Here is a 45,287-nt window from a genome sequence, read left to right as displayed (position 1 = left end):
GCGCGGGTGAGCCTGCTGCGCGCCCTGCTGGCGCGCCCCGAGGCATTGCTGCTTGATGAGCCCTTCAGCCGCCTGGATGCCAGCCTGCGCGCCGGGTTCCGCCGCTGGGTCTTTGAAGAACTGGCCCGCCAGGCCATTCCGGCGATCCTGGTGACCCACGATCGCGAGGACTGCCCGCCGACGGGGCGCTGCCTGGCGATGGAGCGCTGGCAATGAAGGACAATAGCGTGCAAACCTGCGTTACCGCAAAGAAATCGGCGCCTGGCGAGTGGAGAATACGCCCTCCACTTTTTACCGTCGGGCATTTCGATGAAACGTGTTTCTCAATTGACCGCACTCGCCCTGCTCATGGGGCTTGCTGCTTCCACTACCTGCGCCGCTGAAACCATGCCAGCGCTCACTCTCTCCCACCTGCAACAGCAGCACGGCGTGGCCATCGACACCCGGCTGAGCGCTTATTACAACGGCTGGCCGCAGCGCGCCAACGGCCCGGAAGGCCATGAGCCGCAGGCCCTCAATCTTTCCGCCCGCTGGCTCGGCGCCATGAGCGACGATCAGCTGCGCGCCTGGGCTAAGCAGCACCAGCTCCAGTCCGATACCCCCATCGCGCTGTACGGCAGCCCGGAGGATAACGTCAGCGTCGCGGCGCGGCTGAAACAAACGGGTTTCACCCGGCTCAGCACCCTGAGCGATGCGCTGAGCCAGACCGACCGTCTGCAAAAGCTGCCGCACTTTGAACAGCTGGTCTACCCCCAGTGGCTGCACGACCTACAGCAAGGGAAAGCGGTCGCCGCCGCCCCGGCAGGCGACTGGAAAGTGTTTGAAGCCGCCTGGGGAGCGCCGAAGCTCAATCTGCTGAGCCATATCCCTGGCGCGGGCTATATCGATACCAATGAGGTGGAGAGCGAACCGCTGTGGAATAAAGTGTCCGACGCGCAGCTGAAGGCGATGCTGGCGAAGCACGGCATCCGGCATGACACCACGGTGATCCTCTATGGTCGCGACGTCTACGCCGCAGCGCGGGTGGCGCAGATCATGCTGTACGCCGGGGTCAAAGACGTGCGCCTGCTTGACGGCGGCTGGCAGACCTGGTCCGACGCCGGGCTGCCGGTAGAGCGCGGTATGCCGCCGGCGCAGCAGCCGGCGCCTGATTTCGGCGCCCCGATCCCCGGCCAGCCGCAGCTGATGCTGGATACCGAACAAGCCCGCGGGCTGCTGCATCGTCAGGACGCCTCGCTGGTCAGCGTCCGCTCATGGCCGGAGTTTATCGGCACCACCAGCGGCTACAGCTATATCAAGCCGAAGGGCGACATCGCTGGCGCCCGCTGGGGCCACGCCGGGAGCGACTCCACGCACATGGAGGATTTCCATAACCCGGACGGCACCATGCGCAGCGCTGACGATATCGCTACCCTGTGGCGCCAGTGGAACATTCTGCCAAGCCAGCAAGTGGCGTTCTATTGCGGGACCGGCTGGCGGGCCTCGGAAACCTTTATGTATGCCCGCGCCATGGGCTGGCCGCACGTCGCGGTGTACGACGGCGGCTGGTACGAATGGAGCAGCAACCCGCACAATCCGGTGGCCCGCGGAGAGCGCGGCCCGGAAAGCAGTCAGTAACTCGCCCCGCCTCAGCGCGTCGCCCTTTGTCGGCGACGCGCGATACCCCGTTTACGCTGTGGTCGTTACCCGCTTTAAGGTCTGGTAGCCACTGCAGATGCGCGTCGCCGTCGTCAGCCAGCACAGCGCGCCAAACAGCCACGCCAGCCAGGCGAAATGCGCCGGAAACAGGCAGCCAAGGACAAACAACAGGATGGTCTCCGTCCCCTCCGTCAGTCCCCCGAGATAGTACAGCGATTTATGGGCGTAGCCGGGATTGGCGATCTGGTGCCTGGCCGCCAGGGCGGCAAAAGCGAGAAAGCTGCTGCCGGTGCCGATAAAGGCAAACAGCAGCCAGCCGCCCGCCAGGGCATTGTTCAGCGGATCCGCCAGAATAAAGCCGAACGGCACCAGGGCGTAAAAGAGAAAATCCAGCGCAATATCGAGAAAGCCGCCCGCGTCCGTTAGCCCGCGCCGCCGCGCCAGAGCGCCGTCCAGGCCATCCAGCAGGCGGTTAAGGAGAATGGCCGCCAGCGCCGCGCCATACCACCCCAGCGCCAGAAAGGGCAGAGCCAGCACGCCGATGGCAAAACCGACCAGCGTCAGCCCGTCCGGTGAGATGCCGGGGCGGTCAAGGGCGCCGGCGACAGCGTTTAGCAGGGGTTTAAGGCGCGGATGCAGGTGGCTATCAAGCACGAAGGTCTCCAGCAGGGTTGGCGGTTGTCAGTTACGGTCTATGGCGGTGATAATAGGCCATATTCGTCTTATTAACCTTGATGCTTATGCTAAAAATGATTGATGTTGTCGCCGCCATTATTGAACAGGATGGCCAGATTCTGCTGGCGCAGCGTCCGCCCCACGCCGACCAGCCGGGGATGTGGGAGTTCGCCGGCGGCAAAGTGGAGCCGGGTGAAAACCAGCCGCAGGCGCTGGCCCGCGAACTGCAGGAGGAGATGGGCATCATCGCCCGCCCAGCTTGCTATATCGCTAGCCATCAGCGGGAGGTCTCCGGCCGCCGGATCCATCTGCACGCCTGGTGGGTGCCGCACTTTCAGGGCACGCCGCTGGCCCACTATCACACTCAGCTGCGCTGGTGCCTTCCCACAGAAGCGCTGGCCCTCGATCTCGCCCCGGCCGATATTCCTCTGCTGCACGCCTTTATCGCCCAGCGCCCCACCCTTTCCGTCCGCTGATCCGCCCGCCGCCTCGTCATCGCTTTTAGTTATGACGAGCGGGCAATTATAAATTTTGTTGTCGGCTCAATTTTTCCTTGCTTGCCTAAGGATTAGCGGTGTTATAGTCGGAAAATCGGTTTTTTCAAGGACCGAATCATAATAAATACATGCAACCACAACCATAAGGGGAACTGATATCTATGGATCAGACGTGCACTCTGGAAGGCTTTCTCACCCGCGTTCAACAGCGCGATCCTCATCAAACCGAATTTGCTCAAGCCGTCCGGGAGGTGATGACCACCCTGTGGCCTTTCCTTGAGGAAAATCCGCGCTATCGTCAGCTTGCTTTGCTGGAACGTCTGGTGGAACCGGAGCGCGTGATCCAGTTCCGCGTGGTGTGGGTGGACGACCGCAATCAGGTCCAGGTCAACCGCGCGTGGCGTGTGCAGTTCAACTCGGCCATCGGCCCGTATAAAGGCGGGATGCGTTTTCACCCGTCGGTTAACCTGTCGATTCTCAAATTCCTTGGCTTCGAGCAGACCTTCAAAAACGCCCTGACCACTCTGCCGATGGGCGGCGGGAAAGGCGGCAGCGATTTCGATCCTAAAGGCAAGAGCGATGGCGAAGTGATGCGTTTCTGCCAGGCGCTGATGACCGAACTCTATCGCCACCTTGGCCCGGATACCGACGTACCGGCGGGCGATATCGGCGTCGGCGGTCGCGAAGTCGGCTTTATGGCCGGAATGATGCGCAAGCTCTCCAACAACAGCGCCTGCGTCTTCACCGGTAAAGGACTCTCCTTTGGCGGCAGCTTGATCCGTCCGGAAGCCACTGGTTACGGCCTGATCTACTTCACCGAAGCGATGCTCAAACGTCACGGCCTCGGCTTCGAAGGCGCTCGCGTGGCGGTCTCCGGCTCCGGCAACGTCGCGCAATACGCCATTGAGAAAGCGATGGAGCTTGGCGCGCGGGTGGTGACGGCCTCCGACTCCAACGGCACCGTCGTTGACGAAGCGGGCTTCACCAAAGAAAAACTGGCCCGCCTGATCGACATTAAAGAGCGTGCCCACGGCCGCGTGGCCGATTACGCCCGCGAATTTGGCCTCACCTATCTTGAAGGCCAGCAGCCGTGGTCAGTGCCGGTGGATATTGCCCTGCCTTGCGCGACCCAGAACGAACTGGACGTCGATGCCGCCCGCCAGCTGATTGCCAATGGCGTCAAGGCCGTGGCGGAAGGCGCCAACATGCCGACCACCATCGCCGCAACCGACCTGTTCCTGGAAGCTGGCGTGCTGTTTGCCCCGGGCAAAGCGGCCAACGCCGGCGGCGTGGCGACTTCCGGTCTGGAGATGGCGCAGAACGCCGCGCGCATGGGCTGGAAAGCGGAAAAAGTGGATGCCCGCCTGCATCACATCATGCTGGATATCCACCACGCTTGCGTGCAGTACGGCGGCGAAGCGAAGCAGACCAACTACGTGCGCGGCGCGAATATCGCCGGTTTCGTGAAGGTTGCGGATGCTATGCTGGCCCAGGGCGTGATTTAACCTCCCCTAACTCCATCCCGGCGGCAGCCCGCCGGGATGCGTCTCACGACGTCATCGTGATCACAACTTTCCCCAGATGCTGACCACTGTCCAGACAGGCATGGGCCTCGGCAATCTCCGCCATCGGGTAGCTGGCGTAGATCAGCGGCTTGCATTTCCCTGCCTCTAGCAGCGGCCAGACGTGGCGGCGCAGCGCCTCGGCAATCTGTTGTTTCTCCGCCGCCGTCCGGCCGCGCATGGTCGAGCCGGTGACGGTGGCTCGCTTGAGCATCAGAGTCTGAATATCAACCTCATGAGCGATTCGCCCGCCCATAAAGCCGATGATGACCAGTCGTCCATCCTTTTTCAGTAGCCCAAGGTTGCGGTTAAAGTAAGGGCCGCCAACAATATCCAGAATGACGTCCACCCCTTCATCGTTGGTCAGCTGGCCGATTTTCTCGGCAAAATCATCGGTTTTGTAGTTAATCGCCGTAGCATAGGGACGTAGCGCAGCAATTTTTTCGTCCTGGCCGACGGTGGCATAGACGGTCATCCCCAGCGCGTGGCACAGCAGGACCGCGGTGGTGCCAATCCCGCTGGCGCCGCCGTGGACCAGAATGCTTTCGCCAGGCTGCAGCTTACCCAGCTGGAAGACGTTCGCCCAGACGGTGAAGAAGGTTTCCGGAATGGCGGCCGCTTCGCTAAAGCTGAGGCCCGCCGGGATCGGCAACGTCTGGCCTGCCGGCACGGCGCAGTATTCGGCATAGCCGCCGCCGTTGGTCAGCGCGCAAACGCGATCGCCGGGCGTAAACGCTGTGACCTGCGCGCCGACCTTAACAACCACGCCCGCCACCTCGAGGCCGGGCACGGGGGTGACGCCCTCAGGCATCGGATACAGACCCTGGCGCTGCAGAATATCCGGCCGGTTGACGCCCGCCGCCTTCACCTCAATGAGCACCTCATGCTCCCCGATGGTGGGGATCTCCCCTTCGCGGATCTGCAATACCTCCGGGCCGCCCGGTTGGCTGATAGCAATATATTTCACGGGTCCTCCTTATCGCCTGTGAGAGAAATGGGGCATCGGCATCAGGAAAAGCGCAGCGGGCATCCCCTGCTCAGGGGCCCCGCGTCCAGGCTCTTCCCGGCTGTTTAGTGTAGACCATTGGCCTGACTGGCGGAGAAGCGGTGGCCGTGGGGTAACGCATCCTCGCGACCACCGGCGGGTTACTGCGGCGGCGGCGCGGTATCGTCTGCCGCTTTTTTGCCTTTCGGCTTCCCTTTACCTTTGCTGAACGACTTCTTCGCCCCGCCCGGCGCCACCAGGCCGCGGAACTGACGCACCGGCGTGCTGCGCGCCTGATCGATCAGTTGATACAGCGTCCCCACCAGCGGCTGCATAAAGTCCTGATAGCGGCACTGTTTCTCGCTGATCTGCGTCAACACCGACTCCCAGTGGGCGGTCATGTCCGGTCGCCCGGCCATCTCCGGCAGGGAATGAATGAGCGCCCTGCCGGCCTCCGAAGAGTGGATATAGCGCCCCTTTTTGCTCAGGAAACCACGCTTGAACAGCAGCTCGATAATCCCTGCGCGGGTAGCTTCCGTGCCGAGGCCGTCGGTGGCGCGGAGGATCTTCTTCAGATCTTTATCCTGCACGAAGCGGGCAATCCCGGTCATCGCCGACAGCAGCGTGGCGTCGGTAAAGTGGCGCGGCGGCTGGGTCTGACGCTCCACCACCTCGCCCCTCTCGCACAGCAGTTCATCGCCTTTGGCCACCACCGGCAGCGGCGTGCCGTCGTTCTCTTCATCGCGCTCTTTGCTGCCAAGCAGCGTCCGCCAGCCCGCCTCGGCCAGAAAACGCGCCTTGGCGACAAACTTGCCGTTGGCGATCTCAAGATCAATCTGGCATTTGCGGAACACTGCGTCAGGGCAGAACTGCATCAGATACTGGCGGGCGATCAGGGTGTACACCTTCGCTTCGTTATCGGTGAGCTTCACCTGGCTGCTGCGGGCGGTTGGGATAATCGCATGGTGCGCGTCGACCTTTTTATCATCCCAGCAGCGGTTGCGGATCTCCGGATCCACTACCGGCTGCGGCAGCAGGTCCGCCGCATGGACGGCAATCGCATTCAACACCGCATGGCGGCCAGCGAAGTGCTCTTCCGGCAGATAGCGGCTGTCCGAACGCGGATAGGTGATGAGTTTGTGGGTTTCGTACAGCTTCTGGCAGATATCCAGCACGTTCTGCGCGCTGAAGCCGAAACGTTTGGCCGCCTCAATCTGCAGCGCCGACAGCGAGAACGGCAGCGGCGCGGGTTCGGAATCGCGCTTATCGTTATAGCCGGTGACGCTTGCCGGCTGGCCTTCGATGCGCTTAACCACATGCTCGGCCAGCGGACGATGCAGCAGGCGCCCTTCTTCATCCTGGTAAGGTTCGCAGGCTTCGCTCGGCACCCAGGTGGCGACAAAACGCTCCTCCTGCGGCGTGACGATATGCGCCTTCACGTCGAAGAAATCTTTGGCGACGAAATTTTCAATCTCTTCATCGCGACGGACCACCAGGCCAAGTACCGGGGTCTGCACCCGCCCCACCGAGAGCACCCCCTGATAGCCGGCGTTGCGCCCCAGCAGGGTGTAGGCGCGGGTCATATTGATGCCGTACAGCCAGTCGGCGCGGGCCCGCGCCAGCGCCGACACGCAGAGCGGCACGAACTCGCTGTTGGCGCGCAGACGGTTGATCGCCCGCTCCACCGCCTGCGGGTTGAGATCGTTAATCAGACAGCGCTGCACCTGCTGACGCTTCTCCGGCGCCAGCTGCAGGTAGTCGAGTACTTCGTCCACCAGCAGCTGCCCTTCTCTGTCCGGGTCGCCGGCGTGGATAACCTCCTCGGCGTCGCCGAGCAGGCGCTTGATGACATTCAGCTGTTTGGTGACCGAGGGCTTTGGCTGCAGCTGCCATTTCTCCGGCACAATCGGCAGATCGTTGAGATTCCACCGGGCATAGCGGCTGTCGTAGATGTCCGGCTGCGCCTGCTCCAGCAGGTGGCCGATACACCAGGTGACCACCTGCCCGTTGCCGCACTCAATATAGCCATCGCCTTTGCGGTGCGGTTTAGGCAACACATCGGCGATAGCCCGACCGAGACTCGGTTTTTCTGCAATAAACAACCGCATCGAATCAACGGATCTCGATCATGGGTCGCCCGCCGCGGGCGGTCACCAGCTCGCCGATGGCGGCCAGCTTAATGCCGAACTCCGCCGCGGCGGCCTGAACTTCCGCCTCCGCCTCCGGGGTCACCGCCAGCAGCAGACCGCCGGAGGTCTGCGGATCGCACAGCAGATCCCGCCACTCCGTCGGCATCTCGCCCATGAGATGGCCGTAGCTGGCAAAGTTGCGCCCGGTGCCGCCCGGCACCGCGCCGGCGGCGATATAGTCCTCCACCCCCGGCAGTTTTGGGATATCGGCATAGCGCAGCTGCGCCTGCACGCCGGCCCCGCGGCACACCTCGCTGAGGTGGCCGAGCAGGCCAAAGCCGGTGACGTCGGTCATCGCCTTCACCCCGTCGATGGCGGCAAACGCGGCGCCGGCGAGGTTCATCTGGCACATGGTCTCCGTCGCTAACCCTTGATGCTCTGGCTTGAGCAGCGATTTTTTCTCTGCAGTGGTCAGTACGCCGATCCCCAGCGGTTTAGTAAGATACAGTTTGCAACCCGCCTGGGCGGTGCTGTTTTTCTTGATGCGCTCGGTGGGCACCACGCCGGTGACCGCCAGACCGAAGATCGGCTCCGGGGCGTCAATGGAGTGGCCGCCCGCCAGCGCGATCCCCGCCTGCTGGCAGGCAAAGCGCCCGCCCTCCACCACTTCGCGGGCGATTTCCGGCGCCAGGGTGTTGATCGGCCAGCCGAGGATGGCAATCGCCATAATCGGTTTCCCGCCCATAGCGAAAATATCGCTGATGGCGTTGGTGGCGGCGATGCGGCCAAAGTCGAACGGGTTATCGACAATCGGCATAAAGAAATCGGTGGTGCTGACGATCGAGGTGCCATTACCGAGATCGTAAACGGCGGCATCATCGCTGGTTTCGTTGCCGACAAGCAGGTTTGGGTCGACAAACTTCGCCTGCTCGCTATGCAGGATAGTTTCCAGCACTTTCGGGGAAATTTTACAACCACAACCGGCTCCGTGGCTGTATTGCGTTAAACGAATGGCTTGCTCGCTCATGGACATCTCCTGTCATTGCAATCCCGCTATGTTAGCGCCCAAACGCCAGGGTGGTAAGTACGACAGTCTGAAATCGCGTATGGTTGCTCATTAAGCAGACAAAAAGCCGTTTTTGCGAGACGCGACAATTTTTTCCCGACCATTTTCACTTTTACTTAAAGATGACAGAAATGTGACAGCACAGGACTGTCTTCTCTGGAATGATTATGACGTAAGGAAATTCTAATGAAAAAGCGTGTTCTTGCCCTTTGCCTGGCCAGTTTCTTCTCCGTTAACGCCTTTGCTCTGGTTCCCCCCGGGAACGATGTCACCACCAAGCCCGATCTCTACTATCTGACCAATGCCCAGGCCATCGACAGCCTGGCGCTGTTGCCACCACCGCCGGCGGTGGGCAGTATCGCATTTTTAAACGATCAGGCGATGTATGAGCAAGGACGTCTGCTGCGCAATACCGAGCGCGGGAAGCTGGCGGCAGAGGATGCCAACCTCAGCGCGGGCGGCGTGGCCAACGCCTTCTCCAGCGCCTTTGGTTCGCCGATCACCGAGAAAGACGCGCCGCAGCTTCACAAACTGCTGACCAATATGATTGAAGACGCCGGCGACCTGGCGACCCGCAGCGCGAAAGAGAAATACATGCGCATTCGCCCGTTTGCGTTCTATGGCGTCTCCACCTGCAACACCACCGAACAGGACAAGCTGGCGAAAAACGGCTCTTACCCGTCCGGGCATACCTCTATCGGCTGGGCCACCGCCCTGGTGCTGGCGGAGATCAACCCGCAGCGGCAAAACGAGATTTTGAAGCGCGGCTATGAGCTCGGCGAGAGCCGGGTGATCTGCGGCTATCACTGGCAGAGCGATGTCGATGCGGCGCGCATCGTCGGCTCCGCGGTGGTCGCTACGCTGCACACCAACCCGGCCTTCCAGCAGCAGTTGCAGAAAGCCAAAGACGAATTCGCGAAAAGGCAGAAGTAACGTCATCGCCGTTGCATTCCCGGATGCGGCGCCTGGCGCGCCTTGTCCGGGCTACAAAAACCGCGATTGATTCGAATGGTAGGGGTTGTAGGCCGAGTCAGGCGCGAGCCGCCACCCGGCATAGATGCGGCTCCGAGCCTGCTGCCATCGCCCGGCGGCGCTGCGCTTGCGCGGCCAGCCGGACGGTTCCCTCTCCCTCCGGGAGAGGGCCAGGGTGAGGGGAAGCACTGCAGTGTGGTTGTTTATGTTATCTGTGGCTTCAGCGTAGTTTGCACTCCCGGTTAATCGTCTGCGTTATGTCACTCATGGCGCCGGGAGCGCACAGGGGGCGGCCAGTCGCCGCCGCCCCCTGTACCCCCGGGCTCCGGCCAGCAAAATCGCCGCTGCGCGGTCCCTTCGACTTATCCCTGCAGGCTTCGGGTCGGGCCGAGGCAGCATCTCTGCAAAACACGGCCCTCAGCCCGCATCCATGCGGGCTGCCCCGGCCTGCCGGGAACGTCTCAGCGATTTTGAGGCCGTCAGCACCGGCAGTTTCAGCAAGAAAAGTGAATAAATTAACGACAGGTCGTACGAACGTAGGCCGGGTAAGGCGCAGCCGCCACCCGGCACAAAATCAGCTCTGTGCCCGCTGTCCTTGCCCGGCGGCGCTGCGCTTGCGCGGGCCTACAGACAATCAGAGCCGGATGCGTTGGCCGGGTAAGGCATAAGCCGCCACCCGGCATAATACACGCGGACTCAGAATCGCGTCACAAACGGCGCGGTATCCGGCAGGGCAATGGTGGTTGAGGCTTTTAGCTGCGGCGTCCCCAGATAGAGGAAGCCGACAATTTTATCCTGTTCGCGGCACTCGAAGCCGGCCCGCACCACCGGACTCTCGGTCAATGCTCCGCTGCGCCAGATACCGTTGAATCCCTGAGCCAGGGCCGCCATCTGCATCGCCATCACCGCGCAGCCAGCGGACATTTCCTGCTCCCAGCGCGGCACCTTAGGGTGGTCTTCACAGCGCGCGACCACGGTAATAATCAGCGGCGCGCGGAACGGCGCATTGCGGGCTTTCTCAATTCCCTTCTCATCCTGGCCGGCCTCTCTGGCCCCTTTTTCCAGCAACTGGCTGAAGCGCTCGCGGCCGTCATCGGCGATAATAAAGAAGCGCCACGGCTGCAGGGTGCCATGATCCGGGGCGCGCAGCCCGGCGCGCAGAATGTTTTCCAGCTGTTCGCCCGCCGGGGCAGGTTCCGCCAGGCGGGAAGCGCTCCGGCGATTAAGCAGTAGATCGAGAGCATCCATCTGTATAACTCCTGTGATGTCATTTTTCATAAAATTAACATGCACAAGGATTTTGTTACAGCGCGGTCGGTGATTCCTGCTGACAACCGACGGCTCACTCTTTAGGATAGCCAGACGCGGCGGCCCCTGCGGCCTGCCCTTTTTAGATAACGTTAGGGAGAAGACATGCGAACCCTTTGGCGACTGATTGCCAGCTTTTTTAAATGGACGTGGCGGATACTCAACTTTATTCGCAAACTGGCCCTCAATGCGATCTTCCTGGTGCTGGTGCTGGTGTGTATCGGCATCTGGAGCCAGTTCAGCAGCACCACCAGCGAACATGCCGCGCGCGGCGCGCTGTTGCTGGATATTACCGGCGTGGTGGTGGATAAACCATCCGCCAGCAGCAAGCTCGGCGTGATTGGCCGCCAGCTGTTTGGCGCCAGCTCGGACCGTCTGCAGGAGAACTCCCTGTTCGATATCGTGCAGACCATTCGCCAGGCGAAGGATGACCGCAATATCACCGGTATTGTGCTGGATCTGAAAAACTTCGTCGGCGGCGACCAGCCATCCATGCAGTACATCGGCAAAGCGCTGCGCGAATTCCGCGATAGCGGCAAACCGGTGTATGCCGTCGGCAGCAGCTACAGCCAGGGCCAGTACTACCTGGCGAGCTTCGCCAACAAAATCTGGCTCTCGCCGCAGGGCGAGGTAGACCTGCACGGCTTCGCTACCAACGGGCTATATTACAAATCGCTGCTGGATAAGCTGAAGGTCTCCACCCATGTCTTCCGCGTCGGCACCTATAAATCCGCCGTCGAGCCATTCATCCGCGATGATATGTCCCCTGCCGCCCGCGAAGCGGATAGCCGCTGGATTGGCGAACTGTGGCAGAACTACCTCAACACCATTGCCGCCAACCGCCAGATCACCGCCCAGCAGCTCTTCCCGGGCGCCCAGGGCATTATCGATGGTCTGCGTAAGGTGGGCGGCGATACGGCGAAATATGCGCTGGACAATAAGCTGGTGGATGAGCTGGCGACCTCCACGGAAGTGGAAAAGGCGCTGACCAAACAGTTTGGCTGGAGCAAAGCGGATAACAATTACCGGGCGATCAGCTATTACGACTACAACGTGAAGACGCCGTCTGACCAGGGTTCCGCCATCGCGGTAATCTTCGCCAACGGCGCCATCATGGACGGTGAAGAGACCCCGGGCAACGTCGGCGGCGATACCACCGCAGCGCAAATTCGCGATGCGCGCCTCGATCCGAAAATTAAGGCCATCGTTCTGCGCGTAAACAGCCCGGGCGGCAGCGTAACCGCATCGGAAATCATTCGTGAAGAGCTGGCGGCAGCCAAAGCCGCCGGTAAACCGGTAGTGGTCTCGATGGGCGGCATGGCGGCGTCCGGCGGCTACTGGATCTCCACCCCAGCGGATTACATCGTGGCGAACCCAAGCACCCTCACCGGCTCCATTGGCATCTTTGGGGTGATCAACACCGTGGAAAATACCCTCGGGTCGATTGGCGTCCACACCGACGGCGTCGCCACGTCGCCGCTGGCGGATGTCTCCAGCACCAAAGCGCTACCGCCGGAAGTGCAGCAGCTGATGCAGTTGAGCATTGAGAATGGCTATCAGCGCTTTATCACCCTGGTGGCTAACGCCCGTAAGAGCACGCCGGAGAAAATCGACCAGATCGCCCAGGGCCACGTCTGGACCGGGGAAGATGCTAAAGCCAACGGCCTGGTCGACAGCCTCGGCGACTTCGACGACGCGGTGGCCAAAGCCGCCGAGCTGGCGAAGCTGAAAACCTGGCACCTCAACTACTACCAGGAAGAGCCGACCTTCTTCTCGATGGTGCTCGATAGCCTGACCGGCTCGGTACGCGCCTCGCTGCCGGCGGCCATTCAGGCCTGGCTGCCTGCGCCGGTCGCCGCGGCGGCCGAGACGGTGAAAGCGGAGAGCGACAAGCTGGCGGCGTTTAACGACCCGCAGAATCGCTATGCCTACTGCCTGACCTGCGCTAACATCCGTTAATACGCAGCGGCTGCCCCGTCTCCCGGGGCAGCCTTTTTCCCTCTCCTGCCAACACTGCCACAAAGCCCGCGACCGACGCTGTATTTTTTCCTGCGTCTCTTTATACTGCGCCTGTCTACGACCAACCTAAGCGATGCTATGCAAAAAAAATCGATTTACGTTGCCTACACCGGTGGGACCATCGGTATGCAGCGCTCTGAACACGGCTATGTACCCGTTTCCGGCCATCTGCAGCGTCAGCTGGCGCTGATGCCGGAGTTCCATCGTCCGGAGATGCCGGACTTCACGATCCATGAATACCATCCGCTGATGGATTCATCCGATATGACCCCCGAGGACTGGCAGCACATCGCCGACGATATCCGCAGCCATTATGAGGAGTATGATGGCTTTGTGATCCTCCACGGAACTGACACCATGGCGTTTACCGCCTCGGCGCTGTCGTTCATGCTGGAAAACCTTGGCAAGCCGGTCATTGTGACAGGGTCACAAATCCCGCTGGCCGAGCTGCGTTCCGATGGTCAGATTAACCTGCTCAACGCCCTGTACGTCGCCGCCAACTATCCGATTAACGAAGTGGCGCTGTTCTTCAACAATCGACTGTTCCGCGGCAACCGCACCACCAAAGCCCATGCCGACGGCTTCGACGCTTTCGCCTCGCCAAACCTTGCCCCGCTGCTGGAGGCCGGGATCCATATTCGCCGTCTCGGTACTCCGCCGGCGCCGCAGGGCAGCGGAGATCTTATCGTGCACCCCATCACTCCGCAGCCGATTGGCGTGGTGACGATTTACCCCGGCATCTCCGCCGACGTGGTGCGCAATTTTCTGCGCCAACCGGTGAAAGCGCTGATCCTCCGCTCCTATGGCGTCGGCAATGCCCCACAGAATGGCGAGTTTATTCAGGTGCTGGCGGAAGCCAGCCAGCGCGGTATTGTGGTGGTCAATCTGACGCAGTGCATGTCCGGAAAGGTGAACATGGGCGGCTATGCCACCGGCAACGCCCTCGCCCAGGCGGGGGTCATCAGTGGTTTCGATATGACAGTGGAAGCGACGCTGACCAAGCTACACTATCTGCTTAGCCAGCAGCTGGACGTTGACGCCATTCGCGCGGCGATGCAGCAAAATCTGCGTGGCGAACTCACCCCCGACGAGGCTTAAGGAGGACGTATGGCACATCGAGCGCTGTTACTGGTTGATTTGCAGAACGACTTTTGCGCCGGCGGCGCGCTGGCGGTTCCTGAAGGCGACAGTACCGTCGACGTAGCCAATGCGCTTATCGACTGGAGCCTGGCGCGCGGCGAGCCCATCGTCGCCAGCCAGGACTGGCATCCGGCGGATCACGGCAGTTTCGCCAGCCAGCACCAGGTGGAACCCTACACCGAGGGCGAGCTGGACGGCCTGGCGCAAACTTTCTGGCCGGATCACTGCGTGCAGCACAGCGAAGGCGCGGCGCTGCATCCGCTGCTCAAGCAGCAGGCGATCGCCGCTGTGTTCCACAAAGGGCAAAACCGGATCATCGACAGCTATAGCGCTTTCTTTGACAACGGTCACCGGCAGAAAACCGAACTGGACGGCTGGCTGCGTGGTCAGGGGATCGTGGAGCTGACCGTTCTCGGCCTCGCCACCGATTACTGCGTTAAGTTCACCGTGCTGGATGCCCTGGCGCTGGGCTACGCGGTCAACGTCATCACCGACGGCTGTCGCGGCGTAAATCTGCAGCCACAGGACAGCAGCCAGGCGTTTATGGAGATGGCCGCCGCGGGCGCCACGCTCTATACCCTCGACGACTGGCGGGAAACTCAGGCCTGATCCCTCCCCCCCGGCGCCCTCGCGCCGGGTCTTCTTCTGCCGCCTCGCTATTGTCCATAAATTGAACTCTCTCGCAGTTTCAACAGGTTATTGCTGCTAGTCTGGCAAGGCTGTTTTTTCGCCACGCCATTTCCGTGGCGTGGTTATTTTTATGTCAAAGAGGAACCACTATGAAACGTTTGCCCTTGCTGGCAGCTTTGCCCTTGCTTTGCGCTTCCGCGCTCTCTGCCCAACCGCTGATGTCCGTCGGCTATTTTAACGGCGGCGGCGACGTCACCGCCGGGCCGGGCGGTGATATCGATAAGCTGGACGTCCGGCAGATCACCCATCTCAACTACTCGTTTGGCCTTATCTATAACGATGAAAAAGACGAGACCAATGCGGCCCTGAAGGATCCTGCTCATCTGCACGAGATCTGGCTGTCGCCGAAGGTGCAGGCGGATCTGCAAAAGCTCCGCGCCCTGCGTAAACAGAATCCGGACCTCAAAGTCCTGCTGTCGGTCGGCGGCTGGGGCGCGCGTGGTTTCTCCGGCGCGGCGGCGACCGCAGAAAGTCGCGCCGTCTTTATTCGTTCCGCGCAGAAAATCATCCAGCAATATGGTCTGGACGGCATTGACCTCGACTGGGAGTTTCCGGTCAACGGCGCCTGGGGACTGGTGGCCAGCCAGCCGGCTGACCGCGACAACTTCACTGCCCTGCTGAAATCGCTGCGTGAGGCAGTCGGTGAGCAAAAGCTGGTGACTATCGCCGTGGGCGCCAATGCCGAGAGCCCGAAAAGCTGGGTGGACGTCAAAGCGGTGGCCCCGGTGCTGAACTACATCAACCTGATGACCTACGACATGGCCTACGGCACGCAGTACTTCAACTCGAATCTGTATGACTCCAGCCACTGGCCGACGGTCGCCGCAGCGGATAAATACAGCGCCGATTTTGTGGTCAACAATTACCTGGCCGCCGGGCTTAAACCCAGCCAGATGAACCTCGGGATTGGTTTTTATGGCCGGGTACCGAAACGGGCGGTCGAGCCGGGGATTGACTGGACGAAAGCGGATGCGCAAAACAATCCGGTCACCCAGCCCTATTTTGGGCCACAACAGATCGCGCTGTTTGCCTCGCTGGGCTATGACCTGAGCAAAGACACCTATGTGAAATACAATGATATCGTGGGCAAACTGCTCAACGATCCGCAAAAGCGTTTTACCGAGCACTGGGACGATGAGGCGAAGGTTCCGTGGCTGTCGGTGCAGTCCGCAGAGGGCAAGCCGCTGTTCGCCCTCTCCTATGAGAACCCGCGCTCGGTAGCCATTAAGGCGGACTATATCAAGGCGAAGGGCCTCGCCGGGGCCATGTTCTGGGAATATGGCGCCGATGACCAGAATCAGCTGGCCCGTCAGCTGGCGGAATCGCTGGGGATCAAACACTAATCATGGCTGTTCCGCCGCATCGTCGGCACCGAGAGGCGTGACGCAGGCAGCATCGCCTGCAATGCAGGTATATCGCGCCGCCCGGGATAGGTTATGATGCCTGTTATCCGCTGCGCCAGGGGTTGGCGCAGCTTAACCGTTTGACAGGAGGCAGGGGGCCATGGCCTATATCCCCAAAAATTACGCACGTCTGGAAGTGGGTTACCGCGAAAAGGCGCTCAAGCTTTTTCCCTGGGTGTGCGGACGCTGCTCACGGGAGTTTGTCTACTCCAATCTGCGCGAGCTGACGGTGCACCACATCGATCACGACCACTCCAATAACCCGGAAGATGGCAGCAACTGGGAGATGTTGTGCCTGTACTGTCACGATCACGAACATTCCAAGTACACCGAAGCCGATCAGTATGGCTCCACGGTGGTGGCAGGGGAAGATGCGCAAAAGAGCGTCGGCGAGGCCACCTACAACCCGTTTGCCGATCTGAAAGCGATGATGAACAAAAAGTAAGCGAAGCGGCTGACCGCCGGACGCGGTCATTCGACATGACGCCATCCGGCGCGCGGTTACCCGACGCCGGAACGTCTCACCGCCGGCCGGCGGTTTATTGCAGTTTAACGGTGGCGATCGGCTTCGGCACGATGCCAAAATCCTCTTTCAGCTGCTGTTTGCTCTTCATTACCATCTGCCCGCTGGTGTCGATGGTCATGTGCTGGGCGTCGGTGTTATACCGGGCCTGCCAGAGCATCACCAGCTGCAGGCTATTTTCCTTCTGCTCCGGCGTCAGCGCGACGCCATCCGGCCATTTTCCCAGCTCTACCGCCGTCGCCAGACGCTGATACACTTCCGGCGTCATACTGTCGATAATTTGCTCAATATCCATCTTCCGCTCACCTCCGCCTGGAATAATTTGCTGAATCGTTTCTTCAACCCTTGATTTGCTCGCCATTTTGCTCATCGGTGAAGCTCAGCGATGCCGAGTTGACACAATACCGCTCGCCGGTCGGCTGCGGACCATCCGGAAACACGTGGCCGAGATGGGCATCACAGTTTCCGCAACGGATCTCAATGCGCTGCATGCCGTGCGAATTGTCGGTCAGATAGCGAATGGCCTCCGCGCTTACCGGCTCGTAGAAGCTCGGCCAGCCGCAGCCGGAGTCGTATTTAGTCTGGGAGTTAAACAGCGGCGCATCGCACACCAGGCAGTGGTACACGCCATTTTTCTTGTTGTGCAACAGCCGTCCGGTGAAAGGCGGTTCGGTGCCATGATGCTGCGTCACGTAAAACTGCATTTCGCTCAAGCCATTTTTCAGCTCTTCCGGGGTGGGTTTATTCGCCATGGGCTTACATCTCGCTTTGCAATGGACTACTTTCGCTCCAATTCTAACAAAACATTAACAATGAAGCGTACACTTTTGTTCTAAACTTATCCGGTGCCCACAGGCAGCCAGATAATTGTGACTTAAATCACGTTTTTATCTTAAATGCCCTTTAAAATTCCGCGCGCAGCCCCCATATGGAATTGGGCTCAAAGGGAAAGTGAGGCAAATCAATCGCGCAAAGGTCTGCTCAGGATTGATTTGTCGCAATGATTGACACGATTCCGCTTGACGCTGCGTAAGGTTTTTGTAATTTTACAGGCAACCTTTTATTCACTAACAAATAGCTGGTGGAATATATGACTATCAAAGTAGGTATCAACGGTTTTGGCCGTATCGGTCGCATTGTTTTCCGTGCTGCTCAGAAACGTTCTGACATCGAGATCGTTGCAATCAACGACCTGTTAGACGCAGAGTACATGGCTTACATGCTGAAGTATGACTCCACTCACGGTCGTTTCGACGGTACCGTTGAAGTGAAAGACGGTCATCTGGTCGTTAACGGTAAAAAAATCCGTGTTACCGCTGAACGTGACCCGGCTAACCTGAAGTGGGACGAAGTTGGTGTTGACGTTGTTGCTGAAGCAACCGGTATCTTCCTGACCGACGAAACCGCTCGTAAACACATCACCGCTGGCGCGAAAAAAGTCGTTCTGACTGGCCCGTCCAAAGACAACACTCCGATGTTCGTTCGCGGCGCTAACTTCGACGCTTACGCTGGCCAGGACATCGTTTCCAACGCTTCCTGCACCACCAACTGCCTGGCGCCGCTGGCTAAAGTTATCAACGACAACTTCGGTATCGTTGAAGGCCTGATGACCACCGTCCACGCTACCACCGCTACTCAGAAAACCGTTGATGGCCCGTCTCACAAAGACTGGCGCGGCGGCCGCGGCGCAGCTCAGAACATCATCCCGTCCTCTACCGGCGCTGCTAAAGCAGTAGGTAAAGTACTGCCAGAACTGAACGGCAAACTGACCGGTATGGCGTTCCGCGTTCCGACTCCGAACGTATCTGTTGTTGACCTGACCGTTCGTCTGGAAAAAGCAGCGTCCTACGAAGAAATCAAGAAAGCCATCAAAGCCGCTTCTGAAGGCGCTATGAAAGGCGTTCTGGGTTACACCGAAGACGACGTTGTTTCTACCGACTTCAACGGCGAAGTTTGCACTTCCGTGTTCGATGCTAAAGCGGGTATCGCACTGAACGACAACTTCGTGAAACTGGTTTCCTGGTACGACAACGAAACCGGCTACTCCAACAAAGTTCTGGATCTGATTGCCCACATCTCCAAATAAGTTGAGATGAAAAAGTAATCTGTAAGAGCGACTTCGGTCGCTCTTTTTTTTGTCTGCAGAGATAGGATTGCACAATGATAAATAAAATTTTTGCTCTCCCGGTGAATGAAACCATTTCTCCCGTGATCTCCCGTCGCCAGCTGGACGACCTGGAGCTGATTGTCATCGACCATCCGCAGGTGAAAGCCTCTGTGGCGCTGCAGGGGGCGCACCTGCTCTCCTGGAAACCCGCCGGTGAAGAAGAAGTTCTGTGGCTGAGCAACAACACCCCGTTTAAACAGGGCGTCGCCCTGCGCGGCGGCGTGCCGATTTGCTGGCCCTGGTTTGGTCCTTCTGCGCAGCAAGGTCTGCCGTCGCACGGCTTTGCCCGCAATCTGCCATGGACCCTGGAAGGTCATGACGAAGACGACAGCGGCGTAATGTTGACCTTTGCGCTCCAGCACAGCGCTGAAACCATGAAGCTCTGGCCGCACGAGTTCACCCTCTATGCCCGCTTTAAGCTGGGCAAGACCTGTGAAATCGAGCTGGAAGCCCACGGTGAATTCGAGACCACCTCTGCCCTGCACAGCTATTTCAACGTCGGCGATATCGCGGCGGTGAAGGTGAGCGGTCTTGGCGAGCGCTATATCGATAAAGTGAACAATGCCGAAGAAGGCGTTCTGAGCAACGGCGTGCAGACCTTCCCGGACCGCACCGATCGCGTCTATCTCAACGCCGACAGCTGCAGCGTGATCCATGACGACGCGCTAAACCGCACTATCGACGTGGTGCATCATCATCAGCACAATGTGGTGGCCTGGAACCCGGGCCCGGCGCTGTCCGTCAGCATGGGCGATATGCCGGACGATGGCTACAAAACCTTCGTTTGCGTCGAAACCTGCTGCGTAACCCAGCCGCAGAAAGCCAGCGAAGAGACGCCCTCTCGCCTGGCGCAAACCATCAGCGTGAAAAAACGCTAATAGCAAAAGCCCCGTTGGTAACGGGGCTTTTGTTTTTCTTTGCCGTGAACGATGGGTTAAACCATATCCAGCCGGGTTTTTCGCTGCGGCGGCGGATAGAGGCGGTCCAGCTGCGCGAGCTCTTCCCCACTGAGGGCGATATCGAGCGCTGCGGCATTCTGCACCACATGCTCAATACTGGCCGCTTTCGGGATCGCCAGCACTCCCGGATGACGAATCACCCAGGCGAGCAGCAGTTGCGCTACCGTAATCCCCCGCGCGTTAGCCATATTAATGATATCGCTATGCTGAAAAAGTCCATCGCGTAAGCGCCCCGCCTGCGCCAGCGGGCAGTAGGCCATCACCGGCAGACTGTGCTGCTGGCACCAGGGCAGGAGATCGTATTCAATGCCCCGCGATGCGAGATGGTAGAGCACCTGGTTGGTTGCACAGTGCTCGCCATCCGCCGTCCGCCACAGCGCCTGCATATCCTCGGTGTCCAGATTAGAGACGCCCCAGCGGCGGATCTTGCCCTCAGCCACCAGCTTCTCCATCGCCTCAACCGTCTCCTGCAGCGGGATATCCCCGCGCCAGTGCAGGAGATACATGTCCAGATAGTCGGTCTGCAACCGGCGCAGGCTGTTTTCACAGGCGCGGTGCATCGCCGCTTTGCCGGCATGCCAGGGATAGACTTTGGAGACCAGCACTACCCGGTCGCGCAGACCGCGGATCGCCTGGCCCACCACTTCCTCCGCCCCGCCGTCGGCGTACATTTCCGCCGTATCGATCACCGTCAGTCCATGGTCGATGCCCGCCCGCAGTGCAGCCACTTCCTGCTGACGCTGCGCCGCAAGTTCGCCCATATACCAGGTGCCCAGCCCGATGGCCGGCACTGCCGCCTGCTCGCCGAAGCGTACTGTTTTTTTCACCATCTTCTCCTCCTTAACCGTATGCACCACCATAAAGCAAAACAGGGCGCAAGGCCCTGTTTTGATGCATGAAGCGCACTGTAAGAATGCACAATCAGAAGGTGTAGGTGATCCCGGTGGAGATCAGACCGCTCCAGGATTTATCCACCATCGGACTGTCGGTAATTTCATCCGACAGACGCGTGTAGCGCGCCACGCCGTAAACGCTCCAGTCACCGAGGAAGCGATAGTTAGCCGACAGTTCCAGATACGGGTTCCAGCTACTGTCCGGGTCATAGCTGCGCATGCCGCTGCGGCGCGACTCGTGCCGGGAGACACCATAGTAGTATTCGTTCTGATTGTCGCTATTCCACTCCACGCCAATACCCGGCGTCAGCGTCAGGTTACCGTTGGTGTAACGGTACAGCCAGGCGAGATCCCAGTTAATACCGTTGCTGTTATCCAGCGTATCGCCGGCAATCGTCGTGCGCAGGAAGCCATAGGGCGTGTTGTGGACATAAGAAAGACCGGCCATCACGGTCGATTTACGTTTATCCAGTCGACGCATCTGCTCGCTGTCGCTGTCGCCCGGCTTGAAGTACATTGGCGACCAGTAGGCCTTAATCGACAGTTTATCGTTGGTGTCATTCCACAGGTAGTAACCCCCGCCCAGACCGTGGAACCAGAAGTTTTCGCTCTCATAACTAATGACCGGCACCGGATAGACATCCGCATCATATTGCTTATACGGATGCTCAACGACCCCTACGCCAGCCCCAAGAGTGAACTTCCCGTCGGCATGCGCCGCGCTGGCGGACGTCGCTATCAGCACGCCGAGTGCCAGAAGTTTGATTTTAGTCACAATCCATATTCCCGTTGTCAAATAATCAGCCCGTGCAGTGTACCGTCGTAGGTCTCATGCCTCAAATTCTTTACCCGATATGACACAAATCGTTCACTTTGCCACCCTTCTCTTACCATCCGGTGACAGCCCGATGACAACTTTGCGTCCCAACGAATCAAAAAGCGTCATGTTCAGGATGAGTTATTGATATGTCATTGAAATTGATTTTCTGCGCCATGCAAGATTTCTAAATGCATCTACGCTTAAATTTAGAAGGTGTAATTGCCGGGCACATTCACGCTACCCCACCCGCAACCTGGCATAAGGGTTGCTGGATACCAGGAGAGCGATGTTCAGCTTATGTCTTCCGGGGGCCCCCACTATTCATATGAACGGCTCTCAACCTGTGCTAAAAAACGAAAGGACGGCATGCCATGAATATATTCGATCACTATCGCCAGCGCTACGAAGCTGCCAAGGACGAAGAGTTCACACTGCAGGAGTTTCTTACCATCTGCCGGCAAGATCGCAGTGCCTATGCCAATGCGGCAGAACGTCTGTTGATGGCCATTGGTGAACCCGTCATGGTTGATACGGCTCTCGAGCCGCGGCTATCCCGTCTCTTTTCAAACCGGGTTATCGCACGCTATCCGGCATTTGAAGAGTTTTACGGTATGGAAGACGCCATTGAGCAGATCGTTTCCTACCTCAAGCATGCCGCCCAGGGGCTGGAAGAGAAGAAACAGATCCTCTATCTGCTGGGGCCGGTGGGCGGTGGTAAATCGTCGCTGGCTGAACGGCTGAAAGCGCTGATGCAGCGCGTGCCCATCTATGTGCTGAGCGCCAACGGCGAACGCAGTCCGGTCAACGATCACCCGCTGTGCCTGTTCAATCCGCAGGAAGATGCGCAGATCCTCCAGAAAGAGTATGGCATCCCGACCCGCTATCTCGGCACCATTATGTCGCCGTGGGCGGCCAAGCGCCTGCACGAGTTTGGCGGCGATATCACTAAATTCCGCGTGGTTAAAGTCTGGCCATCGATTCTCGAGCAGGTTGCCATCGCCAAAACCGAACCGGGTGATGAAAACAACCAGGATATTTCAGCGCTGGTCGGTAAGGTGGATATCCGTAAGCTGGAACACTATGCGCAGAACGACCCAGACGCCTACGGCTACTCCGGTGCGCTGTGCCGCGCCAACCAGGGGATTATGGAGTTCGTCGAGATGTTTAAAGCGCCGATTAAGGTGCTGCATCCGCTGCTGACCGCCACCCAGGAAGGTAACTATAACGGCACCGAAGGGATCTCCGCCCTGCCGTTTAACGGGATCATCCTTGCTCACTCCAACGAATCGGAATGGGTGACCTTCCGTAATAACAAGAACAATGAGGCCTTCCTCGACCGCGTCTATATCGTCAAGGTGCCTTATTGCCTGCGTATCTCCGAAGAGATCCGCATCTATGAAAAACTGCTCAACAACAGTGAGCTGACCCATGCGCCCTGCGCCCCGGGCACCCTGGAAACGCTGGCGCGCTTTTCGATTCTGTCGCGCCTTAAAGAGCCGGAAAACTCGAGCATCTACTCGAAGATGCGGGTCTATGACGGCGAAAGTCTGAAAGATACCGACCCGAAAGCGAAGTCCTATCAGGAGTATCGCGATTACGCCGGGGTTGATGAAGGGATGAACGGGCTCTCCACCCGCTTTGCCTTTAAGATCCTGTCTCGGGTATTTAACTTCGACCACGTCGAGGTGGCCGCTAACCCGGTGCATCTGTTCTATGTGCTGGAGCAGCAGATTGAGCGCGAACAGTTCCCACAGGAGCAGGCCGAGCGCTATCTGGAATTCCTCAAAGGCTATCTGATCCCGAAATACGCCGAGTTTATCGGCAAAGAGATCCAGACCGCTTATCTGGAATCCTACTCCGAGTATGGGCAGAACATTTTCGATCGCTATGTCACCTACGCTGACTTCTGGATCCAGGATCAGGAATACCGCGATCCGGACACCGGGCAGCTGTTTGACCGTGAATCGTTGAATGCCGAGCTGGAGAAAATTGAGAAGCCAGCCGGGATTAGCAACCCGAAAGACTTCCGTAACGAAATCGTCAACTTTGTGCTGCGCGCCAGAGCCAACAACAGCGGACGTAATCCGAACTGGACCAGCTATGAGAAACTGCGCACGGTTATTGAGAAGAAAATGTTCTCCAATACCGAAGAGCTGTTGCCGGTCATTTCGTTTAATGCCAAAACTTCAACCGATGAGCAGAAAAAACACGACGACTTTGTCGACCGCATGATGGAGAAAGGCTACACCCGCAAACAGGTTCGCCTGCTGTGCGAGTGGTACCTGCGGGTTCGTAAATCGTCCTGATGCGTCCAACCCGGCGGCACGCCGCCGGGTCAACTGCAGCTGAATGATGATAAGTAAAGTTGGCTAATGCAGTACAGGAGGGCATATGACCTGGTTCATAGACCGACGCCTGAACGGGAAAAACAAAAGCGCCGTCAACCGCCAGCGCTTTTTGCGCCGTTATAAGGCGCAGATTAAACAGTCGATCTCCGAGGCCATCAACAAGCGCTCGGTGACCGATATTGAGAGCGGAGAATCCGTCTCGATCCCGACGGACGATATCAACGAGCCGATGTTTCATCAGGGTCGCGGCGGCCTGCGCAACCGCGTCCACCCGGGCAACGACCATTTTGTGCAAAACGACCGCATTGAGCGCCCGCAGGGCGGTGGCGGCGGCGGCGGTAGCGGTCAGGGGCAAGCCAGCGCCGATGGTGAAGGAAAGGATGAGTTTGTCTTCCAGATCTCGAAAGATGAATACCTGGATCTGTTATTTGAAGATCTGGCCCTGCCGAACCTGAAGAAAAACCAGCACCGGCAGCTGAATGAGTTTAAAACCCATCGCGCGGGTTTTACCTCCAATGGGGTGCCAGCCAACATCAGCGTGGTACGTTCACTGCAGAACTCGCTGGCCCGCCGTACGGCGATGACCGCCGGCAAGCGTCGTGAACTGCGCGCCCTGGAGGAGGATCTGGAAGCCATCAGCCGCAGCGAACCGGTGCAACTGCTGGAGGAGGAGCGCCTGCGCAAAGAGATTGCCGAACTGCGGGCTAAAATAGAGCGGGTGCCGTTTATCGACACCTTTGATTTACGCTACAAAAATTACGAAAAACGGCCGGAGCCTTCCAGCCAGGCGGTGATGTTCTGTCTGATGGACGTCTCAGGCTCGATGGACCAGGCCACCAAAGACATGGCCAAGCGCTTTTATATCCTGCTGTATCTGTTCCTCAGCCGGACTTATAAAAACGTCGACGTGGTCTATATCCGCCACCATACCCAGGCAAAAGAGGTGGATGAGCACGAATTCTTCTATTCTCAGGAAACCGGCGGCACCATTGTCTCCAGCGCCCTGAAGCTGATGGATGAAGTAGTGCAGGCCCGCTATGATCCGGCGCAGTGGAACATCTACGCCGCCCAGGCGTCGGATGGCGACAACTGGGCCGATGACTCCCCGCTGTGCCACGAACTGCTGGCGAAGAAAATTCTGCCGGTGGTGCGTTATTACAGCTATATCGAAATTACCCGCCGGGCGCATCAGACCCTGTGGCGCGAGTATGAACACCTGCAGGCGACCTTTGATAATTTCGCCATGCAGCATATTCGCGACCAGGAGGATATCTACCCGGTATTCCGCGAACTGTTTCACAAGCAGTCATCTAAAAGTGAAGCTTAATTAAATACTCAGCCAGTGAGTCGAGTGACTTGCTGGCTGTTTTCCTCAGACACAAGGCCCGGTGGCACATCCATACATCATGTAAAACGGAAACAACGGGGCCAGGGCAACGGCGCCAAGCGAGCTAATCGTTTTGGTCTTATCATTGATTGATACCACAACGGGGTGCGCTAACTGGTAGGCGGCGGCCAGATCTGACGCGTCCGATGCAGTCCAAAATCCTGTCGCTTTAAACAACACCCCGAGGCGATCGTTATCAATTTGCACCGCATGATACTGATTCACCAGCTCGCTATGCTGCCCGGCATCCAGTTTGCGCTGATCCATCACCACCAGATATTCCGCCGTCACCTCATGTTGTACCACGACAAAGTTAACCCGCACGCCGGAAGCCTGTTGGTGAAAGCGTTCATAAAAGGTCTTATAACGCTGATATTCCTGAGGCACACCGTCACGGACAAAGCGGTAACTGTATTTCGCTGAGCTGGCGACAATACCGGACTCTGTGGGTTTCATCGCCACAATGGTATCCCGAGGCGGCAAGTTTGGCGTGCTGGTACATCCTGCGAGTATCGCCACCACCACCAGCGATAAGACATATTTCATCATTTTCAGCCGTTCCTGTTCGCGATTTTCTCTATGACATCTGGCGTTTTTTTAACACTCCAGGTACAAATCCCTAACCCTGTGTATCATAACTGCCTAATCTGCTTCAAACATTCGCGCGATCGTCAGCGTTGAACTGTTTCTACTCTCAGGAGCCTGCTATGACCCCTTTTTATCAATTGACGGCTACCCGCCTGCGCGGCCAGCCCCTCTCCATGGCTGACTATGCTGGCAAGGTGGTTCTGGTGGTGAATACGGCCAGCCATTGTGGCTTCACACCGCAATACGCTGGCCTGGAAGCGCTCTACAAAAAGTACGCGGCTCAGGGGCTGGTAGTGCTTGGTTTCCCGTGCAACCAGTTTGGTAAGCAGGAACCCGGCGGTGCGGATGAAATCGAGCAGACTTGTCACGTTAACTACGGCGTGAGCTTCCCGATGTTTGAGAAAGTGGACGTCAACGGCCCCGCCGCACACCCGCTGTTTCGTTATCTGAAACAAGCGTTGCCCGGCGTGCTCGGCGGACGGATCAAGTGGAATTTCACCAAGTTCCTCATCGGTCGCGACGGCACACCCCTCACGCGTTTTGCGCCGTTCACGACGCCGGAGAAAATGGAAGCCTCCATTGTCGCGGCCCTCACGCGCTGAGTGTTCCCATCATGCCACGTTCACCCAGCGGCGGCTGGCTGCCCATACAAGGTAGACGTCGCTCTCACGCGGCCAGCAACCGCCTGCTGCTGGCCAATCTTCCACCTGCCCGGTCATCAGCCTACAGCGGCGACACGGCCTCGACTTCATGCTGAAACACATAGGGGTCGGAGAGGAGTTCGAATGCGTCGTCGTCCGGATAGGTGACCGCGACGTGATAGTCTTCGCCAGCGAAGGCTTTGACCGCCGCGAGATCCTGCCAGTAGGTGGCAAGAAAGAAATGCGCCCATTCGCCCTGGTTTTCCTGGCGCACCAGCGCCCCCCGGTTGCCGGCGATGCTCTGAGCGTGTTCCACGCCGGTCCGCTCGAGGTGGCGGGCAAACCCCTCAGCATGTTGCAATGGCACACAGCCGTGCCAGGTCCTGACAATCATTTGCGTTCTCCTGTGGTGATAAACGTCTCACCCTAACATCGACAGGCATTTCTGGGGGAGCGCAACAATGCCGCGCTGGCCACAACACAAAATTATTTTGCCGGACGGGGATATCCTCTCACTCTGCAGTATTTTCGACTGCGGGGCAGCATTGGGCCGAATATTGCGCGGCGAGTATCACTGTTAGCTGGCGCGGAAAAAATCGTGGCTCGTCAGCCTCGGGCAGTCTTATCGATACACGCCCAAGCCGCGCCCCTTCAGGGCATCGCCAGCCGATCTTGATGGTCCGCAAAGAGAGCGATGAGATGGTCGGCGAGAACCCGCACGCGTCTGGATCCGGCCAGGTCAGAATGCATCACCAGCCAGAGGGTCTGATCCGCGCCGATCTCCGGCTGCAGGCACTGCAGGCCGCTGGCCCGCGCCATAAAGTGCGGCAGGACGCCCAATCCGAGGCCCGCGGATACTGCGGAAACCTGGGCCACGAGCGTATTGGCTTCGACTTTACACGGCCGGCCGCGCAGGGTGCGCGTGATCCATTGGGCGGCCGGCAGGTGCTGGTGAGTTTCCGGCCAAACCACAAAGTCCGCCTCGCTCAGCGACAGGCCGTCCGCCCCGGCCAGACAGTCGGCGGCGCCATAGACGCCAAACCCCACCGTCCCCAGCCGCTTTAACGTCAGATGCCCGGCCTCAGGCTTGACCATGCGGATCGCCAGATCGGCATCCCGACGGTGCAGGTTCACCGGCTGCACGCCGCTCAGCACCTCCACCCGCAGCTCGGGATAATGGTCCAGGAGCCCTTTCAGGGAGGGCAGAATAAAATGCGTGGCCAGGTTATCCGAGGTGGCCAGACGGACAACCCCGGCGACATGCCCCTGCAGTTGCGCCGCTTCGCCGAACGCCAGGCCAGCGTATTCCAGCGCCTCCGCCCGCGCGAGCAGGGCTTCGCCATCGTCGGTCAGGCGGTAGCCGCTCTGATGGCGGCTGAAGAGCGGAACGTTCAACGCCTGCTCCAGCCGATCCAGCCGGCGGGAGACCGTGGCAATCCCCATGTTCATCTTGTCGGCGGCGCCGCTCAGCGTTCCCGCCCGGGCGATGGCGAGGAATATGCGAGCATCATCCCAATGAAATTCTGCTGTCATCTCTTTTCCATTTATGGAAAACGGCTCTCCGTTTTCCGCTCTTTTTTATCAGTTTCGCAGGGATGATACTGCACGCCATTCGCGGAGACAACCAGGCCATCCGATCGCCTGCTCTCTCCTCACCTGAACGTCCGTGCACCGCGCGGAACGCTCCTTTCCTAAGGATACGCCTGATATGAAAGAGATTGCTTTACCCCTCCACCCGGCGCCGGCGCGCGTCTGGACTGCCGTCGTTGCGCTCGGGATCTGCGCCTTTTCGATCGTCACCAGCGAACTGGCGCCGGTGGGCATGCTCAGCGCCCTGGCGGCGGATTTTCACCAGACGGAATCCGGCGTGGGCCTCGCCGTCACCGCCTATGGCTGGGTAGGCGCCCTGGCGGCTCTGCTTTCCGGCGCAATGCCGACGCGTATTTCCCGCAAGGCGCTGCTGGTCGGGCTGATGCTGATCCTCGCGCTTTCCTGCCTCGCCGCAACCCGGTCTTATTCGATGTTCGCCCTGATGAGCGCCCGCATGATTGGCGCCCTGGCGCATGGCGCCTTCTGGGCCTTAATTGGCCTTGTCGCCGCGCAGCTGGTGCCGCCGCACCGGCTGGGGCTGGCCACGGCGATCATTTTTGGCGGCGTGTCAGCGGCAAGCGTAGTGGGGGTGCCGCTGGCGAGCTTTATCGCCACCCTGGCGGGCTGGCGACCCGCGTTTATGTCGATGGCCTTGCTGTCACTAGCCGCCGCTGCGGTGCTGTGCTCGACGCTGCCCCCGCTGGCCGCCCCTGCCCCCGTCAGGCTGCGTGTTTATCGCGATATCTTCCGCAATCCGCTGCTCGGTGGCCTGTATGGCGCCACGGCCTGCATCATTACCGCTCACTTTGCCGCCTTCACCTACATTGAACCGCTGCTGATAAATCTGCAGGGAGTCCCGGCGACCGCCCTCTCCGGCCTGCTGCTGCTGTCAGGGGTTTCCGGGCTGCTGGGTAACGTTATCGCGGGTAAGCTGATCGATCGTCATCTGAAGGGGCTGATTTTCGCTGCGCTGCTGCTGAGCGGGGGCGCGCTGGCGCTCCTTGGCGCCGCCCGTCTTGCGCCACTGCCGTTCTGTTTTAGCGGGCTACTGTTAGCCCTGTGGGGCGCCGGCATCGCGATTGTGTTCGTCGGCTTACAGACCTGGCTGCTGCGCAGCGCGGGCGCGGTCGCCCAGCCGGCGTCAGCCATTTATGTGGCCATTTTTAATGCCGCCATCGGCACCGGGGCGTTTGTCGGCGGCCAGCTGATCGCCTCAGCTGGCCTGTCGGGAATGGTGTGGCTGGCGGCGGGGATCATGGTGGGCAGTACGCTGCTGATCGCCCTGCTGAAAGCGCCTCTGCCCGGTCAGGTCAGTGCGGCGACGGCAGGCGCTTAGATTTGCGCCAGCCCGCCGTCGACATAGATCTCCGCGGCGTTAATAAAGCTCGACTCATCCGACGCTAAAAATACCACCGTCCGGCCAATCTCCTCCGGCTCGCCCAGCCGCCCGAGCGGTACGCCGGCCGCCAGAGCATCGAACAAGCCCTGGCGGTCCGCCTCCGCCACCAGCCCTCCCAGACCCGGGGTACGTACCGGCCCCGGGCTGACCACATTGATGCGGATCCCGCGGTCGCTAACCTCCAGCGCCCAGGAGCGCGCCAGGCTGCGTACCGCGGCCTTACTGGCGCTATAGATGCTGAAGTTAGCCGTCCCTTTTACCGCCGCCGTAGAGCCGGTCAAAATCACCGAGGCGCCATCGGCGAGCAGCGGCAGCGCTTTTTGCACGGTGAACACCACCCCGCGCACGTTGGTGGCGAAAATTCGGTCGACGTGCGCTTCGGTGATGGCGCTCAGCGGCAGCATATCCCCGCCGCCGGCATTGGCGAACAGCACATCCAGCCGGCCGGACTCTTCGGCAATGGTCGCAAATACCGCGTCAAGGTCGCTTAACACGGCGGCGTCGGCGCGGATCGCGCGGGCGGCGGGTCCGATGAATCTTACCGCCGCATCCAGATCCTCCTGACGGCGGCCGGTGATGTACACCTTCGCGCCCTGCTCCGCCAGTGCTTTCGCCGACGCCAGGCCAATCCCGGCGCTGCCGCCGGTGACTAACGCCACTTTATCCGCAAGTTTTTTGCTCATGGTGCATTTCCTTGGTTAGAGTATAAACAGGCCAGGCTCGCGAACGCGCCCCGCCGGGTATGGAAAGCACTGTAATCGTCCCGGCGAGGCGGAAAAATGGCCTAATCTGAAAAACACTCTTCCCCTCGGTGGATAATGACCTCCAGTAACCAGGATAAAGCGAATAATGGACCGGTTTTCAGCTCTCAAAGCCTTCACCCGCGTTGTCGAAGCCGGCAGCTTTACCCGCGCCGCGGACTCGCTGAATATGCCCAACGCCACCCTCAGCAAAACCATTCAGCAACTGGAGGCGCATCTTGGGGTTTCCCTCCTGCAGCGCACTACGCGGCGTATTACCGTGACGCCGGAAGGACGGGAGTACTATGAAAAAGCCCGCTGTCTGCTGGAAGACCTGGAAGAGATCGACGCGTCTTTCAATACCGCCCGCAATAAGCCGAAGGGCCATCTACGGATCGCCATCGGCGGGTCGACCGCGTGCGATGTGCTGATCCCGCTGCTGGCGGACTTTATGACCTCCTGGCCGGATATCCGTATCGATTTGCAGGTGGCCGATAAGCCCGCGGACCTCATCAGCGGCAATATTGACTGCGCCATCCGCGGCGGTCCGATGGAAGACTCGACGCTGATCGCCCGTAAAATCGGCGAGGCGACGCTGGTCACCTGCGCCACCCCGGGCTATCTTCAGCGCTACGGCACCCCCGCCTCGCCGGATGAACTACATCATGGCCACCGGCTCATCAGCTATCTGTCGCCGGCCAGCGGCAGAGCGTTTCCGTTTCGCTTTACGCGTCACGGCGTCAGCACCGAGCTGAAGACAGAGCCCCATCTCGGCATCAATGAGAGCAACGCGCATATTGCCGCCGGCGAGGCGGGCTTAGGCATTGTGCAGACCTTTACCTATTCGCTGAAACCGGCGCTGGCGAGCGGCGAACTGGTGGAGATCCTCAGCGCCTGGCGCCCGGCCCCCTATCCTTTTCACGTTGTCTATGCCCGGCACCGGCACGTCCCGCCCCGGCTCCGCGTCTTTATTGACTGGCTGGCGGCGGTTTTTCCGGCCGCGGTGCAGGGATAGCGCGCGTTATCTGACGCGGAGCAGGTCGCCGTATCGCGTGGTGTAGCGCGGCGAGAGCATCTCTCGCTTCATCTGCCACTGCTGCTGGATCCCCTGGCCGGCAAAATAGAGCGCCCCCCTGCCGTTTTTCGCATTCAGCTGATCGAGAACCTGCATCAGTCTGGCGCTGTTGTGCCGCGGAGCAAGCTCGTCGAACAGATTCAGCTGGGCGACGCCCTGGCTGTAGAAATCGCCGAGCATCACGCCGGCCTTCTGATAGCGATGCCCCGCTTTCCAGATGGCATCCAGACAGCTCGTCGCCGCGGCGATAATATCCCGGGAGTCCTGGGTCGGCGTCAGCAGCTTTAGCGAGGCGCTGTTGCCGTAATAGGGTTCATTCAGCGCGAAGGGGCTGGTTTTGACAAAGGCGGAGACGAACCGGCAGTACTGATGCTCACCGCGCAGCTTTTCTGCTGCCCGCGCGGCATAGCTGCAGATCGCCTGGCGCATATCCTCATAGGCCGTAATCCGATCCCCGAACGAGCGGCTGCAGATAATTTCCTGCTTAGCGGGGGCAAATTCCTCCAGCGCCAGGCAAGGCTCGCCGCGCAGCTCCCGTACCGTTCGTTCGAGCACCACCGTGAAGTGCTTGCGGATAAAGCGGATATCGCTCTCCGCCAGCTGGAGTACCGTGCCGATCCCCATCGCTTCAAGCTTTTTGCCGATCCGCCGCCCGATGCCCCAGACCTCGCTCACCGGCAGCAGCGCCATCAGCTTTCGCTGCCGCTGCGGGCAGGACAAGTCCACTACCCCGCCCGTCTGCCGCGGCCACTGCTTCGCCGCGTGGTTGGCCAGCTTCGCCAGGGTTTTGGTCTGGGCGATGCCAACGCCCAGCGTCAGATGGGTACGCTGCAGCACCGTGGCGCGGATTTCGCGGCCAAAATCGGTCAGATCTCTGCAATGACGCACACCGCTGACATCGCAAAAGGCCTCATCGATACTGTAAATTTCGCAGCGCGGGGTGAGCTCTTCCAGGGTGGCCATGACCCGGCTGGACATGTCGGCATACAGCTCATAATTACTGCTAAACGCCACGACGCCGTGGCGAAGAAACGCAGCCTTCTGCTTAAAGTAGGGTTCGCCCATTTTCACAAACGGCTTCGCCTCCGCCGAGCGGGCGATCACGCAGCCGTCGTTATTCGACAGCACCACCACCGGCCGCCCCTTCAGGTCTGGCCGGAAGGCGGTCTGACAGCTGGCATAGAAGGCGTTCACATCACAATGCGCGAACATGATCAGCCCGCCGCCTTGATGATGTAGGTTACGACGCCGAAAATATCGAGCGTCTCCTCGCGGCCGACCACGATGGGCGAATAGGCCGGGTTCATCGGGTTAAGCTGCACCCGCGGCAGAAGCTGCAGCTTCTTTACCGTAAACTCGCCGCCGACGGCGGCAATCACGATATCGCCATGCTCCGCTTTACGCGCGCTGTCCACCACCAGCAAATCGCCTTCGTCAATGCCGGCATCGATCATGCTGTCGCCAGCGGCTTTGACAAAATAGGTCGCGCTGGGATGCTGCACCAGCAGCTCGTTGAGGTCGATTCGCTTCTCAACATAGTCCTGAGCCGGGCTGGGAAAGCCGCACTGCACCAGGTCGGCAAAAAAGGGAAAGGAGACAATCTGACGTAGCTCAACCGGCGTGTAAACGTTCATTTTTCAACCCACCACACAATACTGAATATATATACAGTAGTTTTGCCAATTTTACCGGTCAATATCGGCTCCAGCTATCAATCGCCAGCACTGAAATAACTCCTTGATGTCAATAGGGGTCTTCTTCAGCGCCAGCGAACCGTTTGCTGCTTTTGCGCGCAGCCCGCCCGCCGCGCGAGGTGGTAGATGCGCAGCGCCGCGGCATTCGCTTGACACTGTACATTAATACAGTAAAACTATCGCCCGCGATCAGCATACAGAGGACAGAAGATGTTTGTGGAACTGATTTATGACAAGCGCAATTTTGCCGGGCTGCCGGGCGCCAGAGAGGCCATTCTTAACGAGCTGACCAAACGCATGCAGCGCATTTTCCCGGAGGCGGAAGTGCGGGTGAAGCCGATGATGACGCTGCCGGCGATCAACACCGACGCCAGCAAGCATGAAAAAGAGCTGATCAGCCGCACGGTGCAGGAGATGTTTGAAGAGGCGGATATGTGGCTCACTGAAGAGTGATCCCGCCCCAGTCGCGGCGACCACCTCTTTAAGAGCTTTCCCGGATGTGGCAGAGCCGCGGGCAACAGTACAATAGCGGCGGTTGCAGACTGGCAATGCAACCTTCGCTCACCTGCTGGCTCTTGCATACGGCCAGCAGGTGAGCCCTACCTGTCTCCCCTCATCGCCTCACAGCGTCTCCGGTAGCGCCGCTATAATTCTATCCACTAGCCCGCGATGCTGATGGACCTTCCCGCATTTAACAATGATCTGCCTGGCGTTGTCATAGCCCGGCGCCCACAGCCGGTTATTAAGCAGAACGTCCTTATAGACCGCGATCAGCGGTTTGTTCCACGCCGCCGCCATGTGCACCACCGAGGTGTCCGGGGAGATAATCAGCTCCGCCTGGGCGATCAGCGCCATCGCATGGTGTAACGTGTTAAATGGGTTAATCACCACCTCCGGCGGCAGCGGGATGCGGATCTCGCGCCGGTGATCGAGCAGAATAACCGCGCTCCCCGGATGGCGGGCCAGCAGTTTGTCGAGCAGTTCCGCCAGCTGCGTCTGCGAGAGACTGCGGTCGGCATGGCCGGCAAAAATATTAATCACCACCGCTTTTCCGCTTAGCGACGCCAGATACTGCGCCACCTCCTGCATAATCGGCCCGGGCACCGCCAGGTCGTAAGCGTCCAGCCCGCGGGTGTCCAGTTGGAGATAATCGGCGATCAGCTCGAACGTTTTCGTCACGTGCCAGCGCTGGCAGTCAAAATCAAAAGAGTGGGAGTAGTGCTTAATCGATGGCCATTTATTAAACCCGAGCACTGATTTGGCTTTTATTTGTCGGAAAAGCCGCAGGCGATGCACGGGAATATCGAACAGCGAAGGGTCAATAATAATATCGTACTTATTATTAGCCAGTTCATTAATAACGTCGCGAGGAACGTTATGATTAAATTTACGCAAAAAATCGGCGGACGTGACCGGGTCAGCTTCATAAATATGGCGGATCCGCGGGTTATAACGCATCACCTGGCTGTTAGAGGTCGTCAGCAAAAAATCAACGATATAGCCTGACTGATGCAGGCATTTCACCAGCGCGGAATCCACCACTACATCGCCGACCGCCCCCTCATTGCGCATCAACAGGACGGTTTTCGCAGACGACAAATCTACCGGCTGACGGCGTCGGCGATCCCAGAGTGCTTTCGCCACCCCCACCCGCAGGGCATTACGTACTTTCTTAGTAAAGTAATTCCGCCGTCTGTTGAGCTCCCTTATTTTATTAAATTTCTTGCGTGGGGAACCCTGCATGGTTGCATCGTGCATCATCCTAACCTCATTACGGCAATTATTAATATTCTGTGTCGTCCGATAGAGACTGAGCGAAATAAAAAAAGTTCGATTGAAAATGAAAATCATTCTTTTTTTTATTTACAAAACTCATCTGCGCCTGCGGGATTGCACCACAGCACTGTGAAGTAATAATGAGCGAATGGTGAATTTCCCGGCCCACCGTTGGCAGGCCGGCGCAACAGCGCTAAGCTGGCTGCTTTATGATGTCAGGAGGACGCTATGCTTGAAGCAGTAGAAGGTAATATCCACCAGCGGCTGTGCGCGCTGCTCGACGAGCACCGGGCCCGCTACCGGGTGATGGCGCACGAGGCGGTCGGTCAGTGCGAAGCCGTCTCGGCAATCCGCGGCACCGCGCTTGGCCAGGGCGCGAAAGCGTTAGTCTGTAAAGTGAAAGGAAACGGCGTCAACCAGCATGTGCTGGCGATCCTCGCCGCCGATCGGCAGGCCGACCTCGCCAGCCTGGCCCGGCATATCGGCGGCAGCAAAGCCTCGCTGGCCAGCCCGGCGGAGGTGGAGGCCCTCACCGCCTGCGTGTTCGGCGCCATTCCCCCCTTCAGTTTCCATCCGGCGCTGCGGCTGGTGGCGGACCCGCTGCTGTTTGAACGCTTTCCACAAATCGCCTTTAACGCCGGGCGCCTGGACCGGTCGATCATTCTCGACACCGAAGACTATTTACATATCGCCCGACCAGAGATCGCGACCTTTCGCCGTCTTAGCTAACCGGGCATCCGCCCAGATTTCCGCCGCATGGCGTAAAAATCCTGTTTATTCACGCCACGATGCGTAGAGTAAGCGGGATATTTTTGGCATTCTTATTTTGGCAAGGACCTCTGTACATGTTTGATACCACCCTGTTGATCCTGCTGGGTCTGGCTGCGCTCGGCTTTATCAGTCATAACACCACCGTGGCGATCTCCATCCTCGTGCTGATTATCGTGCGCGTCACGCCGCTGAACGCCTTCTTTCCCTGGGTTGAGAAACAGGGACTGACCGTCGGGATCATTATTCTGACCATCGGCGTGATGGCGCCTATCGCCAGCGGCACGCTGCCGCCCTCGACGCTGATCCACTCCTTTATGAACTGGAAATCGCTGCTGGCGATTGCGGTCGGGGTGTTTGTTTCGTGGCTCGGCGGGCGCGGCGTCTCCCTGATGGGCTCCCAGCCGCATCTGGTGGCCGGGCTGCTGGTCGGTACAGTACTCGGCGTCGCCCTGTTTCGCGGCGTCCCGGTCGGGCCGCTGATTGCCGCCGGGATCATCTCATTGTTTATTGGGAAGTCGTAGCCAGGCTACCGTGATAGCGGCCCGGTGTCTGCCCGAGCCCTTTTTTAAACATGGTGATGAAGGCGGTGGTGGAATCGTAGCCCAGCGCCTGAGCCGTCTGCTGCACCGTCTGCCCGCGGATCAGCAGCTGCAGCGCGAGGATCAGCTGCAGCTGATGGCGCCAGCGGCGAAAGCTCAGCCCCGTTTCGCGCACGACCAGGCGGGCCAGATTCCGCTCGCTCATCGCAAACACCGCCGCCCACTGGCTCAGGGTCTGCCAGCGCGCCGGATCCTCGGCCATCATCGTCACCATTTGACGAATTTTCGGGTGGTTTGATACCGGCAGTTGCAGGTGCTCCTGCGGCTGGCGGGGCAGCTCATCAAACAGAACCTGCACCAGCCGGGCCGTGGCGGGGGCGGCCAGCGACTCTCCGCCGCGCTCCGCCAGAGTAAGGATCAGCTCTCGCACCAGCGGGGAAATCTTTAACGTACAGCAGCGATCCGGCATCGGCGCGGCGCCCGGCTCGATGAACAGGAAGCATACCTGGGCGCCGGGGGTAGCGCGGTTACTGTGGGACAGCTGCCCCGGAACCCACACCGCATACTGCGGCGGCACCATCCACATTGCGTTCTCCACCTCGCAGGTCAAGGCGCCGTGCAGGGCAAGGATCAGCTGCCCCTTACGGTGGGAATGCGCCGGAATATACTGCTCCGCCTCCACCACCCGGATACGAAAGGCAATGGCCGATTCGTGGCCACTGTCCGGTTCATAGCCATCCAGCCCCAGTCCAATCATCATATTGTCCGATATTAGCGATAATCTGTCATTTTAGCTTGATTTAAACGAGGGACAAAGCCGCTATCGTAACCCCCCTCATTAGTTACCTTGAGAATGATATGTCTTCTGTGAACTCCTCTACCGGCCGCCGCCCCGCGCTGCTGATTGCCGGTATCCTGCTCATCGCCACCACCCTGCGCGTGGTCTTTACCGGCGCGGCGCCGCTGCTGGACGCGATTCGTAGCGACTATGGCCTGACCACCGCGCAGACCGGGCTGCTCACTACCCTGCCGCTGGTGGCCTTTGGCCTTGTCTCGCCGCTGGCGGCAGGGGTTGCCCGCCGGTTCGGCATGGAACGCAGCCTGCTGCTGGCGATGCTGCTGATCTGCGCCGGCATTGCCCTGCGCTCCCTGCCCTCCGCTGCGCTGCTGTTTATCGGCACGGCGGTAATCGGCTGCGGCATTGCGCTGGGTAACGTGCTGCTGCCCGGGCTGATTAAACGGGATTTCTCGCAACATGTCGCGCGGATGACCGGCGCCTATTCCCTGACGATGGGCGGCGCGGCGGCGCTTGGTTCGGCGCTGGTGGTCCCCGTGGCGATGGCCGGATTCGGCTGGCGCGGGGCGCTGCTGCTGCTGATGGTCTTCCCGCTACTGGCGCTCCTCAGCTGGCTGCCGCAGTCCCGGCGCCGGGCGGAGACGCCATTGACCGGCTCAGGCGCTATGCATAACCGGGGGATCTGGCGGTCGGCGCTGGCCTGGCAGGTGACGCTGTTCCTCGGCATCAACTCGCTGGTCTATTACGTGATTATCGGCTGGCTGCCGTCGATTCTGCAGAGTATGGGCTATAGCGAAGCGCAGGCCGGCTCGCTGCATGGCCTGCTGCAGCTGGCGACCGCCGCGCCCGGCCTGGCGATACCGCTGATCCTGCATCGGCTGCGCGACCAGCGCGGGATCGCGGTGCTGGTCGCCCTGATGTGCGCCATCAGCGCCGCCGGGCTGTGGCTGTTGCCTGAGCTGGCGATCGGCTGGACGCTGCTGTTCGGCTTTGGCTCCGGAGCCACCATGATCCTCGGCCTGACGTTTATCGGCCTGCGCGCCAGCTCGGCGCATCAGGCCGCGGCGCTGTCAGGGATGGCGCAGAGCGTCGGCTATCTGCTGGCCGCCTGCGGGCCGCCGCTGATGGGCAGGATCCATGATGCCAATGGCGACTGGCATATTCCGCTGCTGGCGGTGGCGCTGATTTCGCTGGTGATGGCGGTCTGCGGCGCGCTCGCCGGACGTGACCGGGAAATTCACCCCTGAAGATGACCGGCAGCGCCCGCTGCCGGTGGAATTATTGTGCCGCGGCGCGGAGAAACGCCTGCACCAGCGGCGCGGGACGCCCGTCCAGCGCGTGACGCTCATGCTGGAACAAGGTGGCGACAAAAAACGGGTGCGTCACCAGCTCGACGGCGCGGATCTCACCCTCTTCATCCCAGCCGGTGACGCGCAGATCGCCCTGCTCCAGCTCCGCCGCAAACGCGCTGCTCACGCCGTACCGGCAGTGGTAGCCCTCTTCAATGCTCTCCCGGCCATAGGCGCGGGCAATCAGCGTATTCGCCCGCAGCTCGACGACGGCAGAGGTCTCCACCAGCGAGCAGCTGAGGGGAGCGATCACCATCCGCCCTTCGCTGTCGGTTTCCGCATGTCCGGCGTCCTGCCAGCCGAGCACGTTGCGGGCGTATTCAATCACCGCGTGCTGAAAGCCGCCGCAGGTGCCGAGGAAAGGAATGCTGTTTTCCCGGGCATAGCGGATCGCGGTAAACGCGCCTTCCGGGTGACGATACGGGCTGCCGGGAACGACCCAGATGGCATCGTACTCCGCCAGCGCCTCGCCGGAGGCGATCGACGGGGTGGCGAGCCAGTCATATTTCACCGGCTGCTCCAGCACGGCGGCGGCATCGTCTATCGCCAGGGGAATGGCCTGATGGGCAACAATATCGGGGTGATTATCGCCGACAAGGGCGAGGCGTAAAGGAGTTTTCATAGCAGGTTCCTTATGTCTGGACGAGACGGACAGCACAAGGCACGTCAGAATAGCGATCCCGCCTGTGGAACACAATCCTTATTTTCACCCCACCGCCGTGGCCGACGGGTGAGGTATACTGGAAAAAGCGCGTAAGGGAGAGAGAATGAAAAATAAGCTTTTGGTCAGCGCCTGCCTGATGGGATTCCAGGTGCGGTATAACGGTAGCGAGAAGGCACAACTGGCGGCGACGCTGTCCCGCTGGCAGCAGGCGGGGCGGCTGGTGATCCACTGCCCGGAGCTGGCGGCCGGTCTGCCTACGCCCCGACTGCCGGCGGAGATCCTCGACGGCACCGGCGGCGATGTGCTTGCCGGACGGGCGCGGATCGTGGAAAGCGACGGCCGCGACGTCACCGGACATTATCAGCTGGCCGCCTGGCTGGCGCTCAGCGCCGCCCGGGAAGCGGGCTGTCAGGCAGCGTTACTCACCGACGGCAGCCCTACCTGCGGCAGCCAGTATGTCTATGACGGTTCCTTTCGCGGACGGCGCAAAGCGGGCGCCGGCGTGGCCGCCGACCTACTCCGCGCCCACGGCATCACGGTATTTTCCGACGGGCAAATCCCGCAGTTGCTCGCCTGGATGGCACAGAAGGAGCAGGATGATGATTCAGTGTAAACGGGTGTATGACCCGCAGGAAAGCAGCGACGGCTATCGGGTGCTGGTCGACCGTCTCTGGCCGCGGGGGATTAAAAAAGAGGCGCTGGCCTGTGATGAGTGGTGTAAGGAGTTAACGCCTTCCGCTGAGCTGCGCAAAGCCTTTCACGGCGAGGCGATCGATTTCGCCCACTTCAGCCAGCGCTATCGTCAGGAGCTCGACGCCCATCGCGAAACGGGCCTGCGGCTGGCGGCGCTGGCGCAACGCCAGCCGCTGACGCTGCTGTACGCTGCGAAGAACACCGAGCAGAATCATGCCCGGGTGCTGGCCGCCTGGCTGGCGGCCCTGCCGGTTACGATTTAGCCGGATGATCCCGGCGCCACAGCGCCCACTCGTCGAGGGTTTCGCCGCTGGGTAGTTTGCACTGGGTGCTGACGCCCTGCGGCGTTTGCACCGGCACCCGGGTGCCGCCGGATTGCTGACAGTATACCGCCGCGGGGTTGGGCATGCCGATGGTTTTCGTCGGCGCAGTGGGCTGCGGCTGGGCACAGCCGGCTAATACCAGTGGCAGAATAGCCAGTAGCTTTTTCATTGTTCCTCCCTTTCCTGGATGCCCGGGGATTTTAGCCTGAATCTCCACGTTTTCTCCATCTTGCCTGCACTTTTCCCCCGTAGAGTAGCCCTGTTCTCGAACTGACCAGAGAACAGATCATTCCATAATCAATGAGTTTTTCCCCGTCGCCCCCGACGGGGCTTTTTTTGGGGATTTAATAAATTGAAATAAAAGGATTTATTTCAAAAATGTCCACATATCGACCCTGACCCCGAATATGATCCAGTCGTAATCAGGAATAACCGGCTTCATGTTGGCTGCATATTCTGCCAACCGGCAGACTTCTCTGCGAATTCGGATGACGTCATCCAGCCCAGTGCAGAATGGGGACGGCACTCGTTATAATCCTGCCACCAGTCATTAATCGCTTTCCGGGCATGAAGAATATCGCTGAACCAGTGTTCATTCAGATACTCATCGCGAAAGCGTCCGTTAAAACTCTCAATAAATCCGTTCTGCGTTGGCTTACCTGGCAGGATAAGCCGTCGTTCCACACCATGCTCAAAGGCCCATTAATTGATCGAGCGCGCGGCGGTGGAAAGGATAGTGTCAGATCCTGCCGTTTCAGCAGATCACGGCGAAAGATAAGTTTATCAACATTAAGAACGCCACCTGGGCGACATACACACGGCACACCGTATACCACCGCAGCTGATTGGCACCATGCCAGAGGGAAACGGATCATTTGGGGACATCGTAAAGGCCGCCAGGGTCTACGCCATCAACGAGCTGACGCCCGTAATGGAGGCGCTGAAAGTGGTCAATGAGTGGCTAGGAGAAGAGGTATTCCGCTTTAACCCTTACGCGTTACTTTCCCCCCAGAAATAACCGCCAGAAAATTCAGTTTCTTTGAACAACATCAGGCATTTATAACAAGCCAGCATTTTCGCTGGCCTCATCTTTTCTGCTTAAAGAATCCCGTACCAGCGCCCCTCTGCGCGTCGCTGCTTTTTCCCTGCACAAGGCATATCTCCAACCAAAACGACCGCTCACCGTGAAGCAGAAACCGTGAAATTGCATATTCTGCCGCCTTCCCTACCCTGACCCGTTTGCGGGGGCTTGCCCCCCGTCACCTGCGCGCAGCAATCCTTTCATTTCTAGTGCATGCGCAACAGCATGCCCAGACCGCATCACACATCGGCTTACAAAGGATAGAGTACATCAAAAATATATGCTAATTAGTGCATTTTTGTACTATTAAAAATTAGTTGAAGATGCGTTTTTCTGCTGATTCAAGCCGATAAAACGAGCATTTTAATACACATACCGATCGCACCAAGCTAGTATCATGGCGATGGTTGTTTGACAGCAGCACCAGCCTATGATGGAAACCGTAGTATAAATTATGTACGCGTGGAAGATGCAGATATACTTTGCCATTTTTTACTATGGTATTTAATATTATATTGGCTTTTATGTTTAAAGATTACACGTGGATATCGATATGCACTCAAACCTTTAAAATCATTACTATCAATTAGTTAACCGCTAAATAGCGTATATTAACTATACAAGCACTCGAGAAAAAACAGTGTTGGTATGTACATCCGCAAATATTTTTGCTAAGGACCACGACTAACAATGGCTAAGCTACCTTTTACAAAACAAGAGCTCACTCGGGCCTGGAGAGATGCAACAGCAGTGTCTGATGCTGAACCACGACAAAACCCACATAGACTGCTTCTTTTTTATGCTGTTGAGTGCGGGCTAAAGGCTGTTTTTCTTACGCAAAGAAATTTAGACATTATTGATGAAGAAAATGCCGAATTATTGTCTCACGACTTAAATAAAATAGCTAATCTTGTTCTTTTACCAAAAGCCCAATTGCTTCCTGAAGGTGTTTCAATGAAAAATTGTAATATCAACAGAGCTTCAACCCCTAGGAATTGCCATGTAAGCCAACTAAATCAGGTATGGCGTTACGGTGGAAAATTAACTGGACCGGGAGCTATCACTGATCAGATTTTAGAAGAGAAATTATTGCGAATAAATGCATGGATAAATAAGGAGCTATGATATGGATGAAAAATTAATAACTTGGTTAGATGTCGAAAGACAACTAAAAAAAGTTAGTAAGAATAAAACAAATTATCCTGATTTCATACAGGCCGTTTTTTGTTATAACTCTAGCATGGAGATTGAGTACTCAGGTGAGTTACTGTCTATTTTAGAATGGCTAGGATCTATTTTTGGTAGAAAGCTTTCAGTTGTTGGCCAACCTTATATCAGACTAGATTTAAATAAAGAACAATATCCCATCGAATTTATACAAAGTGCAAACACAAAAAAAAATCAAAAACTAGTATATCCTCTCTGGAAGGAACATGTATACAACCCTGGAGTAAACGTAAACACTCCCGAAAAGTGGTCTGATGGCCCTCATGTTACTTCATTTCACTCTTTCAAAGGTGGTGTTGGACGGACAACATCATTGATGACATACGCAACTGCTGTGCTCAATTCAAAAGAGCGAGCAAAGGTTCTTTTAATTGATGCGGACCTAGAAGCTCCAGGTATAAGTTTTTGGTTAGATGATGAAAATAAACCCACTGTCTCATTCATAAATTATGTGGAAGCAATTCATTATTCCCCTAGTGCGCAAAGCGAAGTGATAAATTACTTCGCAAATGAACTTAGAAAATCATCCATTAACATTGATGGACCGAGTAAAGAGATTTTTGTATTACCCTCATCTCTTGATCTCACATCGGTGATGGACATGCCAGTAACTCCTGAGCATCTATCTAAAAACTTAGATAACCCATGGGTATTAAGTGAATACCTTATGAAATTAGGTAAGGTTTTAGAGGTGGATGTCGTTTTAATCGATTTAAGAGCAGGGCTAAGTGAACTTGCGAGCCCTATTATATTTGATCCTAGAATTGAACACTACTTCGTTACTACAGTTGCTCCTCAATCAGTCAAAGGTATGTGTGAAGTTTTATCTCGTTTGAACAGTTCAAACTCTACATTCAACTTTTCTACATACAGCAAGGAAAAACCATCAGTAATTGTTAGTCTGTTAACTAATCAACTTCGGAAATTACCAGCATATACCTTAGCCACTGAAATGTTGAACTCTGCATATCCAACAGATGACTCTGACATTTTAGCTCAAGGAATTGAATGGCTTGAAGTTGACTTTAATCAGTCATTGATGAGCCTATCCTCCATTAGAAGTGCATATGAGGCCTTACCACACTCGACACTCTATGATTCTGCAAAAGATTGGGCGAAATCATTATCTTCTTCTGCATTTGATTTAAATAATGCTAATGGTCATACATCAGGGAATAAAAATATTTCTGACGCGCAAAAATTACGTGATACATGTAGTAAGTTTCAATTTGCCGAAAATATTGACGCAAATGACATGCTTGTAACCGATCCGCTCCGAAATTTTGCAAAATATTATACCGACACTCTACCTAATGCTGTATCTATTGGAGCTAAAGGTGCGGGAAAAACATTCACATATATTCAAATTTGTCTTTCTGGAAACTGGGGAAACTTCCATAAAAAAATTAACACAGGAATTACCTCCACCGTTGATGCTGTAGTATTTCCATTACTTGCGTCAACAAATCTTGATGCAGCAAGTGAAAAAGTTCGTTCAATCAGGAAACAGTCATTAATTAAGCTTGGGCTAAAATCTGAGACCACCCTTGACTCAGCATCAAAAAAAGTCAAAGCTGCATTAGATACAGCTGATACCAATTGGGATGAATTCTGGATTGATTTTTTATTGTCAGAGCTAGGGGGGGAATGCAATTCTCTTCAAGAGCTTAATGAACAATTAACTAGTAAAAACCAGTCATTACTCTTGCTTGTAGATGGTATAGAGGATTTATTCGATTCCCCTGATGCAGAAGAGATCCAACGAGGTGCAATAAAGGCATTGTTACAATTGCCGAATGCCCTTTCAGAAATCCCTGATAGAAAAATAGGGTTAATTTGCTTTATCCGGGCTGATTATGTACAAACTGTCATAAAACAGAATTTTTCACAATTTGTATCTAGATATCAACCTTTTAGATTAGAGTGGACACCTGAATCATTCCTTCGTTTAGCCTATTGGGTTGCAGGGAAATCAGCTATAATTAACGCAAACCCTAACGAAGCCGATAAATTAAACAGTGATAATTTACTAACTGCTCTAGAAAAACTGTGGGGTAAAAAACTAGGTCGAGATAATTCAAAAGAAGCGAATAGCGCAAGATGGGTTTTTGCTGCAATCTGCGACTTAAACGGTAAATTACAAGCAAGAGATATAGTTAGATTCCTGAAGTTTTCAGCTGAGGCTATGTTACAAACACAAAGCTCAACTATAAAGCCTGAAGTTTGGGTAGACCGCATTCTTGCACCTGAAGCAATCCGTAAATCTTTACCTGCTTGTAGCCAAGAAAAAGTTTCAGAAACAGCAAGCGAAATAAAATCATTAAATGATTGGCTTGCAATCCTCAAAACAATACCAAAAGAAGTGAAAAAAGTGCCATTCAACCCATTAGAAGTTGGATTATCACTGGAGCTTTTAAACTCTTTGAAGGAGTTAGGAATTATTTATGAAGATACAGACCAAAACTCTGAAGACAGGTATTTTTTACCAGAGATATATAGATGGGGGCTTAACTTTACCTCCTCTGGAGGCGGAAGGCCTCGGGTTCAAGCTTTACTAAAACGAAACTTAGGCGGAATTCCGTTCTAAGATATCGAATTAAAATCTATTTTTAATTATAGTGGTCATCATCATCTCATCTAGCATGATGGCCACTCTGCTAAAAGGTATAGCAATTAAATATTATCTTCAACAATCCTTGATCTAAAAACAATCATAAAAACATGGTTGAAATGTAAAAAAAAAAAAAAAAAAATCACAAACCGATTATCAAAATTCAATGCAATAACACCCATCATTCTGATGTATCATTTTTAATTAAACTTAAAACATGAGCTAAAAGTTCTATAGGAAGTTGCGAATCCTTACATTTAATTTTTCACAAGATACTCAGTATACTTTCAACCTGAATATAAAAGCTTACAAGTCTCGCACTACGCAATTTCCCGTTGCAAATGGCATATATCACTCTATAATTAAATCTTAAGCGGTGACATAGTGTAAGCGCACCCGTTTTAGTTCCACGCACTTTTTGAGATTTCCCGGGTTTTGACCCTGGCCCAAATTCAGTGCAGTGCTAAATCAGAGATCTTCGTCTTTCCGGAGACTTCGGATGAATTCAGCCGGAGTCATGTCATTTAATGATGAATGCGTTCTCTCATG

The 45,287-nt window shown here is 57.4% G+C and carries 44 protein-coding genes and 4 pseudogenes; 28 read left to right on the top strand and 20 right to left on the bottom strand.

All coding sequences use genetic code 11. From position 1 onward, the window contains the following. Nucleotides 1-216: pseudogene (locus tag RRF55_RS23625) on the top strand (ATP-binding cassette domain-containing protein); the annotation flags it as partial. 93 nt (nt 217-309) lie between these two features. Then, complete coding sequence (locus RRF55_RS23620; protein ID WP_439419177.1) at nt 310-1,617, top strand: sulfurtransferase; 1,308 nt, start codon at nt 310-312, stop codon at nt 1,615-1,617. Nucleotides 1,618-1,668: 51 nt separating this feature from the next. Here RRF55_RS23620 and RRF55_RS23615 read toward each other — a convergent pair whose 3' ends face one another. Continuing rightward, nucleotides 1,669-2,292: a CDP-alcohol phosphatidyltransferase family protein gene (locus RRF55_RS23615; RefSeq protein WP_002901398.1), complete on the bottom strand. Its 624-nt coding sequence runs from the start codon at nt 2,290-2,292 to the stop codon at nt 1,669-1,671. 86 nt (nt 2,293-2,378) lie between these two features. Here RRF55_RS23615 and RRF55_RS23610 point away from each other — a divergent pair, with 86 nt between their 5' ends. Next, nucleotides 2,379-2,789 carry a pyrimidine (deoxy)nucleoside triphosphate diphosphatase gene (locus RRF55_RS23610; RefSeq protein ID WP_004183673.1) on the top strand — a complete coding sequence of 137 codons (411 nt, stop codon included), beginning with the start codon at nt 2,379-2,381 and terminating at the stop codon, nt 2,787-2,789. A 182-nt stretch (nt 2,790-2,971) separates the two neighbouring features. Then, nucleotides 2,972-4,315 carry an NADP-specific glutamate dehydrogenase gene (gdhA, locus tag RRF55_RS23605; protein WP_004176526.1) on the top strand — a complete coding sequence of 448 codons (1,344 nt, stop codon included), beginning with the start codon at nt 2,972-2,974 and terminating at the stop codon, nt 4,313-4,315. 43 nt (nt 4,316-4,358) lie between these two features. Here the strand turns inward: gdhA and RRF55_RS23600 are convergent, their stop codons facing one another. The 3 genes from RRF55_RS23600 to selD all read right to left on the bottom strand — a co-directional run bounded on the left by RRF55_RS23600 (nt 4,359) and on the right by selD (nt 8,513). Next, the gene (locus tag RRF55_RS23600; protein WP_004140406.1) at nt 4,359-5,339 is read right to left on the bottom strand and encodes an NAD(P)H-quinone oxidoreductase; all 981 of its coding nucleotides are present in this window, start codon (nt 5,337-5,339) and stop codon (nt 4,359-4,361) included. 179 nt (nt 5,340-5,518) lie between these two features. Continuing rightward, entirely contained in the window at nt 5,519-7,465 is a 1,947-nt protein-coding gene (locus tag RRF55_RS23595) for a DNA topoisomerase III (protein ID WP_032414799.1), read from the bottom strand. A 4-nt stretch (nt 7,466-7,469) separates the two neighbouring features. Next, the gene (selD, locus tag RRF55_RS23590) at nt 7,470-8,513 is read right to left on the bottom strand and encodes a selenide, water dikinase SelD (RefSeq protein WP_004176528.1); all 1,044 of its coding nucleotides are present in this window, start codon (nt 8,511-8,513) and stop codon (nt 7,470-7,472) included. Nucleotides 8,514-8,738: 225 nt separating this feature from the next. On the opposite strand from selD, the gene phoC reads away from it, so the two are divergent. Continuing rightward, complete coding sequence (phoC, locus tag RRF55_RS23585) at nt 8,739-9,485, top strand: acid phosphatase PhoC (protein ID WP_002901387.1); 747 nt, start codon at nt 8,739-8,741, stop codon at nt 9,483-9,485. 735 nt (nt 9,486-10,220) lie between these two features. On the opposite strand, the gene RRF55_RS23580 is transcribed toward phoC, so the two are convergent. Next, nucleotides 10,221-10,772 (bottom strand): NAD(P)H nitroreductase, encoded by a 552-nt coding sequence (locus tag RRF55_RS23580; RefSeq protein WP_004176531.1) that lies wholly within the window; start codon nt 10,770-10,772, stop codon nt 10,221-10,223. Nucleotides 10,773-10,937: 165 nt separating this feature from the next. Here RRF55_RS23580 and sppA point away from each other — a divergent pair, with 165 nt between their 5' ends. From sppA to yajD, 5 genes are all read left to right on the top strand, one after another. After that, nucleotides 10,938-12,791: a signal peptide peptidase SppA gene (gene sppA, locus RRF55_RS23575; protein ID WP_032414797.1), complete on the top strand. Its 1,854-nt coding sequence runs from the start codon at nt 10,938-10,940 to the stop codon at nt 12,789-12,791. Between the two features lie 138 nt (nt 12,792-12,929). Further along, the gene (gene ansA / locus RRF55_RS23570; RefSeq protein ID WP_002901285.1) at nt 12,930-13,949 is read left to right on the top strand and encodes an asparaginase; all 1,020 of its coding nucleotides are present in this window, start codon (nt 12,930-12,932) and stop codon (nt 13,947-13,949) included. Nucleotides 13,950-13,958: 9 nt separating this feature from the next. After that, a complete protein-coding gene (gene pncA, locus RRF55_RS23565; protein ID WP_004892853.1) occupies nt 13,959-14,600 on the top strand; it encodes a bifunctional nicotinamidase/pyrazinamidase in 642 nt (213 codons plus the stop codon). Between the two features lie 170 nt (nt 14,601-14,770). Further along, a complete protein-coding gene (locus RRF55_RS23560; RefSeq protein WP_032414795.1) occupies nt 14,771-16,024 on the top strand; it encodes a glycoside hydrolase family 18 protein in 1,254 nt (417 codons plus the stop codon). A 160-nt stretch (nt 16,025-16,184) separates the two neighbouring features. After that, nucleotides 16,185-16,529, top strand: a complete 345-nt coding sequence (gene yajD, locus RRF55_RS23555) for an HNH nuclease YajD (RefSeq protein ID WP_002901254.1) — start codon at nt 16,185-16,187, stop codon at nt 16,527-16,529. A gap of 94 nt (nt 16,530-16,623) precedes the next feature. Here the strand turns inward: yajD and RRF55_RS23550 are convergent, their stop codons facing one another. Both RRF55_RS23550 and msrB read right to left on the bottom strand, forming a co-directional pair. Continuing rightward, a complete protein-coding gene (locus RRF55_RS23550) occupies nt 16,624-16,902 on the bottom strand; it encodes a YeaC family protein (RefSeq protein ID WP_002901249.1) in 279 nt (92 codons plus the stop codon). A gap of 43 nt (nt 16,903-16,945) precedes the next feature. Continuing rightward, nucleotides 16,946-17,359, bottom strand: a complete 414-nt coding sequence (msrB, locus tag RRF55_RS23545) for a peptide-methionine (R)-S-oxide reductase MsrB (RefSeq protein ID WP_002901246.1) — start codon at nt 17,357-17,359, stop codon at nt 16,946-16,948. A 338-nt stretch (nt 17,360-17,697) separates the two neighbouring features. On the opposite strand from msrB, the gene gapA reads away from it, so the two are divergent. Together gapA and RRF55_RS23535 are read left to right on the top strand one after the other, a co-directional pair. Further along, the gene (gene gapA / locus RRF55_RS23540) at nt 17,698-18,693 is read left to right on the top strand and encodes a glyceraldehyde-3-phosphate dehydrogenase (RefSeq protein WP_002901243.1); all 996 of its coding nucleotides are present in this window, start codon (nt 17,698-17,700) and stop codon (nt 18,691-18,693) included. A 74-nt stretch (nt 18,694-18,767) separates the two neighbouring features. Continuing rightward, nucleotides 18,768-19,652, top strand: a complete 885-nt coding sequence (locus RRF55_RS23535; RefSeq protein WP_002901240.1) for a D-hexose-6-phosphate mutarotase — start codon at nt 18,768-18,770, stop codon at nt 19,650-19,652. A gap of 56 nt (nt 19,653-19,708) precedes the next feature. On the opposite strand, the gene RRF55_RS23530 is transcribed toward RRF55_RS23535, so the two are convergent. Both RRF55_RS23530 and RRF55_RS23525 read right to left on the bottom strand, forming a co-directional pair. Further along, nucleotides 19,709-20,563: an aldo/keto reductase gene (locus RRF55_RS23530; protein ID WP_439419176.1), complete on the bottom strand. Its 855-nt coding sequence runs from the start codon at nt 20,561-20,563 to the stop codon at nt 19,709-19,711. A gap of 91 nt (nt 20,564-20,654) precedes the next feature. After that, a complete protein-coding gene (locus RRF55_RS23525; protein ID WP_064277443.1) occupies nt 20,655-21,401 on the bottom strand; it encodes a MipA/OmpV family protein in 747 nt (248 codons plus the stop codon). 416 nt (nt 21,402-21,817) lie between these two features. Between RRF55_RS23525 and yeaG the strand changes: the two genes are divergently transcribed. Further along, nucleotides 21,818-23,752 carry a protein kinase YeaG gene (gene yeaG, locus RRF55_RS23520; RefSeq protein ID WP_002901234.1) on the top strand — a complete coding sequence of 645 codons (1,935 nt, stop codon included), beginning with the start codon at nt 21,818-21,820 and terminating at the stop codon, nt 23,750-23,752. An 85-nt stretch (nt 23,753-23,837) separates the two neighbouring features. Further along, nucleotides 23,838-25,121, top strand: a complete 1,284-nt coding sequence (locus RRF55_RS23515) for a YeaH/YhbH family protein (RefSeq protein WP_004152363.1) — start codon at nt 23,838-23,840, stop codon at nt 25,119-25,121. Between the two features lie 45 nt (nt 25,122-25,166). On the opposite strand, the gene RRF55_RS23510 is transcribed toward RRF55_RS23515, so the two are convergent. Further along, nucleotides 25,167-25,730, bottom strand: a complete 564-nt coding sequence (locus RRF55_RS23510; RefSeq protein WP_004190861.1) for a hypothetical protein — start codon at nt 25,728-25,730, stop codon at nt 25,167-25,169. Between the two features lie 158 nt (nt 25,731-25,888). On the opposite strand from RRF55_RS23510, the gene RRF55_RS23505 reads away from it, so the two are divergent. Next, nucleotides 25,889-26,371, top strand: a complete 483-nt coding sequence (locus tag RRF55_RS23505) for a glutathione peroxidase (RefSeq protein ID WP_002901230.1) — start codon at nt 25,889-25,891, stop codon at nt 26,369-26,371. Nucleotides 26,372-26,492: 121 nt separating this feature from the next. On the opposite strand, the gene RRF55_RS23500 is transcribed toward RRF55_RS23505, so the two are convergent. Next, on the bottom strand, nt 26,493-26,804 hold the full coding sequence (locus RRF55_RS23500; protein ID WP_002901229.1) for a hypothetical protein: 312 nt from the start codon (nt 26,802-26,804) through the stop codon (nt 26,493-26,495). A 67-nt stretch (nt 26,805-26,871) separates the two neighbouring features. Here RRF55_RS23500 and RRF55_RS23495 point away from each other — a divergent pair, with 67 nt between their 5' ends. Next, entirely contained in the window at nt 26,872-26,991 is a 120-nt protein-coding gene (locus tag RRF55_RS23495; protein ID WP_004140436.1) for a hypothetical protein, read from the top strand. A 70-nt stretch (nt 26,992-27,061) separates the two neighbouring features. Here the strand turns inward: RRF55_RS23495 and RRF55_RS23490 are convergent, their stop codons facing one another. Beyond that, the gene (locus RRF55_RS23490; protein ID WP_439419175.1) at nt 27,062-27,943 is read right to left on the bottom strand and encodes a LysR family transcriptional regulator; all 882 of its coding nucleotides are present in this window, start codon (nt 27,941-27,943) and stop codon (nt 27,062-27,064) included. Nucleotides 27,944-28,118: 175 nt separating this feature from the next. On the opposite strand from RRF55_RS23490, the gene RRF55_RS23485 reads away from it, so the two are divergent. Then, the gene (locus RRF55_RS23485; protein WP_064277442.1) at nt 28,119-29,336 is read left to right on the top strand and encodes an MFS transporter; all 1,218 of its coding nucleotides are present in this window, start codon (nt 28,119-28,121) and stop codon (nt 29,334-29,336) included. Here the strand turns inward: RRF55_RS23485 and RRF55_RS23480 are convergent. Next, nucleotides 29,333-30,082, bottom strand: a complete 750-nt coding sequence (locus RRF55_RS23480) for an SDR family oxidoreductase (protein WP_032414793.1) — start codon at nt 30,080-30,082, stop codon at nt 29,333-29,335. The two genes, RRF55_RS23485 and RRF55_RS23480, sit on opposite strands and share 4 nt — an antisense overlap. 166 nt (nt 30,083-30,248) lie before the next feature. On the opposite strand from RRF55_RS23480, the gene RRF55_RS23475 reads away from it, so the two are divergent. Continuing rightward, nucleotides 30,249-31,154: a LysR family transcriptional regulator gene (locus tag RRF55_RS23475; RefSeq protein WP_004140447.1), complete on the top strand. Its 906-nt coding sequence runs from the start codon at nt 30,249-30,251 to the stop codon at nt 31,152-31,154. A 6-nt stretch (nt 31,155-31,160) separates the two neighbouring features. On the opposite strand, the gene RRF55_RS23470 is transcribed toward RRF55_RS23475, so the two are convergent. Together RRF55_RS23470 and RRF55_RS23465 are read right to left on the bottom strand one after the other, a co-directional pair. Next, nucleotides 31,161-32,426 (bottom strand): Y-family DNA polymerase, encoded by a 1,266-nt coding sequence (locus RRF55_RS23470; RefSeq protein ID WP_004152360.1) that lies wholly within the window; start codon nt 32,424-32,426, stop codon nt 31,161-31,163. Nucleotides 32,427-32,428: 2 nt separating this feature from the next. Further along, nucleotides 32,429-32,848, bottom strand: a complete 420-nt coding sequence (locus RRF55_RS23465; protein ID WP_002901192.1) for a translesion error-prone DNA polymerase V autoproteolytic subunit — start codon at nt 32,846-32,848, stop codon at nt 32,429-32,431. A 270-nt stretch (nt 32,849-33,118) separates the two neighbouring features. On the opposite strand from RRF55_RS23465, the gene RRF55_RS23460 reads away from it, so the two are divergent. Further along, nucleotides 33,119-33,361, top strand: a complete 243-nt coding sequence (locus RRF55_RS23460; protein ID WP_002901096.1) for a DinI family protein — start codon at nt 33,119-33,121, stop codon at nt 33,359-33,361. A gap of 168 nt (nt 33,362-33,529) precedes the next feature. On the opposite strand, the gene RRF55_RS23455 is transcribed toward RRF55_RS23460, so the two are convergent. After that, a complete protein-coding gene (locus RRF55_RS23455; protein WP_014907796.1) occupies nt 33,530-34,666 on the bottom strand; it encodes a glycosyltransferase family 9 protein in 1,137 nt (378 codons plus the stop codon). Between RRF55_RS23455 and RRF55_RS23450 the strand changes: the two are divergent. From RRF55_RS23450 to RRF55_RS23440, 3 genes and pseudogenes are all read left to right on the top strand, one after another. Further along, nucleotides 34,661-34,817: pseudogene (locus RRF55_RS23450) on the top strand (hypothetical protein). The gene RRF55_RS23455 and the pseudogene RRF55_RS23450 overlap by 6 nt on opposite strands. Before the next feature lie 95 nt (nt 34,818-34,912). Further along, nucleotides 34,913-35,413 (top strand): YbaK/prolyl-tRNA synthetase associated domain-containing protein, encoded by a 501-nt coding sequence (locus tag RRF55_RS23445; protein WP_002901088.1) that lies wholly within the window; start codon nt 34,913-34,915, stop codon nt 35,411-35,413. 116 nt (nt 35,414-35,529) lie between these two features. Continuing rightward, nucleotides 35,530-35,976, top strand: coding sequence for a DUF441 domain-containing protein (locus RRF55_RS23440; protein WP_002901080.1), 447 nt, complete (start codon nt 35,530-35,532; stop codon nt 35,974-35,976). Here RRF55_RS23440 and RRF55_RS23435 read toward each other — a convergent pair. Then, nucleotides 35,960-36,754: an AraC family transcriptional regulator gene (locus tag RRF55_RS23435; protein WP_004140469.1), complete on the bottom strand. Its 795-nt coding sequence runs from the start codon at nt 36,752-36,754 to the stop codon at nt 35,960-35,962. The two genes, RRF55_RS23440 and RRF55_RS23435, sit on opposite strands and share 17 nt — an antisense overlap. A gap of 107 nt (nt 36,755-36,861) precedes the next feature. Between RRF55_RS23435 and RRF55_RS23430 the strand changes: the two genes are divergently transcribed. Beyond that, entirely contained in the window at nt 36,862-38,037 is a 1,176-nt protein-coding gene (locus RRF55_RS23430; RefSeq protein WP_074188200.1) for a CynX/NimT family MFS transporter, read from the top strand. 31 nt (nt 38,038-38,068) lie between these two features. Here RRF55_RS23430 and RRF55_RS23425 read toward each other — a convergent pair whose 3' ends face one another. Then, a complete protein-coding gene (locus RRF55_RS23425; protein ID WP_023286247.1) occupies nt 38,069-38,761 on the bottom strand; it encodes a CTP synthase C-terminal region-related (seleno)protein in 693 nt (230 codons plus the stop codon). A gap of 145 nt (nt 38,762-38,906) precedes the next feature. On the opposite strand from RRF55_RS23425, the gene RRF55_RS23420 reads away from it, so the two are divergent. Together RRF55_RS23420 and RRF55_RS23415 are read left to right on the top strand one after the other, a co-directional pair. Then, on the top strand, nt 38,907-39,416 hold the full coding sequence (locus RRF55_RS23420; protein WP_032414791.1) for a DUF523 domain-containing protein: 510 nt from the start codon (nt 38,907-38,909) through the stop codon (nt 39,414-39,416). Further along, the gene (locus RRF55_RS23415) at nt 39,403-39,759 is read left to right on the top strand and encodes a DUF488 domain-containing protein (RefSeq protein WP_004150779.1); all 357 of its coding nucleotides are present in this window, start codon (nt 39,403-39,405) and stop codon (nt 39,757-39,759) included. The genes RRF55_RS23420 and RRF55_RS23415 overlap by 14 nt, the downstream gene beginning before the upstream one ends. Here the strand turns inward: RRF55_RS23415 and RRF55_RS23410 are convergent. After that, the gene (locus tag RRF55_RS23410) at nt 39,749-39,988 is read right to left on the bottom strand and encodes a putative hemolysin (protein WP_004176548.1); all 240 of its coding nucleotides are present in this window, start codon (nt 39,986-39,988) and stop codon (nt 39,749-39,751) included. The two genes, RRF55_RS23415 and RRF55_RS23410, sit on opposite strands and share 11 nt — an antisense overlap. A gap of 269 nt (nt 39,989-40,257) precedes the next feature. Then, nucleotides 40,258-40,521: pseudogene (locus tag RRF55_RS23405) on the bottom strand (integrase core domain-containing protein); the annotation flags it as partial. Between the two features lie 38 nt (nt 40,522-40,559). Between RRF55_RS23405 and RRF55_RS23400 the strand changes: the two are divergent. The 3 genes and pseudogenes from RRF55_RS23400 to RRF55_RS23390 all read left to right on the top strand — a co-directional run. Beyond that, nucleotides 40,560-40,837: pseudogene (locus RRF55_RS23400) on the top strand (phage portal protein); the annotation flags it as partial. Between the two features lie 753 nt (nt 40,838-41,590). Beyond that, on the top strand, nt 41,591-42,025 hold the full coding sequence (locus RRF55_RS23395; protein ID WP_048332989.1) for a hypothetical protein: 435 nt from the start codon (nt 41,591-41,593) through the stop codon (nt 42,023-42,025). Between the two features lies 1 nt (nt 42,026). Beyond that, nucleotides 42,027-44,714, top strand: coding sequence for a ParA family protein (locus tag RRF55_RS23390; protein WP_048332990.1), 2,688 nt, complete (start codon nt 42,027-42,029; stop codon nt 44,712-44,714). Nucleotides 44,715-45,287: the final 573 nt, after the last annotated feature.

The organism is Klebsiella sp. K47 (assembly GCF_051858335.1).
In the GTDB taxonomy this organism is placed as follows: Bacteria; Pseudomonadota; Gammaproteobacteria; order Enterobacterales; family Enterobacteriaceae; genus Klebsiella; species Klebsiella pneumoniae.
Note: the sequence above shows the minus strand (reverse complement) of the source record. Positions and strands in the feature narration are given on the sequence as shown.

Bases quoted from the DNA above. Each gene is read 5' to 3' on its own strand.
- sppA (WP_032414797.1), top strand. From the start codon at position 10,938: ATGCGAACCCTTTGGCGACTGATTGCCAGCTTTTTTAAATGGACGTGG.
- RRF55_RS23620 (WP_439419177.1), top strand. From the start codon at position 310: ATGAAACGTGTTTCTCAATTGACCGCACTCGCCCTGCTCATGGGGCTT.
- RRF55_RS23530 (WP_439419176.1), bottom strand. From the start codon at position 20,563: ATGGTGAAAAAAACAGTACGCTTCGGCGAGCAGGCGGCAGTGCCGGCC.
- yeaG (WP_002901234.1), top strand. From the start codon at position 21,818: ATGAATATATTCGATCACTATCGCCAGCGCTACGAAGCTGCCAAGGAC.
- RRF55_RS23465 (WP_002901192.1), bottom strand. From the start codon at position 32,848: ATGAACGTTTACACGCCGGTTGAGCTACGTCAGATTGTCTCCTTTCCC.
- RRF55_RS23500 (WP_002901229.1), bottom strand. From the start codon at position 26,804: ATGATTGTCAGGACCTGGCACGGCTGTGTGCCATTGCAACATGCTGAG.
- RRF55_RS23510 (WP_004190861.1), bottom strand. From the start codon at position 25,730: ATGATGAAATATGTCTTATCGCTGGTGGTGGTGGCGATACTCGCAGGA.
- RRF55_RS23485 (WP_064277442.1), top strand. From the start codon at position 28,119: ATGAAAGAGATTGCTTTACCCCTCCACCCGGCGCCGGCGCGCGTCTGG.
- RRF55_RS23445 (WP_002901088.1), top strand. From the start codon at position 34,913: ATGCTTGAAGCAGTAGAAGGTAATATCCACCAGCGGCTGTGCGCGCTG.
- RRF55_RS23395 (WP_048332989.1), top strand. From the start codon at position 41,591: ATGGCTAAGCTACCTTTTACAAAACAAGAGCTCACTCGGGCCTGGAGA.
- RRF55_RS23535 (WP_002901240.1), top strand. From the start codon at position 18,768: ATGATAAATAAAATTTTTGCTCTCCCGGTGAATGAAACCATTTCTCCC.
- RRF55_RS23490 (WP_439419175.1), bottom strand. From the start codon at position 27,943: ATGACAGCAGAATTTCATTGGGATGATGCTCGCATATTCCTCGCCATC.
- pncA (WP_004892853.1), top strand. From the start codon at position 13,959: ATGGCACATCGAGCGCTGTTACTGGTTGATTTGCAGAACGACTTTTGC.
- gapA (WP_002901243.1), top strand. From the start codon at position 17,698: ATGACTATCAAAGTAGGTATCAACGGTTTTGGCCGTATCGGTCGCATT.
- gdhA (WP_004176526.1), top strand. From the start codon at position 2,972: ATGGATCAGACGTGCACTCTGGAAGGCTTTCTCACCCGCGTTCAACAG.
- RRF55_RS23480 (WP_032414793.1), bottom strand. From the start codon at position 30,082: ATGAGCAAAAAACTTGCGGATAAAGTGGCGTTAGTCACCGGCGGCAGC.
- RRF55_RS23415 (WP_004150779.1), top strand. From the start codon at position 39,403: ATGATTCAGTGTAAACGGGTGTATGACCCGCAGGAAAGCAGCGACGGC.
- phoC (WP_002901387.1), top strand. From the start codon at position 8,739: ATGAAAAAGCGTGTTCTTGCCCTTTGCCTGGCCAGTTTCTTCTCCGTT.
- msrB (WP_002901246.1), bottom strand. From the start codon at position 17,359: ATGGCGAATAAACCCACCCCGGAAGAGCTGAAAAATGGCTTGAGCGAA.
- RRF55_RS23610 (WP_004183673.1), top strand. From the start codon at position 2,379: ATGCTAAAAATGATTGATGTTGTCGCCGCCATTATTGAACAGGATGGC.
- RRF55_RS23425 (WP_023286247.1), bottom strand. From the start codon at position 38,761: ATGAAAACTCCTTTACGCCTCGCCCTTGTCGGCGATAATCACCCCGAT.
- RRF55_RS23435 (WP_004140469.1), bottom strand. From the start codon at position 36,754: ATGATGATTGGACTGGGGCTGGATGGCTATGAACCGGACAGTGGCCAC.
- RRF55_RS23410 (WP_004176548.1), bottom strand. From the start codon at position 39,988: ATGAAAAAGCTACTGGCTATTCTGCCACTGGTATTAGCCGGCTGTGCC.
- RRF55_RS23515 (WP_004152363.1), top strand. From the start codon at position 23,838: ATGACCTGGTTCATAGACCGACGCCTGAACGGGAAAAACAAAAGCGCC.
- RRF55_RS23495 (WP_004140436.1), top strand. From the start codon at position 26,872: ATGCCGCGCTGGCCACAACACAAAATTATTTTGCCGGACGGGGATATC.
- RRF55_RS23455 (WP_014907796.1), bottom strand. From the start codon at position 34,666: ATGCACGATGCAACCATGCAGGGTTCCCCACGCAAGAAATTTAATAAA.
- RRF55_RS23505 (WP_002901230.1), top strand. From the start codon at position 25,889: ATGACCCCTTTTTATCAATTGACGGCTACCCGCCTGCGCGGCCAGCCC.
- RRF55_RS23550 (WP_002901249.1), bottom strand. From the start codon at position 16,902: ATGGATATTGAGCAAATTATCGACAGTATGACGCCGGAAGTGTATCAG.
- RRF55_RS23470 (WP_004152360.1), bottom strand. From the start codon at position 32,426: ATGTTCGCGCATTGTGATGTGAACGCCTTCTATGCCAGCTGTCAGACC.
- RRF55_RS23580 (WP_004176531.1), bottom strand. From the start codon at position 10,772: ATGGATGCTCTCGATCTACTGCTTAATCGCCGGAGCGCTTCCCGCCTG.
- RRF55_RS23560 (WP_032414795.1), top strand. From the start codon at position 14,771: ATGAAACGTTTGCCCTTGCTGGCAGCTTTGCCCTTGCTTTGCGCTTCC.
- RRF55_RS23475 (WP_004140447.1), top strand. From the start codon at position 30,249: ATGGACCGGTTTTCAGCTCTCAAAGCCTTCACCCGCGTTGTCGAAGCC.
- selD (WP_004176528.1), bottom strand. From the start codon at position 8,513: ATGAGCGAGCAAGCCATTCGTTTAACGCAATACAGCCACGGAGCCGGT.
- RRF55_RS23440 (WP_002901080.1), top strand. From the start codon at position 35,530: ATGTTTGATACCACCCTGTTGATCCTGCTGGGTCTGGCTGCGCTCGGC.
- RRF55_RS23420 (WP_032414791.1), top strand. From the start codon at position 38,907: ATGAAAAATAAGCTTTTGGTCAGCGCCTGCCTGATGGGATTCCAGGTG.
- RRF55_RS23390 (WP_048332990.1), top strand. From the start codon at position 42,027: ATGGATGAAAAATTAATAACTTGGTTAGATGTCGAAAGACAACTAAAA.
- RRF55_RS23460 (WP_002901096.1), top strand. From the start codon at position 33,119: ATGTTTGTGGAACTGATTTATGACAAGCGCAATTTTGCCGGGCTGCCG.
- ansA (WP_002901285.1), top strand. From the start codon at position 12,930: ATGCAAAAAAAATCGATTTACGTTGCCTACACCGGTGGGACCATCGGT.
- yajD (WP_002901254.1), top strand. From the start codon at position 16,185: ATGGCCTATATCCCCAAAAATTACGCACGTCTGGAAGTGGGTTACCGC.
- RRF55_RS23595 (WP_032414799.1), bottom strand. From the start codon at position 7,465: ATGCGGTTGTTTATTGCAGAAAAACCGAGTCTCGGTCGGGCTATCGCC.